Source organism: Nocardia grenadensis NBRC 108939 (assembly GCF_001613445.1).
GTDB classification, from domain to species: domain Bacteria; phylum Actinomycetota; class Actinomycetes; order Mycobacteriales; family Mycobacteriaceae; genus Nocardia; species Nocardia grenadensis.
Genome location: NZ_BDCJ01000029.1, coordinates 57,397 through 113,332 on the forward strand (window position 1 = coordinate 57,397; position 55,936 = coordinate 113,332).

General features: G+C 69.1%; 56 protein-coding genes (1 of these 56 cut by a window edge). 10 read left to right on the plus strand and 46 right to left on the minus strand.

Translation table 11 applies throughout. The annotated features are described in order from the left end of the window. Together dxr and NGR01S_RS26960 are read left to right on the plus strand one after the other, a co-directional pair. A protein-coding gene (gene dxr, locus NGR01S_RS26955; RefSeq protein WP_157107447.1) for a 1-deoxy-D-xylulose-5-phosphate reductoisomerase crosses the window boundary here: on the plus strand, positions 1 to 468 show its 3' portion. 693 nt of this gene lie to the left of the window's left edge; only the last 468 of its 1,161 coding nucleotides appear in the window; its start codon lies beyond the left edge, outside the window; its stop codon occupies positions 466 to 468. A gap of 125 nt (positions 469 to 593) precedes the next feature. Beyond that, a complete protein-coding gene (locus NGR01S_RS26960) occupies positions 594 to 1,796 on the plus strand; it encodes a M50 family metallopeptidase (RefSeq protein ID WP_063041669.1) in 1,203 nt (400 codons plus the stop codon). Positions 1,797 to 1,837: 41 nt separating this feature from the next. Here NGR01S_RS26960 and lhgD read toward each other — a convergent pair whose 3' ends face one another. The 3 genes from lhgD to rlmN form a co-directional block, all read right to left on the minus strand. Further along, on the minus strand, positions 1,838 to 3,049 hold the full coding sequence (lhgD, locus tag NGR01S_RS26965) for an L-2-hydroxyglutarate dehydrogenase (RefSeq protein WP_063041671.1): 1,212 nt from the start codon (positions 3,047 to 3,049) through the stop codon (positions 1,838 to 1,840). Positions 3,050 to 3,100: 51 nt separating this feature from the next. After that, a complete protein-coding gene (locus NGR01S_RS26970) occupies positions 3,101 to 3,700 on the minus strand; it encodes a Uma2 family endonuclease (protein ID WP_063041673.1) in 600 nt (199 codons plus the stop codon). Between the two features lie 91 nt (positions 3,701 to 3,791). Then, positions 3,792 to 4,901 (minus strand): dual-specificity RNA methyltransferase RlmN, encoded by a 1,110-nt coding sequence (gene rlmN / locus NGR01S_RS26975; RefSeq protein ID WP_063041675.1) that lies wholly within the window; start codon positions 4,899 to 4,901, stop codon positions 3,792 to 3,794. Between the two features lie 150 nt (positions 4,902 to 5,051). Between rlmN and NGR01S_RS26980 the strand changes: the two genes are divergently transcribed. Then, positions 5,052 to 5,441, plus strand: coding sequence for a LapA family protein (locus NGR01S_RS26980; RefSeq protein ID WP_063041677.1), 390 nt, complete (start codon positions 5,052 to 5,054; stop codon positions 5,439 to 5,441). A 2-nt stretch (positions 5,442 to 5,443) separates the two neighbouring features. Here NGR01S_RS26980 and NGR01S_RS26985 read toward each other — a convergent pair whose 3' ends face one another. From NGR01S_RS26985 to rpsB, 5 genes are all read right to left on the minus strand, one after another. Next, a complete protein-coding gene (locus NGR01S_RS26985) occupies positions 5,444 to 6,394 on the minus strand; it encodes a phosphatidate cytidylyltransferase (RefSeq protein ID WP_157107448.1) in 951 nt (316 codons plus the stop codon). Positions 6,395 to 6,645: 251 nt separating this feature from the next. Continuing rightward, on the minus strand, positions 6,646 to 7,203 hold the full coding sequence (gene frr, locus NGR01S_RS26990) for a ribosome recycling factor (protein ID WP_063041679.1): 558 nt from the start codon (positions 7,201 to 7,203) through the stop codon (positions 6,646 to 6,648). A gap of 50 nt (positions 7,204 to 7,253) precedes the next feature. After that, the gene (gene pyrH / locus NGR01S_RS26995; protein ID WP_030521770.1) at positions 7,254 to 7,982 is read right to left on the minus strand and encodes a UMP kinase; all 729 of its coding nucleotides are present in this window, start codon (positions 7,980 to 7,982) and stop codon (positions 7,254 to 7,256) included. Between the two features lie 278 nt (positions 7,983 to 8,260). Further along, positions 8,261 to 9,085, minus strand: coding sequence for a translation elongation factor Ts (gene tsf, locus NGR01S_RS27000; RefSeq protein WP_063041688.1), 825 nt, complete (start codon positions 9,083 to 9,085; stop codon positions 8,261 to 8,263). A 147-nt stretch (positions 9,086 to 9,232) separates the two neighbouring features. Next, positions 9,233 to 10,072: a 30S ribosomal protein S2 gene (gene rpsB / locus NGR01S_RS27005; protein WP_063041690.1), complete on the minus strand. Its 840-nt coding sequence runs from the start codon at positions 10,070 to 10,072 to the stop codon at positions 9,233 to 9,235. Positions 10,073 to 11,821: 1,749 nt separating this feature from the next. Between rpsB and NGR01S_RS27015 the strand changes: the two genes are divergently transcribed. Next, positions 11,822 to 12,331, plus strand: coding sequence for a M23 family metallopeptidase (locus NGR01S_RS27015; protein WP_245664805.1), 510 nt, complete (start codon positions 11,822 to 11,824; stop codon positions 12,329 to 12,331). A gap of 45 nt (positions 12,332 to 12,376) precedes the next feature. Here the strand turns inward: NGR01S_RS27015 and NGR01S_RS27020 are convergent, their stop codons facing one another. From NGR01S_RS27020 to NGR01S_RS27085, 13 genes are all read right to left on the minus strand, one after another. Then, positions 12,377 to 12,700, minus strand: a complete 324-nt coding sequence (locus NGR01S_RS27020; protein WP_063041696.1) for a DUF202 domain-containing protein — start codon at positions 12,698 to 12,700, stop codon at positions 12,377 to 12,379. 10 nt (positions 12,701 to 12,710) lie between these two features. Further along, positions 12,711 to 13,070: a YidH family protein gene (locus tag NGR01S_RS27025; protein WP_063041698.1), complete on the minus strand. Its 360-nt coding sequence runs from the start codon at positions 13,068 to 13,070 to the stop codon at positions 12,711 to 12,713. Between the two features lie 210 nt (positions 13,071 to 13,280). Continuing rightward, positions 13,281 to 14,207: a tyrosine recombinase XerC gene (locus NGR01S_RS27035; RefSeq protein ID WP_063041702.1), complete on the minus strand. Its 927-nt coding sequence runs from the start codon at positions 14,205 to 14,207 to the stop codon at positions 13,281 to 13,283. A 401-nt stretch (positions 14,208 to 14,608) separates the two neighbouring features. Beyond that, positions 14,609 to 15,793 (minus strand): DNA-processing protein DprA, encoded by a 1,185-nt coding sequence (gene dprA, locus NGR01S_RS27040; protein WP_245664801.1) that lies wholly within the window; start codon positions 15,791 to 15,793, stop codon positions 14,609 to 14,611. Next, complete coding sequence (locus NGR01S_RS27045; RefSeq protein WP_063041704.1) at positions 15,790 to 17,301, minus strand: YifB family Mg chelatase-like AAA ATPase; 1,512 nt, start codon at positions 17,299 to 17,301, stop codon at positions 15,790 to 15,792. Before NGR01S_RS27045 ends, dprA begins: the two co-directional genes overlap by 4 nt. Further along, entirely contained in the window at positions 17,301 to 17,657 is a 357-nt protein-coding gene (locus NGR01S_RS27050) for a YraN family protein (protein WP_063041706.1), read from the minus strand. Before NGR01S_RS27050 ends, NGR01S_RS27045 begins: the two co-directional genes overlap by 1 nt. A gap of 134 nt (positions 17,658 to 17,791) precedes the next feature. Next, positions 17,792 to 18,097, minus strand: coding sequence for a DUF2469 domain-containing protein (locus NGR01S_RS27055; RefSeq protein ID WP_011210678.1), 306 nt, complete (start codon positions 18,095 to 18,097; stop codon positions 17,792 to 17,794). Between the two features lie 138 nt (positions 18,098 to 18,235). Further along, a complete protein-coding gene (locus tag NGR01S_RS27060; RefSeq protein ID WP_084481754.1) occupies positions 18,236 to 18,982 on the minus strand; it encodes a ribonuclease HII in 747 nt (248 codons plus the stop codon). Between the two features lie 175 nt (positions 18,983 to 19,157). Further along, positions 19,158 to 19,940 carry a signal peptidase I gene (gene lepB / locus NGR01S_RS27065; protein WP_063041710.1) on the minus strand — a complete coding sequence of 261 codons (783 nt, stop codon included), beginning with the start codon at positions 19,938 to 19,940 and terminating at the stop codon, positions 19,158 to 19,160. 113 nt (positions 19,941 to 20,053) lie between these two features. Next, a complete protein-coding gene (rplS, locus tag NGR01S_RS27070; protein ID WP_062996305.1) occupies positions 20,054 to 20,395 on the minus strand; it encodes a 50S ribosomal protein L19 in 342 nt (113 codons plus the stop codon). A gap of 122 nt (positions 20,396 to 20,517) precedes the next feature. Next, entirely contained in the window at positions 20,518 to 21,450 is a 933-nt protein-coding gene (locus tag NGR01S_RS27075) for a hypothetical protein (protein WP_245664802.1), read from the minus strand. 24 nt (positions 21,451 to 21,474) lie between these two features. Continuing rightward, positions 21,475 to 23,955, minus strand: a complete 2,481-nt coding sequence (locus NGR01S_RS27080) for a Tex family protein (protein ID WP_281179809.1) — start codon at positions 23,953 to 23,955, stop codon at positions 21,475 to 21,477. 117 nt (positions 23,956 to 24,072) lie between these two features. After that, positions 24,073 to 25,698: an AMP-binding protein gene (locus NGR01S_RS27085; protein ID WP_063041712.1), complete on the minus strand. Its 1,626-nt coding sequence runs from the start codon at positions 25,696 to 25,698 to the stop codon at positions 24,073 to 24,075. Positions 25,699 to 25,790: 92 nt separating this feature from the next. Between NGR01S_RS27085 and NGR01S_RS27090 the strand changes: the two genes are divergently transcribed. Next, entirely contained in the window at positions 25,791 to 26,645 is an 855-nt protein-coding gene (locus NGR01S_RS27090; RefSeq protein WP_063041714.1) for a response regulator transcription factor, read from the plus strand. 165 nt (positions 26,646 to 26,810) lie between these two features. On the opposite strand, the gene trmD is transcribed toward NGR01S_RS27090, so the two are convergent. The 4 genes from trmD to rpsP are packed head-to-tail and all read right to left on the minus strand — an operon-like array spanning position 26,811 to position 28,721. Further along, entirely contained in the window at positions 26,811 to 27,497 is a 687-nt protein-coding gene (trmD, locus tag NGR01S_RS27095) for a tRNA (guanosine(37)-N1)-methyltransferase TrmD (RefSeq protein WP_063041784.1), read from the minus strand. Positions 27,498 to 27,510: 13 nt separating this feature from the next. After that, complete coding sequence (gene rimM / locus NGR01S_RS27100; protein ID WP_063041716.1) at positions 27,511 to 28,035, minus strand: ribosome maturation factor RimM; 525 nt, start codon at positions 28,033 to 28,035, stop codon at positions 27,511 to 27,513. After that, on the minus strand, positions 28,036 to 28,278 hold the full coding sequence (locus NGR01S_RS27105) for an RNA-binding protein (protein ID WP_063041718.1): 243 nt from the start codon (positions 28,276 to 28,278) through the stop codon (positions 28,036 to 28,038). Further along, a complete protein-coding gene (rpsP, locus tag NGR01S_RS27110) occupies positions 28,278 to 28,721 on the minus strand; it encodes a 30S ribosomal protein S16 (RefSeq protein WP_063041720.1) in 444 nt (147 codons plus the stop codon). The genes NGR01S_RS27105 and rpsP overlap by 1 nt, the downstream gene beginning before the upstream one ends. 346 nt (positions 28,722 to 29,067) lie before the next feature. On the opposite strand from rpsP, the gene NGR01S_RS27115 reads away from it, so the two are divergent. Genes NGR01S_RS27115 through NGR01S_RS27125 form a run of 3 tightly spaced genes read left to right on the plus strand, consistent with a single transcriptional unit; the run spans position 29,068 to position 32,478 of the window. Then, positions 29,068 to 30,960, plus strand: coding sequence for a vWA domain-containing protein (locus NGR01S_RS27115; protein ID WP_084481755.1), 1,893 nt, complete (start codon positions 29,068 to 29,070; stop codon positions 30,958 to 30,960). A gap of 20 nt (positions 30,961 to 30,980) precedes the next feature. Then, positions 30,981 to 31,472: a vWA domain-containing protein gene (locus NGR01S_RS27120; protein WP_157107449.1), complete on the plus strand. Its 492-nt coding sequence runs from the start codon at positions 30,981 to 30,983 to the stop codon at positions 31,470 to 31,472. Continuing rightward, positions 31,414 to 32,478: a hypothetical protein gene (locus NGR01S_RS27125; RefSeq protein ID WP_157107450.1), complete on the plus strand. Its 1,065-nt coding sequence runs from the start codon at positions 31,414 to 31,416 to the stop codon at positions 32,476 to 32,478. Before NGR01S_RS27120 ends, NGR01S_RS27125 begins: the two co-directional genes overlap by 59 nt. Before the next feature lie 242 nt (positions 32,479 to 32,720). Here the strand turns inward: NGR01S_RS27125 and ffh are convergent, their stop codons facing one another. The 6 genes from ffh to ftsY all read right to left on the minus strand — a co-directional run bounded on the left by ffh (position 32,721) and on the right by ftsY (position 40,938). Then, positions 32,721 to 34,295 carry a signal recognition particle protein gene (gene ffh, locus NGR01S_RS27130; RefSeq protein ID WP_063041726.1) on the minus strand — a complete coding sequence of 525 codons (1,575 nt, stop codon included), beginning with the start codon at positions 34,293 to 34,295 and terminating at the stop codon, positions 32,721 to 32,723. Positions 34,296 to 34,473: 178 nt separating this feature from the next. Then, a complete protein-coding gene (locus NGR01S_RS27135; RefSeq protein WP_081876871.1) occupies positions 34,474 to 34,815 on the minus strand; it encodes a hypothetical protein in 342 nt (113 codons plus the stop codon). Positions 34,816 to 34,941: 126 nt separating this feature from the next. Continuing rightward, positions 34,942 to 37,413, minus strand: a complete 2,472-nt coding sequence (locus NGR01S_RS27140; protein WP_373861468.1) for a [protein-PII] uridylyltransferase — start codon at positions 37,411 to 37,413, stop codon at positions 34,942 to 34,944. Between the two features lie 99 nt (positions 37,414 to 37,512). After that, the gene (locus NGR01S_RS27145; protein ID WP_030521796.1) at positions 37,513 to 37,851 is read right to left on the minus strand and encodes a P-II family nitrogen regulator; all 339 of its coding nucleotides are present in this window, start codon (positions 37,849 to 37,851) and stop codon (positions 37,513 to 37,515) included. A 5-nt stretch (positions 37,852 to 37,856) separates the two neighbouring features. Continuing rightward, the gene (locus NGR01S_RS27150) at positions 37,857 to 39,113 is read right to left on the minus strand and encodes an ammonium transporter (protein ID WP_063041790.1); all 1,257 of its coding nucleotides are present in this window, start codon (positions 39,111 to 39,113) and stop codon (positions 37,857 to 37,859) included. 271 nt (positions 39,114 to 39,384) lie between these two features. Continuing rightward, the gene (gene ftsY, locus NGR01S_RS27155) at positions 39,385 to 40,938 is read right to left on the minus strand and encodes a signal recognition particle-docking protein FtsY (protein WP_431940378.1); all 1,554 of its coding nucleotides are present in this window, start codon (positions 40,936 to 40,938) and stop codon (positions 39,385 to 39,387) included. A 167-nt stretch (positions 40,939 to 41,105) separates the two neighbouring features. Here ftsY and NGR01S_RS27160 point away from each other — a divergent pair, with 167 nt between their 5' ends. After that, complete coding sequence (locus tag NGR01S_RS27160) at positions 41,106 to 41,495, plus strand: DUF2237 family protein (protein WP_030521801.1); 390 nt, start codon at positions 41,106 to 41,108, stop codon at positions 41,493 to 41,495. A 40-nt stretch (positions 41,496 to 41,535) separates the two neighbouring features. Here NGR01S_RS27160 and smc read toward each other — a convergent pair whose 3' ends face one another. From smc to NGR01S_RS27220, 12 genes are all read right to left on the minus strand, one after another. Further along, positions 41,536 to 45,159: a chromosome segregation protein SMC gene (gene smc / locus NGR01S_RS27165; protein ID WP_063041728.1), complete on the minus strand. Its 3,624-nt coding sequence runs from the start codon at positions 45,157 to 45,159 to the stop codon at positions 41,536 to 41,538. Positions 45,160 to 45,338: 179 nt separating this feature from the next. Continuing rightward, positions 45,339 to 45,758, minus strand: a complete 420-nt coding sequence (locus NGR01S_RS27170) for a DUF1707 SHOCT-like domain-containing protein (protein ID WP_063041730.1) — start codon at positions 45,756 to 45,758, stop codon at positions 45,339 to 45,341. A gap of 98 nt (positions 45,759 to 45,856) precedes the next feature. Continuing rightward, positions 45,857 to 46,153, minus strand: a complete 297-nt coding sequence (locus NGR01S_RS27175) for an acylphosphatase (protein WP_169811978.1) — start codon at positions 46,151 to 46,153, stop codon at positions 45,857 to 45,859. Between the two features lie 2 nt (positions 46,154 to 46,155). Then, entirely contained in the window at positions 46,156 to 46,641 is a 486-nt protein-coding gene (locus NGR01S_RS27180; protein WP_084481760.1) for an OsmC family protein, read from the minus strand. Positions 46,642 to 46,694: 53 nt separating this feature from the next. Next, entirely contained in the window at positions 46,695 to 46,865 is a 171-nt protein-coding gene (locus NGR01S_RS31235; RefSeq protein ID WP_169811976.1) for a hypothetical protein, read from the minus strand. 1,060 nt (positions 46,866 to 47,925) lie between these two features. After that, the gene (locus NGR01S_RS27190) at positions 47,926 to 48,990 is read right to left on the minus strand and encodes a PHP domain-containing protein (protein WP_063041734.1); all 1,065 of its coding nucleotides are present in this window, start codon (positions 48,988 to 48,990) and stop codon (positions 47,926 to 47,928) included. A gap of 3 nt (positions 48,991 to 48,993) precedes the next feature. Next, entirely contained in the window at positions 48,994 to 49,575 is a 582-nt protein-coding gene (locus NGR01S_RS27195) for a dihydrofolate reductase family protein (RefSeq protein ID WP_063041736.1), read from the minus strand. Between the two features lie 82 nt (positions 49,576 to 49,657). Continuing rightward, positions 49,658 to 50,545, minus strand: a complete 888-nt coding sequence (gene mutM, locus NGR01S_RS27200; RefSeq protein WP_063041738.1) for a bifunctional DNA-formamidopyrimidine glycosylase/DNA-(apurinic or apyrimidinic site) lyase — start codon at positions 50,543 to 50,545, stop codon at positions 49,658 to 49,660. Next, the gene (gene rnc, locus NGR01S_RS27205; protein WP_063041739.1) at positions 50,546 to 51,268 is read right to left on the minus strand and encodes a ribonuclease III; all 723 of its coding nucleotides are present in this window, start codon (positions 51,266 to 51,268) and stop codon (positions 50,546 to 50,548) included. Positions 51,269 to 51,282: 14 nt separating this feature from the next. Further along, complete coding sequence (gene rpmF / locus NGR01S_RS27210; protein WP_039825884.1) at positions 51,283 to 51,465, minus strand: 50S ribosomal protein L32; 183 nt, start codon at positions 51,463 to 51,465, stop codon at positions 51,283 to 51,285. A gap of 2 nt (positions 51,466 to 51,467) precedes the next feature. Further along, entirely contained in the window at positions 51,468 to 52,127 is a 660-nt protein-coding gene (locus NGR01S_RS27215; protein ID WP_063041741.1) for a YceD family protein, read from the minus strand. A 501-nt stretch (positions 52,128 to 52,628) separates the two neighbouring features. Beyond that, positions 52,629 to 53,375 (minus strand): DivIVA domain-containing protein, encoded by a 747-nt coding sequence (locus NGR01S_RS27220; protein WP_063041743.1) that lies wholly within the window; start codon positions 53,373 to 53,375, stop codon positions 52,629 to 52,631. 224 nt (positions 53,376 to 53,599) lie between these two features. Between NGR01S_RS27220 and NGR01S_RS27225 the strand changes: the two genes are divergently transcribed. Next, positions 53,600 to 54,175 (plus strand): GtrA family protein, encoded by a 576-nt coding sequence (locus tag NGR01S_RS27225; protein ID WP_084481757.1) that lies wholly within the window; start codon positions 53,600 to 53,602, stop codon positions 54,173 to 54,175. Here NGR01S_RS27225 and coaD read toward each other — a convergent pair. The 3 genes from coaD to NGR01S_RS27240 form a co-directional block, all read right to left on the minus strand. After that, on the minus strand, positions 54,143 to 54,628 hold the full coding sequence (gene coaD / locus NGR01S_RS27230; protein ID WP_063041745.1) for a pantetheine-phosphate adenylyltransferase: 486 nt from the start codon (positions 54,626 to 54,628) through the stop codon (positions 54,143 to 54,145). The two genes, NGR01S_RS27225 and coaD, sit on opposite strands and share 33 nt — an antisense overlap. 3 nt (positions 54,629 to 54,631) lie before the next feature. Continuing rightward, positions 54,632 to 55,225 carry a 16S rRNA (guanine(966)-N(2))-methyltransferase RsmD gene (gene rsmD, locus NGR01S_RS27235; RefSeq protein ID WP_063041747.1) on the minus strand — a complete coding sequence of 198 codons (594 nt, stop codon included), beginning with the start codon at positions 55,223 to 55,225 and terminating at the stop codon, positions 54,632 to 54,634. Beyond that, positions 55,222 to 55,936: biotin/lipoyl-containing protein (locus NGR01S_RS27240; protein ID WP_305781580.1), on the minus strand; the 715-nt coding region annotated here is incomplete at its 5' end. The genes NGR01S_RS27240 and rsmD, both read right to left, overlap by 4 nt.

Here is a 55,936-nt window from a genome sequence, read left to right on the forward strand (position 1 = left end):
TATGACCGCATCGAGGTCACCGTGCACCCGCAATCGATCGTGCACTCGATGGTCACCTTCACCGACGGCTCCACCCTCGCCCAGGCGAGCCCGCCCGATATGAAGCTGCCGATCGCCCTGGCGCTGGGCTGGCCGGACCGCGTGCCCGGAGCCGCCACGCCGTGCGATTTCGGCACCGCCGCCACCTGGACCTTCGAACCCGTGGACAACGAGGTGTTCCCGGCCGTGGAACTGGCCCGGGAAGCCGGTACCGCGGGCGGCTGCGTCACCGCCGTGTACAACGCCGCCAACGAGGTCGCGGTGCAGGCCTTCCTGGACGGCCGGATCCGCTTCCCGGAAATCGTGCGCACCGTGGCACAGGTTGTACACGACGCCGACCGGTGGCGCGCCGAACCCACCGAACTCGCCGAGGTACTCGCCGCCGACGAGTGGGCACGCGACCGTGCCCGTACCCTCGTACAGCGGTAACCGATGTCGCGAATGGTCGAGGCACCGCTCGCGGGCGGTTACTGTGGACACGTGCTCGCGGCCGCTCCGGTCTCTGTGCGGGCCGGGAGTAATGATCTGCGCACCGCAGGAGGGCTGTAGACCACATGCTGTTCGTGTTGGGGTTCGTGCTGTTCGCCCTCGGCATCACGATTTCGATCGCGCTGCACGAATGCGGGCACATGTGGACCGCTCAGGCCACCGGTATGAAAGTGCGCCGGTACTTCATCGGGTTCGGCCCGAAGGTGTTCTCCTTCCGGCGCGGCGAAACCGAATACGGCGTCAAATGGCTGCCGCTCGGCGGGTTCTGCGATATCGCCGGAATGACCGCGCTCGACGAACTCGAACCCGAAGAGGTCGACCGGGCCATGTACCGGCAGGCCACCTGGAAACGCCTCGTGGTGATGTCCGGCGGTATCGGAATGAATTTCCTGCTCGGCTTCCTCCTGATCGTCGTGCTGGCGGTCGGCTGGGGTCTGCCCAACCTCAACCAGCCGCCGGAGACCACGATCGGCGATATGAGCTGCGTCGCGCCGCAGAACCCCGACCGTACCCTCGGCACCTGTACCGGCCCCGGCCCCGCCCAGCGCGCCGGCCTCCAGCGCGGCGATGTGGTCACCGCGATCAACGGCGAGAGCGTGGACACCTGGGAGGAGTTCCAGACCCGCACCCAGCAGCAGAACGGACCGTTCACCTACACCGTCGACCGCGACGGGCAGACGCTGACCCTCGAGGTGGTCCCGGAGCAGGCCATGCGCTACCCCCGGGACGGCGGCCCCGGCCGGGAGGTGAGTGTCGTCGGCGTCGGCCAGGAGTTCCTCGAACCGGTCCAGTACAGCGTCCTCGGCGCGATTCCCGCTTCGGCCGCTTTCACCGGCGAGATGTTCATTCGTACTTTCCAGTCGCTGGCGCAGATGCCGGCCAAGGTGGCGTCGCTGTGGGATGCGGTCACCGGAGGCGAGCGCGACCGGGAGACCCCGGTCAGCGTGTACGGTGCCAGCAAGATCGGTGGTGAGACCGCCGAACGCGGTTACTGGAACGCCTTCATCCTCATCCTGGCCAGCTTGAACTTCTTCCTGGGCGCGTTCAACATCCTGCCGCTGCTGCCGCTGGATGGTGGCCATATCGCGGTGGTGCTCTACGAGAAGATCCGCAACACCATCCGCGGGTGGAAGGGACTGGCCCCCGGTGCCCCGGTGGACTACCTCAAGCTGCTCCCGCTCACCTACGTCGCGGTCGTCGTCGGTGGTGCCTACATGTTGCTCACCCTCGCCGCCGACATCGTCAATCCCATCCAACTGTTCCCCTGATCGCGCAGGAGAAGGCCCCACCTATGCTTCCGCGCCACCTCCTAGCACGCTGCGGGGCCCTTGCCCTCGATCACGTCGACAACGTATCCGGCGATCGCGAGCGAGGAGGTCGCCGCGGGTGACGGGGCATTACGAACAGCCGTGACCGGGCCGAGCCGGTCGATCCGGAAATCGTCGACGAGACTGCCGTCCGCATCGAGGGCCTGGGCCCGGACCCCGGATCCACCACGCACCACATCCGCGGCACCTATGGCCGGAATATAGCGCCGCGCCCTGCGCATGTACGCGGCCACCGACAGCGAGCCGTACATTTCCCCGATCCCGGTCCGCCAGTGCTGCCGCGCCATCCGGCGGAACCCCGGCCAACGCATGGTTTCCGCGAGGTCGCGCACCGAGAAGTCCCGGCGCCGGTACCCTTCCCGGGCGAAGGCCAGTACCGCGTTGGGGCCGACCTCCACGGTCCCGGACACCCGCCGCGTGAAATGCACCCCCAGGAACGGGTACCGCGGGTCCGGCACCGGATACACCAGCCCGCGCACCATATTCGCTTTGTCGGCGACCACATTCATGTATTCGCCTCGGAATGGCACGATCCGCGGGCCTGGGTCGGCGCCCGCCAGCCCGGCCACGGTATCGGCGTGCAACCCCGCGCACACGATCACTCGATCCGCGCGTAGCACCTCGTCGCCCATCGTGATATCGATTCCCGTTGCGGCCGCGGCGATCCCGTCCACCGCGCACGACAACCGAACCTCGCCACCGGATTCCGCCAAGTCCGCGGCGAAGGACTCCGCGATCCGGCGGAAATCGGTGATGGCGGTCCGCGGCGAATACAGTGCCGCGATCCCCTCGGCGAAGGGCTCGATATCGCCGATCTCCGCCCGGTCCACTCGTCTCAGCCCGGGTACCGCGTTGTCACCGGCCCGAGCCTGCAGGGCCGCGAGCCGGGGCATTTCGTCATCGTCCACCGCGACGACGAGTTTGCCGCATTCGTCGTAGGGCAGGTTTCGTTCGGCGCAGTACTCGCGCAGCAGGGAACGGCCCCGCGCGCACAGCACCGCCTTCAAACTTCCCGGCTGATAGTAAATCCCAGCGTGTACCACTCCCGAATTGTGGCCGGTCTGGTGCGCCGCGACGCGATCTTCCTTCTCCAGCACCACGATTCGGTCGTCGGGACGCCGACGGGCGAGTTCCCGCCCGATCGCCAGTCCCACGATCCCGGCCCCGACGATCGCGACGACCTGCTCACCCATGTTCCGTTCCCCTCACACCACGTTCGCCGGCATCCGGTCAGGATGCGGCGTCTAGGGCTGTTCCAGCGAATCGAAGGGGATTGTCACCGCGACCGGCTCGTCCAGCAGCAGCACCCGGCGGTGCACGGTATGCACCAAGTACCGTCGCCCGGGCCAATCCAAGCGGTATTCCTCGATCTCCTCGATCGTGTCTTCCTTCTGGTCGAGCCGGATGATCAGGTAGCGGAGGATACCCGCAGCCGCATATTGGATTCGCTTGTCGGTGATATCGACATCAATGGTGGATCCGGAGGTGACCTCGACGATCAGCAATATGTGATCCCGTACCGTATTGACGTCGTACGGTTCGCAGTCACGGATCCAGATATCCGGATACCGGATGTTCAGCCGGCGATCCGAGGCAGGCGCATCCGAGTCGGCGAACCGCGCGACGATATCGGAAACGACGACCATGCACGGACCGCCCTCCCGGCGTCCGCTTTCGAGCAGGCCGGCCAGACGCCGGATAACTCTGCTGTGCAGCGGGCTCTGGGGGATGAGCCGTATGACACGGCCGTCGACGATCTCGATATCACCGAGTTCGGCCGCGGCACCGTCGGCGAACTCTTCGGCGGTGAGGCGAAGCTCGTCGTGCTCGTCGGGGGCGCTCATGCAGGCATGATGTCAGGTCGGGTGGTAACGGGCCACAGCGAAGCCTCCTACCCGGCTGGCCTACAGCGCAGGCTCCCGTCCCGACCGGAACTCAGCCCTCCGCCGCCAGCTGACCGCAGGCCGCGGCGATCTCCTGACCCCGGGTGTCGCGGACCGTGCACGGCACCCCCTGCGCCTCGACCCGGCGCACGAACTCCCGTTCCACCGGCTTGGGGCTGGCATCCCATTTGCTGCCGGGGGTGGGATTCAGCGGGATGACATTCACGTGCACGCGGGAGCCCAGCGCCTTGTGCAGTTTCTGGCCCAGCATGTCCGCGCGCCACGGCTGGTCGTTGATATCGCGGATCAGCGCATACTCGATGGATACCCGCCGGCCGGATTTGTCGGCGTAGTAGCGCGCGGCGTCGAGCACCTCCGCCACCGGCCAGCGGTTGTTCACCGGAACCAGGGTGTCGCGGAGTTCGTCGTCGGGGGTGTGCAGGGATACCGCGAGCGTCACCGAGAGGTCCTCATCGGCGAGTTTGCGGATCGCGGGAGCCAGACCGACCGTCGACACCACCACATTGCGCTGCGAGATACCGAGACCGTCGGGGGCGGGCGAGGTGATGCGGTGTACCGCGTTCACCACCCGCTTGTAGTTCGCCAGCGGCTCGCCCATTCCCATGAACACAATGTTCGACAGGCGCCCGGGACCGCCGGAGACAGCGCCGTCCCGCAGATCGGCCGCCGCGGCGCGGACCTGATCGACGATTTCGGCGGTCGAAAGGTTCCGGTTCAGGCCGGCCTGCCCCGTCGCGCAGAAGGGGCAGGCCATACCGCAGCCGGCCTGGCTGGAAATGCACAGCGTGGCCCGATCCGGGTAACGCATGAGCACGCTTTCCAGCAGGGTCCCGTCTCCGGCACGCCACAGCGTCTTCCGGGTCTCCCCGCCATCACAGGCGATCTGCCGGATCGGCGTGAGTAGCGGGGGGAACAACGCCTCCGCCACTTTCTCGCGGACCGTGGCCGGTAGATCGGTCATTTCCGCCGGATCGGCCTGCAACCGCCCGTAGTACTGGCGCGCGACCTGGTCGGCGCGGAACTTCGGCAGGCCCAGCTCGGCCATGGCGGCCCGGCGGCCGTCGGCATCGAGGTCGGCCAGATGGCGCGGCGGCATACCGCGGCGCGGGGCGTCGAAAACCAGGGGCAAAGAGGCGGTCATAGTCCTACCAGTGTGTCATCTCGATGAATGTGACCCGTGCCGCGCCGCGAATGTGAACCGCGCCGAGCCCGTGCGACGGGATCCGGGCCGATATCGACCGGCGGGCCGGAAATCCGTGCACAGTCGATAGCTGTCGGCAATCATCGACATATGGCGACTCCTGATGAACCGACACCCGAAACCCGCTCGCTACCGAAAGAACCACCCACGAGCCCACCGGGCACGCCCACCGGACGGAAACCCGCACCGGATGCTACCGGCCGCAAACCGGCGGTCGACACCCATCGGCGCAAGGACGTGGAGAAGTCCCGGGTGGGCAATGCGTGGGTCGCGCTGATCGTGGCGGCGCTGCTCGGCATCGTCCTGCTGATCTTCATCCTGCAGAATTCCGAGAGTACCGAGGTGGAGCTGCTCTTCTGGAACTTCTCGCTCCCACTGGGCGTGACGATCCTGCTTTCGGTGATCGCCGGCGCCCTGGTGATGGCGCTGGTGGGCGGGGTCCGCATCGTCCAACTGCGCCGTGCGGTACACCGCGACTGACCTCAGAGCAGGGTACTGAGCACCAGCCACGAGACGAACGCCGAGGGCAGCATCGAATCGAGCCGGTCCATGATGCCGCCGTGCCCGGGCAGCATGGTGCCCATATCCTTGATGCCCAGCTCGCGTTTGATCTGCGATTCGACCAGATCTCCCAGCGTCGCGACGACGACCAGACCGATACCGAGCACCACGCCGATCATGGAATTGGCTTCGAGCAGCAGGGTGACCGTGAGCAGACCGCCGATGATCGCGAAAAGCAGCGAACCGCCGAAGCCCTCCCAGGACTTCTTCGGGCTGATCGACGGCACCATGGAATGGCGGCCGAACAGCACCCCGGCGACATAACCGCCGACGTCGGAGCACACCACCAGGATCATGAAGGTCAGCACCCGCAGGTTGCCGTCCGGATCCTCGAGCAGGAGCAGCACCGCGAACGACGCCAGCAGCGGAATCCACGCCAGGGTGAACACCGTGATGGCGGTATCGCGCAGGAAATTGCGCGGGGCGGTGCGCAGACCGTGGTCGAACAGCCGCCACACCATGCAGACCAACGCCGTCGCCGCGAACGCCCCGGTCACCCCGCCCGGGCCGAACGGCCAGCCCAACCAGAACACCGCCTGACCGCCGACGATCAGCGGCGTACGCGGCACCAGCACATCGGCTTCCCGCAGTCGCTTGGCGACCTCCCAGGTGGCGATACCGACCGCGACCCCGGCGACACCGATGAACACCTTGGGCACGAACAGCAGGACGGCGATACACAACACCCCGAGGGTCGTGCCGACGGCCAGGGCCGCGGGTAAGTTCCGGCCGGCGCGCGACCCCCGGGGCTCGGCGCCCCCGGAGGCTCCGGTCGCTGCCGGTGTCGGTTCGGATATGCCCTCGGCCGGCGGATGCGGTCGGGCCGCACCGGTCGCGGCGGCTTTCTCGGCCACGATTGTCCCGTCGCTCAACTCGTCGTCGTTCCGTTCGTTCCCACCCGTCGCGGGCGACGCTCGCTCCGCTGTTTCCCATTGTGCGGCAGTTCACCGGCCAGGGGGCCGGGTGACCACCGGTCCGGTGCCCGTTCACCACGAACACCGCATTCCGCGCGGCACCTACCGCTCGTGCCGCTCTCGGACATCCCGCGCGCCGGGCCGGCACGACCGGCGCGCCTGCGCAAGGTACCACCGCGGAGACGACGGGCTCACCGCCCGGCCACCACTCAGACCTCGAGCAGTTCGGCTTCCTTGTGCTTCACCAGCTCGTCGATCTGGCCGACGTATCTGGCGGTGGTCTTGTCCAGTTCCTTCTCGGCGCGCCCGACCTCGTCCTCGCCGGCTTCGCCGTCCTTCTGGATCCGGCCCAGCTCCTCCATGGCCTTGCGGCGCACATTGCGAATCGAGACCTTGGCGTCCTCGCCCTTCTGCTTGGCCTGTTTGACCAGCTCCCGGCGGCGCTCCTCGGTGAGCTGCGGAATGCTGATGCGCAGGATGTCACCGTTGTTGGTCGGGTTCACGCCGAGGTCGGAGTTGCGGATCGCGGTTTCGATCGGCCCCAGCTGCGCCTGCTCATAGGGTTTCACCACCACCATCCGCGGCTCCGGCACGGTGATACTCGACATCTGGGTGATCGGGGTCGGCGCTCCGTAATAGTCGACCACCACCCGGGCGAACATCCCCGGATTCGCGCGCCCGGTACGGATTCTGCCGAGATCGTCCTTCGCCACCGAGACGGCCTTCTCCATCTTCTCCTCGGCGTCGAAGAGCGCTTCTTCAATCACGACCGTTCCTCCACTGCGTCGTCATCGTCATGACCCGCGGGCCCGCGGTATCAGGATCGAACCAATGTGCCGATCTTCTCACCGGCCACCGCCCGGGCGATATTGCCCTTGGTCAACAAATTGAACACCAGCATCGGCATCTGGTTGTCCATGCACAAACTGAACGCCGTCGCGTCGGCGACCTTCAGATCGCGTTCGATCACTTCCTTGTGGGTGATCTCGTGGTACATGGTGGCATCGGGATCCAGTCGTGGATCGGCGTTGAACACACCGTCGACCGCCTTGGCCATGAGTACCACCTCCGCACCGATCTCCAGCGCGCGCTGTGCGGCGGTGGTGTCGGTGGAGAAATACGGCATCCCCATACCGGCGCCGAAGATCACCACACGACCCTTCTCCAGATGTCGCTTGGCGCGCAGCGGCAGGTAGGGCTCGGCGACCTGGCCCATGGTGATGGCGGTCTGCACCCGGGTGTCCACACCCTGCTGCTGGAGGAAATCCTGCAGCGCCAGGCTGTTCATCACGGTTCCCAGCATGCCCATGTAATCGGACCGGGCCCGCTCCATCCCGCGTTCTTCGAGTTCGGCGCCGCGGAAGAAGTTCCCACCGCCGATCACGACCGCGACCTGGACGCCGGAGCCGACGATTTCGGCGATCTGCTCCGCCACGGTCTCCACCACGTCGGGATCCAGGCCCACCGCGCCGCCCCCGAACATCTCACCACCGAGTTTCAGCAGTACCCGGCGATATCCTGGGCGGTCGGTCCCCGGGTACGTCATCGGCTGGCGTCTCCTTCGGCAATCGGTGTGTTCACGGTCGATCGTGTTCATGGTGTCGGCGAACGCGGCGGCCGCCGAGGTCCGGGGCCGCCCGCCGCCCCGGCCGGGCCGACCCGAGCGCGACTGGCACAGTGGGCGCGGCACCAACGGAAAGCGGCTTCTATCCTGCCCTACCCGCCCACAACCCCCGATACTCGGGCCCCCGGGCGGCCGAACTCAGACGAAACCCCCGCCGCGTCCAACCGCGACGGGGGTTTCCTCCGGAATCGGGGATCGGCTCAGGCCTGGCCGACCTCGAAGCGGGCGAACTTGGTGATCGTGACGCCGGCCTCGTCCAGCAGCGCCTGGACGGTCTTCTTGTTGTCGGTGACCGACGGCTGCTCCAGCAGGACGACGTCCTTGAAGAAGCCGTTGACGCGGCCCTCGGTGATCTTCGGGAGCGCGGCCTCGGGCTTACCCTCTTCGCGAGCGGTCTGCTCGGCGATACGGCGCTCGTTCTCGACGATATCGGCGGGCACCTCGTCACGGGTGACGTACTTCGCCTTGAGCGCGGCGACCTGCATGGCGGCCCCACGGGCGGCCTCGGCGGCGGCCTCACCGGAGCCGCTGTACTCGACCAGCACGCCGACGGCCGGCGGCAGATCCGACGCACGCTTGTGCAGGTAGGTGGCGACCGGGCCGTCCAGAGAGACGACGCGCCGCAGCTCCAGCTTCTCGCCGATCTTGGCGGCCAGCGCCTGCAGGGCCTCGTCGACGGTCTGGCCGTCGAGGGCCACGGCCTTCAGCGCATCCACATCGGCGGGCTTCGCCGCCGCCGCGGCGGCGGCGATCTTATCGGCCAGCGCCTGGAATTCCGCGTTCTTGGCGACGAAGTCGGTTTCGGAATTGATCTCGACCATCACGCCGTCCTTGGCGATGACCAGGCCTTCGGCGGTGGTGCGCTCGGCGCGCTTGCCGACATCCTTGGCGCCCTTGATGCGCAGCAGCTCGACGGCCTTGTCGAAATCGCCCTCGGTCTCGACCAGCGCGTTCTTACAATCCATCATTCCGGAGCCGGTGAGCTCCCGCAGCCGCTTCACGTCAGCGGCGGTGTAGTTCGCCATCGGGGGCGAGCCTCCTTCGAGAAAGTCTGGTACCGGGCAGTGGTGGTCACGACTCGGTGAGCCGTGACCACCACTGTGGGAAGTGCGGTCCGGCGGCGCTCACCATGGCACCGGCCGGTGAGCGGCCGCCGAACGCGAGGTGACGACTCAGGCGTCGGCCGGAGTCTCCGCGGGCGCCTCGGCCGGGGCTTCCGCCGGGGCCTCGGCGCTCGGGGTGGCCTGCGCCAGCAGCTCCTGCTCCCACTCCGGCAGCGGCTCGGCGGCGCTCGCCTCGGGCTTGTCGTCGCCGCCGGAACGGCCGGCCCGGGCCTGCACGCCCTCGGCCACCGCGGACGCGACGACCTTGGTGAGCAGCGCGGCCGAACGGATCGCGTCGTCGTTACCCGGGATCGGGTAGTCGACCAGGTCGGGATCGCAGTTGGTGTCCAGGATCGCGATGACCGGGATATTCAGCTTGCGCGCCTCGCCGACGGCGATGTGCTCCTTGTTGGTGTCGACGACCCAGATGGCCGAAGGCACCTTCTGCATGTCCCGGATACCACCGAGGGTGCGGTCCAGTTTGTTCATCTCACGCGTGAGCATGAGGATTTCCTTCTTGGTGCGACCCTCGAAACCGCCGGTCTGCTCCATGGCCTCGAGTTCCTTGAGACGCTGCAGACGCTTGTGCACGGTGGAGAAGTTGGTGAGCATGCCGCCGAGCCAGCGCTGGTTCACATACGGCATCCCGACCCGGGTGGCCTCGGCCGCGATGGACTCCTGCGCCTGCTTCTTGGTGCCGACGAACAGGACGGTGCCGCCGTGGGCGACCGTCTCCTTGACGAATTCGTAGGCCTTGTCGATGTAGGTCAGCGTCTGCTGCAGATCGATGATGTAGATGCCGTTGCGGTCGGTGAAGATGAACCGCTTCATCTTCGGGTTCCAGCGACGGGTCTGGTGCCCGAAATGCGCGCCGCTGTCGAGCAGCTGCTTCATTGTTACGACAGCCATGGCTCCCGTATCTCTCTTTCGTTGCCGGTTGACGCAGCGGGCCGGCGGCCTACTGCCCTGGCACCACAGAACGCTCGGACCCGATCGGTGATCGGGACCAGCCGAGACGTCCCCTGTTCCGGAATGCGCCGGCTTCGCCGGTTCCGGCAGGAACTCGGTGGGGCAGCGCGATGAACAAGCACGGTGGTGCGCGAAGTCGGTCGGTGCGAACACGGACCGCCCGGCCAGTTTACGGCGTGGGCTGCGCGAACTGGAAATCGCCCGGTCGGATCGTCCCAGACCACGCGAACCGGACCCCATATGAAACATCAATTGTTCACAGAAGGCGAGTTGTCCACAGGCGCCGGAATTGCGGGTGCCGTGCAGCTCAGAGCCCGAGCAGGCTGAGCATATGACCTGGAAACCCACTCCCACCGAGGCCGGCGGCGCGACCACGAGGGACCCGGACCTCCCGCCCGCACCGCGGAGCTGGCCCCATATCGCGCGACGCGGCAGATCGTCGACCGCCACCGACCACCCGGCCCGGCCCCTACCGGCATGGCCGCGGCGCCCCACGGCGCAACCGCCCAGGGACATCCATCGAGGTCACGGTGCCGGCCGATGCGCCGGTCGAGAACGCGGCACGGCCACGGTGGCGGTGGCGGTGGACGACTCCGGCGCACGGAAAGATCGTGAACCTGGGCGGACGGCGGGCCGGCACCGGGCATCGCCCCCGGCGCGCTCCGGGGAACACGCGGCATCCGGGACCTGCCCGGGCCCGAGTGATCTGGCCCGCCGGGCCAGGCGGTACGAGCGCAGGATGACCCACCGGCCCGCCGGATCCCGCGCGGCCGACCACACGGAGACCGGCTCATGGCAACTCGACGGTGCGCACGGATCGCAGCGGACCACACCGATTCGCACGACCCGCTTCCCCTCGATCCGCCCGGATTCGATACCTTTTCCCGGGAGCGCGCCGGCGCCGCACGCACCGGACCGCCACCTCCGGCGGTCGCCCGGGCGGAATCCGATACGCCGGCCCGATCCGGACGGCCGTCGCCTGTTCTCCGACACACCACGCCGACCACCGGACCGCCGTGGGCCGACGGTCCGGCGCCGGAGACCGGCCGACCTGATCGGCGCCGCACTCACCACGGTGTTCATCGCGGTTCCGCTCGGCCCGGGGCCCACAGCCACCGCGTATACGGGTGGTGCCACCGTGGTCGCGCATCCCGGCTCCGAGGGCGGCCCGACGATCGCTGTCCGCGCGATCAGCGGGTCGGTCACCCCGCAGACCGAGGACGGTCCTGCGCCGGTGCGGGGACGTAACTCTTCGCTCTCCGCCGAAGTTTCCGACGCACACTTCCTTGCTGCCAGAACAGCCGGTGGTGCAGCGGAATCGGCCGCGGTTTCCCCGACCGCGACGCCGGTCCACGTCCTGTCCGGGCCGCCCGTCGATGCCACGACCGGGCCCGCCGAACCGGCTACGGGGCAGTCGAACGAGGTGGCCCGCCGGTCACCGGCCGGGTCGAGCCGGGCCGGTAGCTGCGGGACGGGCTCGAATTCGGGCTCGACCACCGGCTCGGGCGTGGTGTGCCGGGCCCTTCCCCTACTGGAGGATCTTGTGCACGAGCTCCTCCGGCGCGCACCACGACCGGTATCACCGGCCTGCCCGTGCCCCGACCGCGGGCGGTAAGGCCGAGCACTGCCGGACCGAGCGGCCCACGCAGGTCCGCCCGGTCCGGCGAGGTGCTTCGCGGGGTGGCGGCGGTGGTTCTCGCGGTCGCCGCCCTGCTGTCCTGCGGTTCCGCGGCGGGAGCCCCGGACGCGGGATTCGACTGGCCGCTGCGTCCGCGCCCGGTGATCGGACGGCCGTTCGATCCGCCGGACCAGGACTGGCTGCCGGGCCATCGCGGTGTGGACCTGGCCGGGACGGCGGGGCAGGCGGTCTATGCGGCCGGGCCGGGAATTGTGGTCTTCGCCGGGAAGGTGGCGGGCAAACCGGTGGTGGCGATACTGCACGAAGGTGGGTTGCGCACCACGTACGAACCGGTGGAAGCCGGCATCGCGGTGGGTCGGCGAGTCACCCGAGGCACCCGGATCGGTGAACTGGCCCCGGGCCACGTCGGCTGTCCCACCCCGGCCTGCCTGCACTGGGGCCTGCGCCGAGAGGGCACCGCACACTCGTCCCGCGAATACCTCGACCCACTCGGACTGCTACGCAGGACGCCGATCAGGCTGAAGCCGGTGGAGCACGGCACACCCGGAGCCGGCGGGTGAGGGTCCGTACTCGATCACCGGATTTCCGGTACCGCCCCCGGTTCGTCAGCCGGGCGGGCCGGGATGCACCAGTGCGTAACCGACGATGACCAGCGCCGCCACCATCATGGCGACGGTGACCGAGCCGATGGTGGCCGCCGCGCTACCGGCCGCACCGAGGCGGAGGCGGCGACTACGCCGGTAGCCCAGAGCGGCGACCGACAGCAGGACCAGACCGGCGATACCCGGCAGGAGAGCGGCCGGATCCCATCCCTCCTCGACAACGAGCCGTAGGAGTAGGAGATCGACTATCAGACATCCCAGACAGGTGCGCCGCCACGACAGCGCGGTCCGCTCCGCGGCCAGGCCGACCTCGCTCGGTTCGGTCACGGCACCGTCCTCAGTGCAGTAGTACGGCTACGCAGGCGAGAATCGCCACGAACGCGGTTCCGGCGGCCAGCACCGGCACCAGTACCGTGCCCGGTAGCGGCCGCCCTTCGTCCATCGCGACGCGAATCCGCCGCCAGTGCAGATACGCGCCGACCGCGAGGACCAGCGACAGCAGCAGACAGCTGACGGCCAGCGCGGTACGGATATCCACATTCCACTGCTCTTGCACCACCGCCTGCACCGCGACCCCACCGGCCAGCAACCCGAGCGCGGTGCGGATCCAGGCCAGAAAGGTTCGTTCGTTGGCGAGCGTGAATCGGTAGTCGACCGGCTCCACCGCCCGGTCTGTGTCCTGTCGCGCGGCACTCATCCGGCGGCCGTGCCGATCGTGGTCTGCACGCTCACCTCCCGAAATGCCGGTCGGCCGCGGTAGCGGCTCCGCTGGACAGCGTAAGCGCCGTATCGCGGCGAATCCAGCCACCGAGGGTCGAGGGCCGCCGGATCGGCTCCCGGGTCGGTTCGGGGTCCGGTCGCGCGGCCGGTGCGATCCGGACCTTTCACTCGGCCCACCGACGGCGGTTCAGGCGCGAGGATGGGCCTGATCGTGGGCTTTTCGCAGACGGTCGATGGAGACGTGGGTGTAGAGCTGCGTGGTGGCGAGGCTGGCGTGGCCCAGCAGTTCCTGTACTACCCGCAGGTCCGCGCCACCTTCGAGCAGGTGCGTGGCCGCCGTATGTCGGAGACCGTGCGGCCCCAGATCGGCAGTGCCCGGGACGGCGGATACCACCGCGTGCACCACCGTCCGGGCCTGCCGCTGATCGAGACGCCGGCCCCGCCGGCCCAGGAGCAGCGCACGGCCGGAATCGGGTGTGGCCAGGACTGGCCGCCCGTAGCGCAGCCATTCGCCGACGGCGTGATCGGCGGGGCCGCCGAACGGTGCGGATCGCTCCCGGTTGCCCTTGCCCAGGACGCGTACCAGCCGCCGTTCCCGGTCGATATCGTCGATATCGAGTCCGCACAGTTCGCCTACGCGGATTCCGGTGGCATACAGCAGTTCCACGATGAGCCGGTCCCGCAACGCCATCGGATCGTGCTGTTCGGCACCCGATTCCGCGGCGTTCATCACCCGGCCCGCCTGCTCCTGACCGAGGACCGCGGGCAGGCTGCGGTGTGCTTTGGGCGCGGCGAGCCGGAGCCCGGGATCCACGGTCAACCGGCCGGTCCGCGTCAGCCACGCGGTGAAGGCCCGCGCGGCCGAAGCCCGTCGAGCCATACTGGTGCGGGCCGCGCCGCGCTCCGCATGGGCCGCCAGCCACGCGCGCATGGCCGGTAGGTCCAGCTCGCGCACCGAGGCGTCGGCGGCATGGTCGACCAGATGTGCCAGCAACGATCGGATATCGCCGAGGTAGGCGCGCACCGTATGTGCCGACCGGTTGCGACCGAGCCGCAGATGCCGCCCGTATTCGGTCAGCAGGGCCTCCAGATCCTCCGGCAACTCACGCACCATCCCACCGTCGTCCGCCCGCCCCCGAACCGCAAGCCCACGCGCCGAATCCCTTTGTAGTTCGCACACTCCAGTCACGCACAACCGCCGAAGCCCACCCCCTCGCGACCGCGGCCACATCCGCCGGACCGCGCCGAGCGACAGCGGCGAAACCGGCCGCGCGCTCGACGCCGCGACCACGCCGCGGTCCTCGACCTCGGCCGCACCCACGGGGTCACCGCGAACACCCACCATCCGGGTGGCGTGGGCGCTCCTGCTCACGACCCGCACCGGCCGCGTGCACTCGCACCCACCGCGCCGAGCAATGCACGCCGCCCTGACCGGATTCGCACACCACCCGGCCGTCTCGCCCCGGTACGGCCATCACCGACTGGTGTGGGCGCAGTTCCTGGCTCGACCGAGGTTCACCCGCCTCGCTCCGGTGCCCGATCCAGCCGGTACCAGCCCGCCTCGCCGCGCGCGGCCGCGCCCGCGAAATCGAGCGCTACGAGCGCCGCGCGGACCTCGGCCGGCGCTATGCCGGTCGCGGCAGCGATATCGTGCGGCCACCGTCCGCCGGCAGCGGATAGGGCCGCCAGCACCTGGGCCTCGGTACCGCTGAGCCGATCGGCACCGGCCGCACCGGTGATCAGCGGTAGGTGCAGGGGCGCTATTTCGGCGAGCACCTCCTCCGGATCGGTGACGAGGGTCGCTTCCCCGTCGCGGATCATCCGGTGACAACCCACCGAGGCAGCCGAAGCCACCGATCCCGGGACCGCCAGCGCCGGACGACCGATCCGTCGTGCCCATTTCACCGTGTTCCGAGCGCCGCTGCGCAATCCGGCCTCCACCACCAGCACACCGTCGGCCAGTGCGGCGATCAGCCGATTCCGGGCCAGGAAATGGTGTTTGCGCGCGACCGTACCGGGCGGATATTCACTGACCACGAGGCCGGTTTCGGCGATGCGGGCGATCAGGCGGTCGTGCTGGGCCGGGTAGGGCCGGTCGGCGCCGCAGGCCAGCACGGCGATGGTGGCGCCGCCGACAGCTAGCGCGGCCCGGTGGGCCGTACCGTCGATACCGAAGGCGGCACCGGATACGACCGTCCATCCGCGAGCGGCCAGCTCTCCGGCGATCTCACCGGTCACCCGGTCGCCGTACCCGGTGCTGCACCGGGCCCCGACCACCGCCACCGCCCGCTCGGTGAGTTCGCCCAGATCCCGGCTGCCTCGGACCCAGAACACCAGCGGCACCGCACCATCAGGGTCACGGCCCGGGGTGAGCTGTGACAGCCCGAGCATCCGCCAGGCCGGCCATTCGGCATCGTCGGGGGTGACAAGCCGCCCGCCGCTGTCACGGATGATCTCCAGATCGCGCGCGGCAGTGTCCAACTCCCGCCGCCGCTCGGTCGCGGCGCGCAGCACCGGCGGGAGCGCACGTTCCCGGACCGCCCGCGCCGCCTCACACACCCCGACCGAGTCGATCAGGGCCGTGAGTGCCGGGCACGGCCCGAGCACCACTCGGGACAGATACGCCCAGGCCAGCTGCCGCTTCTCCTGCTCTCCGACGGCCCCCTGCCGGGCCGGCGAGCCGATACCGGCCGTGTTCACTGCGGACTCCGCTGCCGGAAGTCGAGCGCCTGCATCACATCGTGCGCGGTGGGCATATCGCCGCCGCGCAGATCGCAGACGGTCCACGCGACCCGCAGCGCCCGGTCGGCACCCCGCGCCGAGATCCGGCCCAGCCGCAGCGCCGCCTCGACCGGAGCCGTCGTCTCCGCCGGCAGGGGAAACCGGCGGCGCAGTGCGTACCCGGGGACCTCGGCGTTGGTACGCCACCCCTCGTCACGCCACCGGGCGACGGCGGCGGCGCGGGCGGCGATCACCCGGCCGCGTACGGTCGCGCTGTCCTCCGATTCCGTCGCCGCCAGACCTGCCCCCGACATCGGATGCATCTCCAACCAGATATCGATGCGGTCCATCAGCGGACCGGACAGTTTGCCGAGGTACCGGCGCCGGGCCAGCGGGGCACAGATGCAGTCCACCTCGCGGGCCGGGGCACAGGGGCAGGGATTGGCGGCGAGTACGAGCTGGAATCGCGCCGGATAGCGGGCCACCCCGTCGCGCCGCGCGATCCGTACCTCGCCTTCCTCCAGTGGTGTCCGCATCGCCTCGAGCACCTTGGCACCGATCTCGGCGCATTCGTCCAGGAACAGCACCCCGCGATGCGCGCGGCTCACCGCCCCGGGCCGCGCCGACCCGGAACCACCACCCACCATGGCGCTCACCGACGTCGAATGGTGCGGCGCGACGAACGGCGGGTCGGTGATCAGCGGTTGTTCGTCGGAGAGCGTGCCGGCCACCGAATGGACGGCAGTGACCTCGAGCGCCTCGTCCTCCGACAGCGGCGGCAGCACTCCGGGTAGGCGCTGGGCCAGCATGGTCTTCCCGATTCCGGGCGCTCCGGTGAGCAGCAGATGGTGCCCACCGGCCGCGGCGACCTCGAGCGCCCAGCGCGCTTCGTGCTGCCCGGCGACATCTCGCAGGTCGCCGCTCGGGATGCTCGGTTGTGGTGGGTGCCCCCCCGGCGACTCCGCCAGGCCGCCTTCACCCCGCAACCAGTCGACGGCGGCACGTAGCGTCGGTGCGCCGAGCACCCGGATCCCGGCGACGAGGCCCGCTTCCGGGAGGGCCGCTTCGGGGACCACCACCGTCTTGCGGCCGGCCCGGCGCGCCGCGAGCACGGCGGGCAGGATGCCCCGGACCCGGCGCAACCGCCCGTCGAGGGCGAGTTCGCCCAGCAGCACGGTGCCGGTGAGCCGCTCGGAGGGCACGATATCGGCCGCATGCAGTACCGCGACGGCCAGTGCGAGATCGTAGACGGATCCCACCTTCGGCAGCGTCGCCGGCGACAGGGCCAGGATCACCCGGCCGTCCGGCCATTTCTCGCCGGTATTGGCGACGGCGGCCCGGACCCGGTCCCGGGATTCCTGAAGTGAAGTATCGGGCAAACCCACCAGATGCACCGACGGCAGCCCCTGGCCGATATCGGCCTCGATCTCGACGACCTGCCCGTCGATCCCGCGCACCGCGATCGAGCAGGCCCGGCCCAGCGGCATCAGAACACCGCCCGCAGGTGCTCGATCACCGGCTCGCCGGTCCGCGGGAGCAGGATCGAGACGACGTCGAAACGGATCCGCTGCCAGGGGCCGTCCTGTTCGGTGAGCCAGAGCAACGCCAGACGGCGGATCCGCTGCTGTTTGTCGTAGGTGACGGCCTCCGCCGGTGTCCCGTATCCGAGCCCCGACCTGGTCTTCACCTCGACGAAGGCGGTCACTCCGGCGTCGCGGACCACCAGGTCCAGCTCGCCGTACCGGCACCGCCAGTTACGGCAGACGATCTCCATACCGGCGGCCTGCAGATATCGGGCCGCCAGTTCCTCCCCTTGGGCGCCGAGCGCCGTGTTGTGTCCCACGTGCCCAGCATCTGCTGCCGGCTCACCCTGTCCACGGCACCGACCTGCGAAAACAATCGATCTGTGGACAGATTATGGCCTGTGGACAACTCCCTGCGGGCCGCGGCCCGGGGATACTCACCGGCCGCGGCGGCTCATTCGGGCAGCCGCAGGTCCGGCTTCTCCAGCTCTTCGATATTCACATCCTTGAAGGTGATCACCCGGACGTGTTTGACGAAGCGCGCGGGCCGGTACATATCCCAGACCCAGGCATCGCTCATCCGTACTTCGAAGTACACCTCACCGTCGGCGTTCTGCGGTCGTAGCTCCACCGAGTTGGCCAGATAGAAGCGGCGTTCGGTTTCCACCACGTACGAGAACTGGCCGACGATGTCCTTGTACTCCCGGTAGAGCGAGAGCTCCATCTCGGTTTCGTATTTCTCGAGGTCCTCGGCACTCATCTGGTGGAATGTCCTCCTTCTCGCCGCCTTGCGTCTGTTCACATCATCGCTCATCAGGCCCGGGCATGTCACCGTGGGCCGGACCGCACGGCATCGTCGGGCGCCGCGGCGCGCCGGGCCGGGCCGCGCGGCCCCCGGTCAGGCGGCGCCGCCGGCCTCCGCCAGCGCGATCACCGAGGATTCGGCCGCCACGGGCATAGGCGCGCCGCATTCGCGCACCGTGCGCCACGACCGCCGATGTTCCGGGCAGGGGCCGAGCCGGCGCAGCGCCTCGAGATGCTGCGCGGTGTTGTAACCCTTGTGCTCGGCGAATCCGTAGCCCGGCCGATGCCGGTCGAGTTCGACCATCATCCGGTCCCGGGTGACCTTGGCCAGCACACTGGCCGCCGCGATACACGCGGCACTGGCGTCCCCACCGATCACCGGCAGCGACGGCGCCGCGAGCCCCGGCACCCGGAACCCGTCGGTGAGCACATAGCCGGGCGCGCAGTCCAGCCCGGCCACCGCCCGGCGCATTCCCTCGATATTGGCAACGTGGATTCCGATGGCATCGATCTCCGCGGCGGGGATCACGACCACCTTCCATGCCAGGGCCACCTTCTTGATCACCGGGAACAGCGCTTCCCGGGTCACCTCGGTCAGCTTCTTGGAGTCGTTGAGCCCGGCGAGCGCCGTGGACGCTTTCGGCGCCAGGACGCACGCGGCGACCACGAGCGGTCCGGCGCTCGGACCGCGACCCGCCTCGTCGACACCCGCGACCGGTCCGAGACCGCTGCGTATCAACGCCGAATCGAGCGTCCGCAGACCCGCGGTCTTGCGTACCACCACCCGCGGCGGCCAACTGGGGCCTCGTCCCGTGCCGGCGGCACGGCTGCTACGTGTCACTGGCCACCTCGCGACAGCTGATCGGAACCACGGCCCGATTATCGCGCACCGGATCGGGAGCGGTACCGGTAGGTCCGGCCCGGGACCGGTCGAACGGGTTGTCCGGCAAAGCGATCGACCCCGTGACCGCCTCCCGGGCACCCGGCACGAGACGACCGCGGAGTCCGCTTATCGCCTATTGCGGGTTCTGCGATGTCACCGGGCCGATCCGGCCGGGCGGCCAGATCTTGAAGACGGCCTTGCCGCGAACGTTCTCGATCGGCACCGTGCCCTGGAGGTCGTCGCCGACATGCGCCCGGGAATCACGCGACTCGTTGCGGTTGTCGCCCATCACCCACAGGTGGCCCGGCGGTACCAGTACCGGCCCGAAGACCCGGCCCACCGGGTAGGCGGCGTTCTGCTGGCCCGGCACCCACGGGTAGTCGTCGGCGACGTAGGGCTCGTCCAGCGGTTTCCCGTCGACCATGATCCGGCCCTGTTCGTCACAGCATTCCACGGTCTGGCCGCCGACCGCGATCACACGTTTCACCAGATCGTTCTCGTCCGGCGGGACGAGTCCGAAGAACGCGAAGAAGTTCTGGATACCGCGCACCGCGGGATTGTCGGAGCGGATCGAGACGTAGTGGTCGTTCCAGGACGGCGGGCCCACGAAGACGACCACATCACCGGGCTGGGGGTCGCTCCAGTAGTAGCTCACCTTCTGCACGTAGATCCGGTCGCCGGTGCAGCCGGCGCAACCGTGCAGGGTGGGTTCCATGGATTGGGAGGGAATGACATAGGGGCGGCCGACGAAGGTGACCATGAGGGCGGCGATGATCGCCGCGATGACCAGCAGGATGGGAAGTTCCTGCCAGAACGGCCGCTGCCGCTTCGCTTTGACCTGCTTTCGCGCACGACGCCTTCTCGGCGGTTCGTTCCTGGAATCGGATCCCGAAACCGACCAACTCTCATCTGCCACGCGAACAGCGTAGCCCGGTGCCACAACGGATTCGTGGCACCGGGCTACATATGCCGTTCGCCGAGGTCACCGTGGTGCGGCGCGGCGCACGGGTGTCGGCGGTCAGCGACGGGTCAGCGCTTTTCCTTGATCTTGGCGGCCTTACCGCGCAGCTCCCGCAGGTAGTACAGCTTGGCCCGGCGGACATCACCGCGGGTCACCACATCGATGTGATCGATGGTGGGGCTGTGCACCGGGAAGGTGCGCTCCACACCGACACCGAACGACACCTTGCGCACGGTGAAGGTCTCGCGGATACCGCCGCCCTGGCGCCGGATGACGGCGCCCTTGAAGACCTGGATACGTTCCTTGGAGCCCTCGATGACCTTCACGTGCACATTGAGGGTGTCGCCCGGACGGAAGTCGGGGACGTCGCTGCGCAGCGAGCTCTCGTCGACGAAATCAAGGGTGTTCATGATCATCCTTCTGATGGTCGCGCGAACAGAGGAACCTGGCGGCGCGAATGCTCGACCGGTTCGTGCTCCGAATGTGGGATGCGCCCGGGTCGTGCCCAGGGCAACCTGTGCATTGTGCCAGATCAGCGGTCGCTTTCGGAAACCGGCCCGGCCGGGGGCCCCGCTTCCCCGGCGTCGTCGCCCCGATCGGGCGGCCACAGGTGCAGATCCTGGAGCAGTGGATGCGGCCGCGGCGGGGCCGGCGGGGCCGGTACCACCGTACGCGTCAGTTCCACCTCGGCCGCCGACCGGGCGTGAGCGACATCCGGGCTGCCGGCGATCAGGTCCTGGACGAAGATCTTGGCCCGGATCACTGGGCGCCGATACCGGCGTTCTCGCACGATGGCGCGGTACATGAGCCGGCGCCGGCGGCCGTAACGCCAGCGCGCCCACGGAGCCCCCGGCCGGCTGAGCCGCAGCGCGCCCACCACCAGCAGCGGCAGGAAGAACATGCCGAACAGCCCGGTCCAGATCTTGCCCTTGGCGATGACCACGGCGGCCAGCGCCAGGTTCACCACCGCGAAGCCGGCGACGAGCAGCCGTGTGCCGAGACCGGGCTGATGTCGCACACCGTTGATCTCCAGCAGCCACAGCGGATGGAAACCCAGCAGCAGCAGGCCGGTGACGGCGAGGGCGACGAACACCGCGTCCACCGAGGTCCGGCCCTGCTCCTCCCAGTACACATCGCGCAGGTAGTACAACAGCGCGAATTCGTCGAGCACGAGCGCGGCCCCGACCCCGAAGGTGGCCGCCAGTACCGATGCCGTACCGGTGCTGTTCCCCGCGGCTCCGGCGATCATCCCGATACCGGAGACCAGCACCAGCACCACACCGAACACCATGTGGTGGATATGCACACCGCCGGACTTCAGGTTGCCGGGCCACCAGCGCACCCGGGCCCGGATGAGCCGGACGCTGACCCGGATCACCAGGAACCCGGTGATGAAGCCGAACAGAAAGCAGAGCAGCGGGAGCCGGCCCGCGGCGATCACGTCCTCGGACAGCCACTGCCGCATACCGGCCCCCGATTCAGCTCGTGGTCACTTCCCGAAACCCGCCCGGCGCAACGCGTCGGCCATGGCACCGTTCACAGGTGCATTATCGCGCCGGCCGTCCCGGCCCTGCCCGCGATTACGTCCCTGACCGCCACCGTTACCACCACCGTGGCCACCGGCGCTCTGACCGTTACCCTGCGCGCCGCGCTTCTTCTCGTTACGGCCGTCCTGACCGCGGGCACCGCCGTCGCGGCCACCGGTCCGGGCGCCGCCGTCCCGGCCGCCCCGGCCGCGGCCCCGGTCGCCGGGGCCTTGGCCGCGTTCGGGCTTACCCGCCCCGGGTTCGTCGTCGAGCCGCAGCGACAATCCGATGCGCTGGCGTGCGACATCGACCTCGAGCACCTTCACCTTGACGACATCGCCGGATTTGACCACCTCCCGGGGGTCGCGCACGAAATTGCGCGACATCGCCGAGACGTGGACCAGACCGTCCTGGTGCACCCCGACGTCGACGAAGGCACCGAACGCGGCGACATTGGTGACGACCCCCTCCAGCACCATGCCCGGCTCCAGATCGGCGACCTTCTCGATTCCCACCGCGAATTCCGCGGTCTTGAACTCCGGGCGTGGATCGCGGCCGGGTTTCTCCAGTTCGCTGATGATATCGGTCACCGTGGGGACACCGAATTTCTCATCGGTGAAATCGGCCGGCCGCAGCGTGCGCAGGACCGCGCCGTTACCGATGACCTCGGCGATTCCGGTACCGGTGGAATCGAGGATCCGGCGCACCACCGGATAGGACTCCGGGTGCACGGCCGAGGTGTCGAGCGGATCGTCACCACCGCGGATCCGCAGGAAGCCCGCGCACTGTTCGAAGGCCTTGGGGCCCAGCCGCGGAACGTCGAGCAGGGCGGTGCGGCTGCGGAAGGGACCGTTCTGATCGCGGTGCGCGACAATGCTCTCGGCCACCGAGCCGGTAACACCGGAGACCCGGGACAGCAGCGGCACCGAGGCGGTGTTCACGTCGACACCGACCGCGTTCACCGCGTCTTCCACCACCGCGCCCAGCGACCGGGCCAGCAGGGTTTCCGAGACATCGTGCTGGTACTGGCCGACACCGATCGATTTCGGCTCGATCTTGACCAGTTCGGCCAGCGGATCCTGCAATCGGCGGGCGATGGAGACCGCGCCACGCAACGAGACGTCCATATCGGGCAGTTCCTGGGTGGCGTACGCAGATGCGGAGTACACCGACGCCCCGGCCTCGGAGACCACGATCTTCGTCGGCTTGTTCTCCGGGATCTGTTCGATGAGTTGCGCGGCCAGCGCGTCGGTCTCCCGGGAGGCCGTGCCGTTGCCGATGGCGATGAGTTCGACGCCGAACCGCGCCACCAGGGCGCCGAGAACCGCCAGCGATTTCTCGGTCTGGTTCTGCGGTTTGTGCGGGTACACGACCTCGGTCGCGAGGACCTTACCGGTGCCGTCGACGACGGCGACCTTGACCCCGGTGCGGTAACCGGGATCCAGACCCATGGTGGTGCGCGTACCGGCCGGCGCGGCCAGCAGCAGATCGCGCAGGTTGGCGGCGAAGACATCCACCGCGTCGCGTTCGGCGGCCTGCCGCAGCCGCATCCTGGTGTCGATCCCCAGGCTCACCTGGAGTTTGGTCCGCCAGGCCCAGCGCACGGTGTCGAGCAGCCAGCCATCGGCGGCGCGCCCGGCATCGGCGATGGAGAACCGCTGGGCGATCCGCGCCTCGTAAGTGCTGCGTTCGCCGGGTGCGAGCTCGGAATCGGCGGGTTCGGGGTCGAGGTGCAGGCTGAGCACCTCTTCCTTTTCCCCACGCAGCAGCGCCAGGATGCGATGGGAGGGCAGGCCGGCGAATTCCTCACCGAATTCGAAGTAGTCGGCGAATTTCGCCCCGGCCTCTTCCTTACCGGGACGCACCGTGGCGGTGAGCCGGCCCCGGTTCCACATGAGTTCGCGGAGTTCACCCACCAGATCGGCGTCTTCGGCGAACCGCTCGACGAGGATGGCGCGCGCGCCCTCGAGCTGTTCGGCGGAGTAACCGGCCGGGTCGGTGTCCGGGTTCTCCAGCAGTGCGTCGGCCACGGGTTCGTGTCCGGCCTCGCGCGCGATCTGGGCCTTGGTGCGGCGCTTGGGCTTATAGGGCAGGTAGATATCCTCGAGCCGGGCCTTGGTCTCGGCCAGTAGCAGCTGCCGGTGCAGCACTTCATCGAGTTTGCCCTGGCCGCGGATGGATTCGATGATGGTGGCCCGGCGCTCGTCGAGTTCGCGCAGATAGTGCAGGCGTTCCTCGAGCGTCCGCAGCTGGGCGTCGTCCAGACCGCCGGTGACCTCCTTGCGGTACCGGGCGATGAACGGCACCGTCGACCCGGCGTCCAGTAGCTCGACGGCCGCCCGGACCTGGTTCTCCCGCACCGAGAGCTCGTCGGCGATGCGCCGGCTGACGGGGCCGGACACCACCGGGCCGGTACCGGGGTCTGCAGGCGAGTCGGTGGGGATGGTCTCGGGGTCCGAGGTCTGCGGCACTGTCGTCACCACCCGCACACTACATTCGCCCGGTGACAGCCGGACCGCGCCCGGCCCCGGCCTGCCCGGGGCCCGGCACAGCGTGCACTGTCATCCGGCGGCGCGCCCCTGCTGCCGCAACAGGAACCGCTGCACCTTGCCGCTGGGGGTCTTGGGCAGCGTGTCGACGAAATGCACCCGGCGCGGGTAGGCGTGCGCGGCGAACTTCTGTTTCACCAGTGTCTGCAGTTCTGCTTCCAGCTCCGGGGAACCGGCGGTGTCACCGCGCAGCACCACGAACGCCTCGAGCACTTCGCCGCGCAACTCGTCGGGCAGACCGACGACAGCGGCCTCGGCGACCTCCTCGTGCAGCACCAGCACACTCTCGACGTCGAACGGGCCGATCCGGTACCCGGACATGATGATCACATCGTCGTCGCGGGCGGAGAAGTGGAAGTATCCGTCGGCGTCGCGAGAACCGGCGTCGCCGGTGAGATACCAGCGACCGTCGGCGGTGAAACGCTGCGCGGTCTGTTCGGGCGCGTCCAGATAACCGAGGAACCACAGCAGCGCACTGCGTTCGGCGTCGATGGCGATCCGGCCCAGCTCCCCCTCTGGTGCTTCGGTATCCGCGTCGTCGGCCAGAACGGCACAGGCCCAGCCCGGGAGCGGGCGGCCCATGGAACCCGCGGGCGCGGCCGTGTCCAGATCATCGTGCCAGGCGTTGCAGATGACCATGCCGTGCTCGGTTTGGCCGTAGTGGTCGCGGACCGCCACCCCGAGGTGTTCCGCCGACCAGGCCACTACCTCGGGTGTCAGCGGTTCGCCCGCGGAGGAGGCCCGGCGCAGGCGGACCGGGTTGCCCGGCTCGGCGGCGCGCAGGGCCCGGTAGACGGTGGGCGCGGCCGCGAAATTGGTGACCCCGAAGCGTTCCAGCACCTGCCGGGTCAACGCCGGAGAGAATCCGGCGTGCAGCAGCAGACTGCGGGTTCCGGACACCAGCGGACCGAGAATCGCGTAGTAGAGACCGTAGGCCCAGCCCGGATCGGCGGCGTTCCAGAAGACATCGTCGGGGCGGACGTCCAGGGCGAACTCCTGATAGGCGTGGAACGACGCCAGGGCGCGCACCGGAATCGGGACACCCTTGGGGGCACCGGTGGTACCGCTGGTGAACAGCTGGACGAGCAGTCCGTCCCCACCCACCACGGCCGGTGATTCGGTTCCGGCGCCGGCGGCCCGCAATTCGTTCATCCGCAGGGCGCCCGGGACATCACCGTCGCCGGTGACAATGGTCCGCCAGGGCGGATCCGCCGGCATATCGCCACCCGGCGCCAGCTTGCCGGCCTGATCCGGATCGGCGATCACCACCGAAGCGCCGGAGGCCTGGAGGCGGAACGCGATGGCGGGCGGGGCGAACGCGGTGAACAGCGGGACGTGTACCGCTCCGCGCCGCCAGATGCCGAGCAGCACCACCACCAGGTCGACCGATTTCGCCATCAGCGTCGCCACCTGGTCGCCGGGGCCGACACCGAGCCCGGCCAGGGCCGCGGCGAAACGTTCGGACCGTGCGCGCAGCTCGCCGTAGGTGAGATCGATCGCCGACAGATCGCTGTCGATCACCGTGAACGCGACGGCGTCGGCCGGATGCCGGTCGCACAGCAACTCCGCCGCACAGGCGTCGGGCCCGTCGTAGGCGTCCAGCAGTTCGCGTACCCGCGCATTCGGGTCGGCAGCCATCTCACATCTCCTCGGTCGTCCGGCCGGTGTGTTGCCATAGGATGTAGGTCACACCAGGTCCGGCACTACCCCCGAAAAGGGGTGACAACCCCATGTCCACTCCCCCGCCGCTGCTGCGCCCGCGCGACGGCGACGCCCTGCGCGCCGAGATCCGCCGGCTCGCGGCTGCCACCGGGGTGCCGGTGATCTTCGGCGGCGAGGTCAGCGCCGATACTCTGCGGCTGACCGAGTTCGCCGGGGTCCGCACCAACGGTCTGCGCGGCCTGTCGGTGACGCGCGCGTCCGGGCTGGGTGGCCGGGTGGTGGATTCGTGCCGGCCCGCCGCGGTCTCCGACTACGGCAACGCGCTCTCGATCACGCACCACTACGACGGACCGGTACTCGGCGAGGGCCTGCGGTCGGTGGTCGCGGTGCCGGTGGTGGTGTCGGGTCGTTCGCGGGCGGTGCTGTACGCGGCCACCCGGGGCCCCGGTCCCCTCGGCGACCGGACCACCGATGTGCTGGTGCAGGCCGGGCGCCGGCTCGCCACCGAGATCGGCGTGCGCGACGAGGTGGACCGGCGGTTGCGCCTGCTGCACACGGCCGCTCCCGCCCCCGCCACCGACGGCGTGGTGACCGAGGAGTTGCGCGCGGTCCAGGCCGAATTGCGCGCCATCGCGGACGCGGCCGGCGACGACCGTATGCGGGACAGGTTGCGGGAGGTCGGTGTCCGCCTCACCCGCGCACTCGCCGGCGAGCCCGTCCGCGATGCGCCGCGGCTCGCGCACCGCGAAATCGATGTACTCTCGCAGATCGCGCTGGGTTGCTCCAACCAGGCTGTCGCGCAACGCCTTTCGCTGGGGCCGGAAACGGTCAAGAGTTATCTGCGCAGTGCGATGCGCAAACTCGACGCCCACTCCCGGCACGAAGCCGTGGCCACCGCCCGCCGCCTCGGCATCATTCCCTGACCGACCGTCACGTGAACTCGGCCGCCCCGGTACCGCACGCCCCGTGCGCCGGCCCACGGTGGAACGCCGGGCGCCCGTCATGCCGGAGCGGTCCAGCTACCCGGCGGCACCACCGGCCCGGTAGGTCACCCGTTCGGTACCACCACCGCGCCCGATCAGCACGACTCAGTCCGTCTCGGGCAGCAGATCCGGTCGCCGTTCCTGCGTACGGATCAGCGACTGTTCCCGCCGCCAGGCCGCGATCTTGGCATGGTCTCCGGAGAGCAGGATCGGCGGTACCTCGAATCCCCGCCAGCTCACCGGGCGGGTGTAGCTGGGTCCTTCGAGCAACCCGTCGGAGAACGAATCCTGTTCGTGCGATTGCCGGTTACCGAGCACTCCGGGGATCAACCGGACCACCGCCTCGGTCATCACCAGGACCGCGGCCTCGCCGCCGATCAGTACGTAGTCCCCGATACTGACCTCTTCCACACGAACCCGGCGGGCGGCGTCGTCGAACACCCGCTGATCGATACCTTCGTAGCGGCCGCAGGCGAACACCAGGTGTTCTTCTCCGGCCCACCGCTGCGCGGTCTCCTGGGTGAAGGGGACGCCGGCGGGGGTGGGAACCACGAGCAGGGCGTCGTCCGGGCACACCGCGTCGAGTGCGTCCCCCCAGACGACCGGTTTCATCACCATGCCGGGTCCGCCACCGTAGGGTGAATCGTCGACGGATTTGTGCACATCGTGGGTCCAGCGCCGCAGATCATGGACATCCACCGATACGACGCCCTTGTCGATGGCCTTGCCCAGCAGCGCGGTACGCAACGGGTCCAGATACTCGGGGAAGATGGTGACCACGTCGATCCTCATGACGCCGGCCACCTCATTCCGGATCCAGCAGACCTTCGGGCGGGTCGATCACGATCAGCGCGTCGGCGATCGACACCGTCGGCACGATGGCGGTGACGAAGGGGACCAGGATCTCCCGCCCATCCGCGGCGGCGCGGATCGAGAGCAGTTCCCCGGCCGCCGAATGCAGTACCTCGGTGACGGTGCCGACTTCGGTCCCATCGGTGAGTTGGACGCGCAGGCCCTCGAGTTCGTGATCGTAGAACTCGTCCGGGTCCGCCGACGGGCCGAGCTCGTCGCTGTTCACCAGGAACAACATGCCGCGCAGGGCGTCGGCGGCGGACCGATCGGTGACACCCACCAGATTCACCAGGAGCCGGCCCGAATGTTCCCGGGCCGATTCCACGGTGAAGTCACGGACCTGCGCCGAACGCGCCGCGCGCCCGTGCAGCACCGCACCGGGCGCGAACCGCGCCTCCGGTTCGTCGGTGCGCACCTCGACGACCAGTTCGCCCCGCACACCGTGCGAGCGGGCGACCCGGCCCACGACGAGTTCCATCTACTGGTCGGTGTCGACCACGTCGACCCGGATACCCCGGCCACCGATACCGGCGACGAGGGTGCGCAGGGCGGTCGCGGTGCGTCCGCCCCGACCGATGACCTTGCCCAGGTCGTCGGGGTGGACATGCACCTCGACGGTGCGCCCGCGGCGGCCGGTGATCAGCTCGACGCGGACGTCCTCGGGATTGGCGACGATGCCGCGGACCAGATGTTCCACGGCATCGGCGACGACGACGCTCATTACTCGGCGGCCTCAGCCGACTCGGTCGCCTCGGCGGCGCCCTCTTCCTTGTCCTTCTTGGCCTTCTTCTTCGGGGTGACGGCTTCGGCGGCCGGCTCGTTGTCGGCGGCGGCCAGCGCGGCGTTGAAGAGGTCCAGCTTGGACGGCTTGGGCTCGGCGACCTTCAGGGTGCCCTCGGCGCCCGGCAGGCCCTTGAACTTCTGCCAGTCGCCGGTGATCTCCAGGAGCCGCTGCACCGGTTCGGTCGGCTGCGCGCCGACACCCAGCCAGTACTGCGCCCGCTCCGAGTCGATCTCGATCAGCGAGGGCTCTTCCTTGGGGTGGTACTTGCCGATGGACTCGATGGCCCGGCCGTCACGACGGGTGCGGGCGTCCGCGACGACGACGCGGTACTGCGGGTTGCGGATCTTGCCCATACGGGTGAGCTTGATGCGAACAGCCATCTACTGATCTGCCTTTCATAGTGGTCACGGCGCAATTCAGCGACTCACGCGGTCTCGCGAGCCCGGTTTTGCGAATGAAGTGTGTGACCGCCGCGCGGTACGTGACCGGAGACGGGCTGACACTGTCCAGAAGGACGATCGACCATTCTGCCAGACGCCGTGGCCGGGCCGGTAATCGCCTCCGGTCGAAACCGGGGTGCCGAGGTCGCGGGCCAAACGGGAACGGCATCACATCCCGCGGGCGGGAGCATGGAAGTTGTCAGCAGGTCTGTGATCTGCGTAGCGTCCGATCAGCGGTATCCGAGCAGGATGCGGCGGAGCCGGACGGGAGTACGACCAAGTGTCAATGTTGAACAGAGTTCTGGCCGCGGCCGTGGCAGGGGTGCTCGGCCTGGTGCCGCTCGCCGCGCCGGCACTCGCCCAGCAGTCCCCGGGGCAGCAGAATCCCGAGTACGCGCCGACGATGCTCGTCCTGGACGCCTCGGGGTCGATGGCGGCGGCCGATCCCGGCGGTAGCACCAAGATGGACGCCGCCAAGAACGCCGTCCGGTCCTTCGTCGCCGCGGCCCCGGACAGTTCGAAGGTCGGGCTCACCGCCTACGGCACCGCTACCGGCTCGTCGGATGCCGAGAAGGCCGCAGGCTGCCAGGACGTGAAGGTACTGCACCCGGTCGATACGGTCGACAAACCCGGGCTGACCGCCGCGTCCGACGGGATCGTACCCAGCGGCTACACCCCGATCGGTACCGCGTTGCGGACCGCGGCCGGCGCGCTCCCGCAATCGGGCCCGCGTTCGGTCGTGCTGGTTTCCGACGGTCTGGACACCTGCGCGCCGCCGGACCCCTGCGAGGTGGCCCGCGAGCTCAGCGCCCAGGGCGCCGAGATCGTCGTGCATGCGATCGGCTTCGGCGTCGATGACCCGTCGCGCGCGCAGTTGACCTGTATCGCCCAGACCACCGGCGGTACCTATACCGACGCCGTGGACGGTAAGACCCTCGAACAGGTATTGCCACGGGTGACAGCCACCGCACTGCGCACCTATGCGGCCACCGGTACCCCCATCGCGGGCACAGCGGATCATCGGGACGCGCCGGTCGCCGAACCGGGCCAGTACCTGGACGTTCTCGACCAGAAGAAGCAGCGCTACTACGCGGTGGATGTGCCCGAGAGGGCGACCGCGTATTTCAGCGGTACCGTCTCGTTCCCGCGGGGCCGTGGCAATGCCTCCATGGCGAACAACGTGCTCAATCTGCGGATCTACGGGCGCGACGGCCAGGACTGCCACGCCTTCGAATTCGAACAGGCTACCCGCTCGACCGACGGGGTAGCGCTGACCGTGGCATCGATGTGGAAGGGTGCGGCCGAAGCCCCGAACGGCTATGCCGCACACGATAAATGCACAGGCGGCGGGCGCTACTACTTCATGCTCGAATGGGCGCACGTCGCCGACGACGCCCCGGCCCGGCTGCCGATCGAGTTGGCGGTGGGTATCGAGCCCGCTGTGGCCGATCCGGGTCCCGCGGCCGAACCCACGCCCGTAACCTTCGCCGCACCCGGCGGGTCCACGGCGCCGGTCGTCGGCGGCGGTTCGTTCAATGTGGCCGCGCCGCTACCGGGGACCGGCAGGTACACCGATACGTTGCAACGCGGCGAGTTCGTCTTCTACCGGGTGAAACTCGACTGGGGCCAAGGTCTGGCCTATCGCGTGCGATTCGGTGAGACGCCGGGACGTGGTGTCGACAACCTCTCCAACATCAACACCACCCTGTACGCGCCGAGCCGCAAGGAACTCGATGACGATTTCGCCGCCTACACCGGGACCGAGCACATACTCCCGACCAACGAGCCGGCCCTCGCGACCCCACCGATCCGCTACCTGAATCGGGAGGCGTCAGACCTCACGATCGCGGAGCAGGCCGTTGCCGGGGACTACTACATCGCAGTCAAGCTCGGCCCGAACAGCGGTGCGGGGGTTGCTGCACCCGTACCGGTGGAACTGGAGATCGACATCGTGGGCGAGGCGGAATCCGGACCGCGATACCAGGACGGAACCGAGACCACGGGAACCTTCGGCGAGAATGAGAAACGCGCCGCCGGGAACGAGACGGACCGGGCCGCAGACGAATCGGACACGGCTGTTTCGCCCCTGGTGTGGGGGGCCGCCGTCGCGCTCGGCGTCGGGCTGCTCCTCATTGTGGTTGTCGTCGTGCTACTGGCCCGCCGCCGCAGCGGACGCTGACCGCCGCGGCGGACGGGATCGTGCCGCGAGGCTACACCCCTATCGGCACCTCGTTGCGGACCGCCGCCGCGGCGCTGCCGCAGGAGGGGCCCCGCTCGATCGTGCTCGTTTCCGACGGGCTGGACACCTGCGCACCGGACCCGTGTGACGTCGCGCGTGAGCTCAGCGCACAGGGCAACGAGATCGTCGTGCACGCGATCGGCTTCGGCGTCGACGATCCCTCGCGGGCGCAATTGACCTGTATCGCCCAGAGCACCGGGGCCACCTATACCGACGCCGCCGACGGCAAAACCCTGGAGCAGGTACTGCCCCGGGTCAGTGCCGCCGCCCTGCGCACCTATGCCGCGGCCGGTACCCCGATCGCGAGGACGCCGGGGTACCGGGAGGCGCCGGTGGCCGCACCCGGACAGTACCTGGATGTGCTGAGCCGGACGAAGCCGAAGTACTACCGCCGTGGATGTGCCCGAGGGCGCGACCGCGTACTTCACCGGGACGGTCTCGTTCCCGCGTAAGGACGACCCCCTGTCCTCCGTCGACAGGCTCGATCTCCAGGTCTACGGCGCCGACGGCCAGGATTGCCGTACCAGGGAAAGCGAGTTGGCCACCAGGACCGGCGACGGGGTCGCGTTGACGGTCGGAAGTATCTGGAAGGGCGCGGTGGAGCCCGACTCCGGTCGCGCGGGCACCGACGCGTGTACGGGTGGCGGCCGCTACTATTTCGCGCTGGAATGGGCCGTGGTCTCGGACAATGCGCCAGCACAGCTACCGGTCGAGCTGTCCGTGGGCGTGGAACCGGTGGTCACCGATTCCGGTCCCGCGGCCGCGCCCGCCGTGGAGTTCACCGCACCCGGCGGGCCCACCGCGCCGGCCGTCGGCGGTGGATCGTTCAATGTCGCCGCGGAGCTGCCCGGGACCGGCCGTTACACCGATACCCTTCAGCGCGGAGAGTTCGTCTTCTACCGGGTGAAACTCGACTGGGGTCAGGGCCTGGCCTACCGGGTGCGGTTCGCCGCGACCCCGGAGCGGGGCAGCGAGTACACCTCGAATATCGCGACCACGCTTTACAACCCGTACCGGGCCGAGCTCGACTTCGACACGATGGCATACACCGGCAGCGAACGGATGCTGCCGTCCCACGACTCGGCGCTCGCCACCGCCCCGATCCGGTATCTCAACAGGAAAGCCGCCGGGGTCGCCGGGCAAGCCGTGCCGGGCTGGTACTACATCGCGATCAAGCTGAGCCCGACAGACAACGTCGCACCGGTGCCCATCGAGCTGGAAGTCGATATCGCCGGCACACCGGAATCCGGGCCGCGTTACGCAGACGATTCCGCGAGTAGCGCTACTTTCGGCGAGGATTCCCGCCCCCGTGCCTCCGGCGAGGCGAGCGATCAGCCCGACGGCACCGCCGAAGGGATCTCGACGGTCATCGGAATAGTGGTGGGGATCGTCGCCATCGCTCTGATACTCGCCGTAACAACCTGGGTTGTCCTCATGCGGCGCCGCCGCACGCGCTGACCGTGTCCGGGCACCGACGCCTTCACCGCCCTCGGGTAGTCGGCGCCCGACTACCCGAGGGCGGCGCGGGCCACGGCGGGTTCACTCGCAGACCGGACGGCCGGGCCGCGTAGCCTTCAGCGACCCGGCCCGGCGAATACCTCATGTCGAGCTTCTACGGCCGCCACGAATACATGGTCGGGGCAGTTCGGTACGATTCGATCCCCCCGGCCGATACTGCCCGTCCCGTGCATACCGGTCGCCTATTTGTCCGGGAATTTGAACTTGGAGATATCGAAGCCCTCCAGGCCGGGGGGCAGCTGATCGAGGCCGGGCGGCATATTCGACAAATCGGGCATTCCGCCGCCCCCCGGCATACCGCCGGGCAGGCCCGGCATACCGGGGAAACCGCCACGCATCTTCGGCTGGGTGGGTCCGCGCCCGCCCTTCTTGCCCTTCTTGCCCTTCTGTTTCTTGTTACGTCGGTTGGCGCCGGGCATTCCCATCTGCCGGCCCATCATCGTCATCATCTTGCGGGCCTCGAAGAACCGGTCGACCAGCTGGTTGACATCGGAGACCTGGACTCCCGACCCGTTGGCGATGCGCAGCCGGCGGGAGGCGTTGATGATCTTCGGATTCTCCCGCTCGGCGGGGGTCATACCGCGGATGATCGCCTGGACCCGGTCGAGCTGTTTATCGTCGACCTGGGCCAGTACATCCTTCATCTGACCGGCGCCCGGCAGCATTCCGAGCAGGTTGCCGATGGGCCCCATCTTGCGGATGGCGAGCATCTGGTCGAGGAAATCCTCGAGGGTGAGCTCGCCGCTGCCGATCTTGCGCGCCGCCTCCTCGGCCTGCTGCGCGTCGTAGACCTGTTCGGCCTGTTCGATGAGGGTGAGCACATCGCCCATACCGAGGATGCGGCTGGCCATCCGGTCGGGATGGAAGACGTCGAAATCCTCGAGTTTCTCGCCGGTGGAGGCGAACATGATCGGCGCGCCGGTGACATTGCGCACGCTCAGCGCCGCGCCACCGCGGGCGTCGCCGTCGAGTTTGGTGAGCACCACACCGGTGAAGCCGACACCGTCCCGGAACGCCTCGGCGGTGGACACCGCGTCCTGGCCGATCATGGCGTCGAGGACGAACAGGGTCTCGTCCGGTTTCACCGCATCGCGGATACCGGCGGCCTGCGCCATGAGTTCGGCGTCGATACCGAGCCGGCCGGCGGTGTCGACGATCACCACGTCGTACTGTTTGGCGCGTGCCTCGGCGATACCGGATTCGGCCACCGCGACCGGATCGGCCGCGGTGATTCCGAGGGCGTTCTCGCCGCCACCGATCGAGGTCCCCGGATGCGGCGCGAACACCGGCACACCGGCGCGTTCGCCGACCACCTGCAACTGGGTCACCGCGCCCGGGCGCTGGAGGTCGCAGGCCACCAGCACCGGCTGATGCCCCTGGTCGCGCAGCCATTTGGCGAGCTTGCCGGCGAGCGTGGTCTTACCGGCACCCTGCAGACCGGCCAGCATGATCACCGTCGGCGGGGTCTTGGCCAGCGTCAGGCGCCTGGTCTCGCCACCGAGAATCCCGACGAGTTCCTCGTTGACGATCTTGACGACCTGCTGGGCCGGGTTCAGCGCGGCCGAGACCTCCGCGCCCTTGGCCCGCTCCTTGATCCGGGTGACGAAACCGCGGACCACGGGCAGCGCGACGTCGGCCTCCAGCAGCGCCAGACGGATCTCCCGGCAGGTGGCGTCGATATCGGCCGGCGACAGACGTCCCTTACCGCGAAGATCCTTCAGGGCACCGGTCAACCGGTCGGATAGGGATTCGAACACCTGGCGCGCTCCTGATCTCGAGTGACGTCACTGAGTCCCAGGGTAATGGGCGTCCCAGAGTAGCGGGCGGCCCGCCGGGGCCTGGGCCCGCACCGGTCTGCTCGCGCACATCACCGGAGATCGTCACCGGACGGAGCACAGAACCGGGGTCGCGAGGGCCCCGGCTGGTGAACACCGCTCAGGAGGGCCCCGACCCGGCGGCGCCGGAGGCGTCGCCGATGTACTCGGTGGAGAACCCGCGGCGGTAGTCGTGCTGTTCGACAGCGACCAGGTAGGCCGCCTCGCGCCCGGTGAGGCCGAGTTCGCGGGACAGGCTGTCCAGCCGCGACCAGTCGTCGTCGGGCGGTAGCCCGTTGGTCGCTACAGCGGCGGCCACATTCATCGCGGCCATCGCCTGGGGCTCGGTGAGTGTGCGCCCCGGCAACCAGGACACCACCCAGTAGGCGTCACCTACACATCGGGCGATGTGCGGTGTCATATCGCTGGTCATGATCGACGAGGTCACCACTTGGATTGCCACCGACCTGCTCCCCTCATGAGCGCGACAGCTGACCACCCGAATGTTAGGGGGCCGACCACCCGCCATCGCCGACTCGCTGGCAAACGGCGAGCAATCGACGCGCAATGGTGACCTTCGTCTCGAACGCTAGTTCTGCTCGGGCTCCGGGGGTTTGCGCGGAGCCGGTCGCGGAACCACCGCCAGGATCGCCGATTCGAGCTCCGCGCGCCGGTCGGGGCCGGTGCGTTCCCCCAGATCCAGGCAGAACACGTCCACTACGAACGAGCCCATCGTCACGACCTTCGCCCAGCGCACCTCGGCGCCCGCACTCGCCGGCACCGCGGCCAGCCGGCAGAGCAGCCCGATCCGGTCCTCGGCCCGTAACTGCAGGATCAGCTGTCCGGGGACCGCGGTCTCCGCCCAGAGCAGCCGGGGCTCGGCCCGGGCCCAGCGCGCGGCGCCGAGGGTCTCTCGTTCCCGCGCGTCCAGCGCCGCCCGCACATCCAGTTCCCCGGCCGCGGCCCGTTTGACCTCCTGCCGCAGCAGGCCGGCGTCCGGCGGGCCGCCGAAAGTCGGTGCCACCACGAAGGTGTTGATCGCCGAAGCCCCCGCTCCGCCGACCGACGCCGAGAGCACCCGCAACGAATGCAGGGCCAGTACACCGGCGGTGTTCGAGAGCAGTCCGGGAGCGTCCGGGGCGATCACGGTGACGATATGAGTGTATTTCCCCTCGCCCGGCGTCAACTCGACGTGCACACCGCCGGCGGCAGCGCGGACCAGCAATTCCTCGGGAATGGGTTCGGGTTCGGGCAGGGCCTCCCCCGCCATCACCGTGCGGCAGCGGCGGACCAGTTCCCCGATCAGGGTGGCCTTCCAGTCACCCCATACGCCCGGTCCGGTGGCCAGCGAATCGGCTTCGGCCAGCGCGTGCAGCAGTTCGAGCCGGCGCGGATCGTTGTCCAGCGCGTCGACCACGTACCGCACGGTGTCCGGATCCTCGATATCCCGATGCGTGGCGACATCGGGCAACAGCAGATGATGACGGACCATGGCGCTGAGGATTTCCACATCCGAGGGCCACAGACCCAACCGGCGACCGATATGGGTCGCCAGGTCGGCACCCACCGCGCAGTGGTCCTCCACCCGGCCCTTGCCGATATCGTGCAGCAGCGCGCCGAGTGCCAGCAGATCAGGGCGGGCCACCCGGGTACTCAGCGTGCTCGCGTAGGCCACCGTCTCCACCGAATGCCGGTCCACCGTCCACACATGCAGCGCGTCCCGCGGCGGGAGATCCCGCACCGCACCCCATTCCGGCAGCAGCCGGCCCCACAGACCGGTCCGGTCCAATGCTTCCACCGCGTCGATCACGCCCCGGCCCGCACCGAGCAGCACCAGCAGATCGTTCAACGCGTCCTTGGGCCAGGGCTCACGTAGCTCCGGCGCGTCTTCGGACAGGCGGTTCAGGGTCGTCGCCGACATCGGCAGCCCGGTCTGCGCGGATGCCGCGGCCACCCGCAGCACCAGCCCCGGGTCACGCTGGGGACGGGCGTCCCTGGCCAGCACCACTTCTCCGGCGTGTTCGACGACCCCCTCGTCCAGCGGCCGCCGCACCGGCATCCGGCGCAACCGGGCCAGACCGCGGCGCGGCAGCGCGTTGCCCGCGGTGCGCAGGCCCACATCGACCGAATATCCGACGGTGCGTGCCGCGTCGCTGAGTGTGCGGGCCAGATCGAACCGGTCACCGATACGCAGCGCGGCCCCGATCTCGTCGGCGTCCTGGGCGCGCAACTGGTCGCGGGCCCGGCCCGCGACCCGGTGCAGTTCGGTGCGCACATCCAGGAGCCGCCGATGGGCCTGCGCCAGACCACCACCGGGCGTGTCCGGGCCCAAACCAGGCATGGCGTCGGTGAGCTGGGCGATCGCGAGCGCGTCCAGCAGCTGGATATCGCGCAATCCGCCGCGCCCGTTCTTCAGATCCGGCTCGCTGCGGTGGGCGACCTGACCGCTGCGTTCCCAGCGCGCGTGGATCCCGGTAACCAGTTCGTCGAAGCGGCCCCGTATCCCGCTGCGCCAATCCTTGCGGATCCCCGCGACGACCCGGTCGCTCAGCTCGGAATTACCCACGATGTGGCGGGCGTCGAGCATGCCGAGCGCGGCCACCAGATCGTCGGAGGCCACCTTCAGCGCATGCGGGACCGTGCGCACGCTGTGGTCGAGTTTGATATGCGCGTCCCACAGCGGATACCAGAGCCCGTCGGCGATCTCGGCGACCCGTTTCGGGTCCATATCCTCGTGCAACAGCACCAGATCCAGATCGGAGTACGGCAGCATCTCCCGGCGGCCGAGCCCGCCCACGGCCATGATGGCGAGCCCGCTGTCCGGCGTTATCCCCACTTCGGCGCCCTTGCCGGTGAGCCACAGCTCATACAGATCGACCAGGGCCGCGCGCAGCGATTCGGCGTCCAGCCGCGGATGTCGCGGCGCGCCGCCGCCCAGCAGTTGATCCCGGGCCCGCACCAGGTCCGCGGCACCCTGCGACAGTGCGGCCGCTTTTCCTGATCGCCCACCGCCGGCCCGCCCGGGCTCTCGATCCTGCCGGTTGTCTCCCAACGAAACCACCACCCGTTCACGCAGGCGACCCCGCCCCGACCGGTTATCGGTGGGAGCGGGGCCGCATTGTCGTTGTGCACCCGCAGGCGCGCTCTCCGCGCGCGGGCTCTATAGCGCGTCGGTGCCGCGTTCCCCGGTCCGGACCCGGACGATCGTTTCGACCGGGGTCACCCAGACCTTGCCGTCGCCGATCTTGCCGGTGCGCGACGCCTCGACGATCAGATCCACGACCCGGTCCACCGTCGCGTCGTCGACCACGACCTCGACCCGCACCTTCGGCACGAAATCCACCGAGTACTCGGCACCGCGGTAGACCTCGGTGTGCCCCTTCTGCCGTCCGTATCCCTGGACCTCGCTCACGGTCATACCGAATACGCCTGCCTGCTCCAGGCCGGTCTTGACGTCTTCGAGCGTGAACGGTTTGACGATTGCGGTGATCAGTTTCATGGGGTTCATGCCTCCTTGACGGCCGAACGAGCGGTTCCACCCAGTGCAGCGAAATCGTATGCCGTCTCCGCGTGCTCGGAATCATCCATACCGCCCGACTCCGCTTCCGCGTCGGCGCGCAGGCCGATCGTGAACTTGATCGCGTACGCGATCACCAGAGCGACCACGAAGGAGTACACCAGAACCGCGACCGCGCCGAGGGTCTGGCGGCCCAGCAACTCGAGATCACCACCGTAGAACAGACCTTCCGCACCGGCGGCCGCCTCGGGCGCGGCGAACAAGCCGATCAGCACCGTGCCGAGGATACCGCCGACCATGTGGATACCCACGACGTCGAGCGAATCGTCGTACCCGAATTTGAACTTCAGGCTCACCGCCAGGGCGCAGACCACACCGGCGATGACGCCGATGGCCAGCGCGCCGAGGACGTTCACCGAGGAGCAGGAGGGCGTGATGGCCACCAGACCCGCGACGATACCGGAAGCGGCGCCCAGGGAGGTCGGCTTGCCGTCGCGGATCTTCTCCACCACCAGCCAGCCGATCATCGCGGCGGCGGTGGCGACCAGCGTGGTGAGGAAGGTGGCCCCGGCGACACCGTCGGCGGCCGCCGCAGAACCGGCGTTGAAGCCGAACCAGCCGAACCACAGCAGCGCGGCACCGAGCATGACGAAGGGCAGGTTGTGCGGACGGAAGGGAGTTTTCGGCCAACCGGCGCGCTTACCGACCACGATGGCCAGCGCCAGCGCCGCGGCACCGGAGTTGATGTGTACGGCGGTACCACCGGCGAAGTCGATGGCCTCGACCTTCTCCATGATCCAGCCGCCGCCCCAGACCCAGTGCGCGACCGGGAAGTACACCACGGTGGCCCAGACGGCGGCGAAGACCAGCCAGGCACCGAACTTCAGGCGGTCGGCCACCGCGCCGGAGATGAGCGCCACGGTGATGATGGCGAACATGGCCTGGAACGCGACGAAGACCGTCGCGGGAATGGTTCCGAACAGCGGGACACCCGCCGATTCGTCACCGAACCCGGCGATCAGCGTCTTCAGACCGAAGAACTGACCCGGGTCCCCGAGCAGTCCGCCTTTGTCGGTGCCGAACGCCGTCGAGAAGCCGTACAGCACCCAGAGCACGGTGACCACGCCCATCGCGCTGATGCTCATCATGATCATATTGAGCACGTTCTTGCCGCGGACCATACCGCCGTAGAAGAACGCCAGCCCGGGTGTCATCAACAGGACGAGCGCAGCGCTCGTCAGCATCCATGCGGTGTCGCCGGCATTGGGCGCGCCGATCACGGTTTCCACCAGTTTCCTCCCTCATCCTCTGGCCCCGCCGCTCACGCGACATCGGGCCCGCTTATGAAGGGTCCTCATTCGGTGTTTCATCCGTGACGCCCAGGTGTTTCACCTAGGTGAATGGATCACGCCCCCATGTTTCGGGTGTGTTGCGCACGCTGTGCGGAGGTTTCCGGACCGCTGTGCGACTCGCCGGACGCAGCCGGATCCGGCCGATTCTGCGCGGGCAGAACAACTAACCGAGCAGCGCGTCGACGAACGCCGAGGGTTCGAACGGCGCCAGATCGTCGGCACCCTCGCCCAGGCCCACCAGTTTGACCGGTACGCCCAATTCGTGCTGGATCTGGAAGACGATTCCGCCCTTGGCGGTGCCGTCCAGCTTGGTCAGCACGACACCGCTGATATCCACCACCTCGGCGAAGATGCGGGCCTGCGCGAGACCATTCTGGCCCACCGTGGCGTCGAGTACGAGTAGTACCTCGTCCACCGAGGCCTTCTTCTCGACCACGCGTTTGACCTTGCCCAGCTCGTCCATGAGCCCGGTCTTGGTGTGCAGCCGACCCGCCGTATCGACAAGCACCACGTCCACGCCGGCGTCGATACCGGTGGAGACGGCGTCGAAAGCGACGGCGGCCGGATCGGCGCCCTCCCGCCCGCGCACGGTATCCGCGCCGACCCGCTCACCCCAGGTCTGCAACTGATCGGCCGCCGCGGCCCGGAAGGTGTCCGCGGCACCGAGCAGCACCCGACGTCCGTCGGCGACCAGCACCCGGGCGAGTTTGCCGGTGGTGGTCGTCTTGCCGGTGCCGTTCACCCCGACCACGAGCAAGATCGACGGATGATCGGCGTGCGGCAGCGCGCGCACCGAACGGTCCAGTTCGGGCCGCAGTGATTCGATCAGTACCTCGCGTAGCACCGACCGCGCGTCCTCGGCGGTGCGGACACTGCGGGCGGCCATCTCCTCGCGCAGCCGTTCCACGATGACGGTGGTGACCGCGGTGCCGATATCGGCCATCACCAGCGTGTCCTCGACCTCTTCCCAGGAATCCTCGTCCAGGTCGCCACCGCCGAGCAGCCCCAGCAGGCTTTTGCCGACCGCGTTCTGCGACCGGGACAACCGGCCGCGCAGCCGGATCAACCGGCCCGAGGTCGGCGCGATCTCCTCGACCTCCGGGACCAGATGGGCTCCGGCGGCGGTATCGGGAGCCACCACCGCGGGCTCCGCGCCCGCTTCGGCGGGTGCGCTCGCCTGCTCGGCCGCGGCAGTGTCCGCGGTCGCGGGACCGGTCTCGGCCACCGGTCCGGCCGTGCCGGGGTCCGCCGGTGCGGTGGCGGGCGGTTCCGTCGTCTCGGGCGAGACGGTATCGGTGCCGTCGGTGGTCGTCGCGCCGGATTCCGTGCCGGTCGCGGTATCGACGGTATCGGCCTCGGGCAGCGGTACATCGGTGATGCCGCGGCGCGGCGCGTCCCGCGGGACGGCGGCGTCGTCGCCGATATGCGGCTGACCCTCCAGATCGGTCCGCTCAGTGGGACTCGGAGCCGCCGGTTCCGCGGGGCTCGGCCCCGGCGGTACGGGGGTCGCGGTGGCACCCCGGCCACCCTGGCTGAACGAGAATCCACCCGCCGCCTGATACCCGCCCGACCGGTCGGTCAGCTGTTCCTTCTGCGCCGGCGCCGTCAGCGAGACCCGGCCGCGCTTGTACCGGACGAAACCGGCCACGAGCGCGACCAGCAGTACGGCGGCGATCACTGCGATCAGAATCCAGGCTTGCGCACTCACGCCGACCATCCTTCCAGAGCGGTACCGAGCGGTAGGTTACCCGGCCCGGCCCGCGCGGCGAAGGCCCGCACCCGCTGCCGCGCACCCGACACATCCCCAGCTCAGCCCCGCGAACACGACCGGTGAGATTTCTTGTCCTGCGGAACTTCTCGCGACAGGCCAATAGGATCGGCGATGTGACCGATCGAAACGTGCTTGGGGGTCCGCTACAAGAGTGCGGCACCGATCCTCTGACCGGGTTCTACCGGGACGGCTGCTGCAGCACCGGCCCGGAGGACCTGGGCAGCCATACCGTGTGCACGGTCGTCACAGCAGAGTTCCTCGAGCATCAGGCGTCCATCGGAAACGATCTGAGCACGCCCCGTCCGGAGAACAATTTCCCCGGACTCCAGCCGGGGGACAGATGGTGTGTCGTGGCGGTGCGCTGGTTACACGCGCACGAGGACGGTGTCGCCGCGCCGGTGGTGCTGGCGGCGACCCATGAGAATGCCCTGGAAGTGATAGCGATGGAGATCCTGCGCAAATACGCGGTCGACGTACCCGACGACGTCAGCGACCTGCTCTGAACACCGGCGTGGGCGCACGGCCGGTGGTACGGCGCGGCGGTTACTCCGCCGCGCTACCGGCCGCCGCGAGATCGTGCCCGCGCAGTCGCTGCGAGATGACCTGGGTGATGCCGTCGCCACGCATGCTCACGCCGTAGAGCGCGTCGGCGATCTCCATGGTCGGTTTCTGGTGGGTGATGACGATCAGCTGACTCTTCTCCCGCAACTGCTCGAACAGTCCGATGAGCCGGCGCAGGTTGGTGTCGTCGAGTGCCGCCTCCACCTCGTCCATCACATAGAACGGTGAGGGGCGGGCGCGGAAGATGGCGACCAGCAACGCCACCGCCGTGAGCGATTTCTCCCCACCGGACAGCAGTGACAGCCGCTTGACCTTCTTCCCGGGCGGCCGCGCTTCCACTTCGATACCGGTGGTGAGCATATCGGTGGGGTCGGTGAGCAGCAGCCGGCCGTCGCCGCCGGGGAACAGCGCGGCGAAGACCTGGACGAACTCCCGTTCCACATCGGCGTAGGCGTCGGTGAAGACCTGCAAGATCCGGGTGTCGACCTCGGCCACCACATCCAGCAGGTCCTGGCGGGCCTTCTTGACGTCCTCGAGCTGGGTGGCCAGGAAGTTGTAGCGCTCCTCGAGCGCCGCGAACTCCTCGAGGGCCAGCGGGTTGACCTTGCCGAGAGTGGCCAGATCCTTCTCGGCGCGTTTGGCCCGCCGCTCCTGCGACGCGCGGTCGAACGGCATCGGGGCCGGTGCGCTGACCTGCTCACCGCGCTCTTTGGCCTGCTCGTACTCCCGCATCTCCAGTTCGCTGGGTGGCAGGGCCACCGCGGGACCGTATTCGGCGATGAGATCGTCGAGCGCGATCCCGAACTGTTCGGCGATGGTGGCTTCCAGCTGTTCGATCCGCAGCGCCGCCTGCGCTTTGGCGACCTCGTCGCGATGCACCGCGTCGGTGAGCTGTTCGAGCTGGGCGTTCAGGGCCCGCACCCGCTCTTTGATCCGGTCCACCTCGGTGGCGCATTCGGTACGCCGCCGGACCAGTTCGTCGCGGCGAGCGGCGGCGACCGCCACCACCTTCTCGAGTTCGGCCGCCAGGTCCGCACCGGATCCGGCGACCGCGGCGGCGACACCGGCGGCCTGGCGCCGGGCGGCCTGCGCCCGTTCGGCCCGGGCGCGGGTCTCGCGTTCGCCACGGGCGGCGCGCCGGAGCGTTTCCGCCTTGCCGCGGACCGATTCGGCGCGCTCCTCGGCCGTGCGCACCGCCAGCCGCGCCTCCACCTCCATGGCCCGGGCCTCGGCGAGCGCGGCGGCGGCCTCCTCCCGGGCCAGTGCGGCGGCCTCCGTTCCGGCGGCGCCGGCGGCATCGCTGTCGGAATCGGCCTGTTCACGCTCGGCGTGCCGCAGCCGGTCCTCGAGTTCGGCCAGCTCGCCGACCGCCTTCTCGTGCGCGGTCTCGGCATCGGCCCGCTGGCCGGTCAGCCGCTCCGATTCGGCGTCGGCCGCGCGGACGGCCGCCCCGAGGCGGCCGAGCCGCTCGTAGACGGCATTGAGGGCCTGGTCGGATTCGTGCAGGGCCAGCAGGGCGTGGTCGACCGCTTCCTTACGGTCGGCCTGTTCCTCCAGCGCCCCGGCCAGGCTCGCCTCCAGTTCTTCGGCGTGCCGGCGCGCGGCGACCAGGTCGGCCTCGGCGGCATCGATACTCGCCTGGATCTCCAACCGGCTCGGCGACCGGTCCGAACCACCGACCAGCCATCCGGTCCCGGCGAGATCGCCCTCGCGGGTGACGACCCGCAGTTCCGGGCGCGCACTCAGCAGCGCGGCTGCCGCGTCCAGATCGTCGACCACCGCGACCCGGCGGGTCAGCGCGACCACGGCCGCGCGGACCGGACCGGGGCAGTCCACCACATCCAGCAACCAGCGCGCCGGCCCGGGCAGCGACGGTTCTTCGAGATCCGCCGCCGCCGGACCCTCGTACACCAGCGCGGCCCGCCCACCGTCGGCCTTCCCCAGCGCGCGCAGTGCGCTGAGCGCCGTCTCGCCGGTATCGGCCACCACCGCTTCGGCCACCGGCCCCAGTACCGCCGCGACCGCGGCCTCGTACCCGGTGTGTACCCGCAACCGTCCCGACAGCGGGCCCAGCAGTCCGGCCGGATGGTTCTCGGTGAGCCAGGCCGCACCGTCGCGGCTGGCCAGGTTCATACCGAGCGCTTCGATCCGCGCGGTCAGCGAGGCCACCAGCCGGCCGGCCTCCCGATCCTCGGCGCGCAGCTCGGCGACCCGGCGGTCGGCCAGGCCGAGCGCCTCCACGGCGTGCTCGTGCTGGGCGTCGAGCCCGGCCTCACCGGCCTCCAACTCGGCCAGTTCGTCCTGCACCGCATCGAATTCCGCCCGTGCCGCGGTACCCCGGGCCCGGGCCTCGGTGATGGCGGTGGACAACCGCATGGTCTCGGCGTCGATCGATTGCGCGCGGGTGCGCAGGTTCTCGACCTGCCCGGACAATCGGACCAGCCCCTCGCGCCGGTCGGCGATGGCGCGTACCGCGGCCAGATGCGCCTGTTCGGCGGCCTTGGCGGCGTGCTCGCGATCCCCCAGGCTCTCACGCGCGGCCTCCAGCGTCTCGGTGGCCATTTCGACGGCCTCGCGCAGTTCGGCTTCCTCGGCCTCCACCCGGTCGGCTTCGGCCTCGAGCTGATCGGGGTCGCGGCCGGTGTTCGCGGGGGCGGCCGTATCGAGGTGGCGGGCGCGATCACCGGCGATCCGGATGGTCGCGTTCACCCGTTCGGAGAGGGCGGAGAGCTGGAACCACAGCTGTCCGGCGGCCTCGGCGCCGGGAGTGAGCCGAGAGAGTTGGTATTCCTGCTGGGCGAGCGCGGCATTCGCGGCATCGAGTTCGCTGCGCACGGTGATCTGCTGTTCCCGCGCGTAGGCCTCTTTGCTCTGCTGGCTCTCCAGTTCGCTGCGCCGGGTGACCAGATCGTCGGCGGCCAACCGCAACCGGGCGTCGCGCAGATCCGCCTGCACCGTCTGGGCCCGGCGCGCGACCTCGGCCTGCCTGCCCAGGGGTTTGAGCTGGCGGCGCAGTTCGGTGGTGAGGTCGGTGAGCCGGGCCAGGTTGGCCTGCATCGCATCCAGTTTGCGAACGGCCTTTTCCTTGCGTTTGCGGTGTTTGAGCACACCGGCGGCTTCCTCGATGAACGCGCGCCGGTCCTCGGGGCGCGATTCGAGGATCGCCGAGAGCTGGCCCTGACCGACAATGACGTGCATTTCCCGGCCGATACCGGAATCGCTGAGCAGTTCCTGGACATCCATGAGCCGGCAGGAGTTGCCGTTGATCTCATATTCTCCGGCGCCGTCGCGGAACATGCGGCGGGTGATGGAAACTTCGGCGTAGTCGATGGGCAGGGCCCCGTCGGAATTGTCGATGGTCAGCGTCACCTCGGCGCGGCCCAGCGCGGCCCGCCCGGAGGTACCGGCGAAGATGACGTCCTGCATCTTCCCGCCGCGTAGCGCCTTGGCACCCTGTTCGCCCATCACCCAGGTGAGCGCGTCGACGACATTGGATTTGCCGGATCCGTTCGGTCCCACTACACAGGTGATCCCGGGCTCGAAGCGCAGGGTCGTCGCGGACGCGAAGGATTTGAAACCCTTCAACGTCAAACTCTTCAGATGCAACGCCGACGACCCTTTCGCCTCCGTGACTCTCCGCCTCGCCCAGGCCGATCAGCCATGGTAAAGGCCTGTGGCGCCGTGACCCCAACCGGCGCACCGACCGTGGCCGATCGATTGCCGGGCACCCCGGCGACCGCGACCGGGCGTACCCGGCGGCCGGATGTCAGGAAGGCTACCGGGTGTTATACCTTTCGGCGATGGCGGTGGCCGCTCTCGATACCGGTTGCCGCCCGCGCCGCCAGCACCGCGCCCCACGGGCCGATGACCCACATGGGCCAGAAATAGGTGAACTCACCGACCCCCAGCGAGATCGCACCCCAGATCACCAGCACGAGCACGCTGACCGTGAGCCACGCGCCGGCCTCGATCCGCTGCCAGATCGGGAAGCGCGAACGCGATGTCGCCGGACGCACCGGCGCCAGGGTGGGCAGGTCCGCGAGGACGCCGGTGAGCTCCTCCCGGGTGGTGGTGCGATATACCTGCGCGACCCGCTGATCGTATTCGGACAGGTCGATGCGGCCGTCACCGAGATGGCGGCTCAGATCGCGCACGATTCGATCGCGTTCGACATCCGAGGCCCGGGTTCCCGTCGTGATCTCCATTACCGCTCCCCTTACAGGTAGGACCACATTCCACAGTGGATGCACTCAGAGTGGACCTTCCACTGTGTTATGTCAAGGGTGCGCGGTGCTTCGCCGGATCACCGTTCGGCGAAACCTTCCAGCCCGCCCCGCGCCGGCTCCCACGACTCGACCACCAGATCCACCCGGCCGGGCGTATCCCCCGACCGCAACAGCGCCAGCAACCGGTCGGCCGCGGTCCGCGGCCCCTCCGCCACCACGTGTACCCGGCCGTCGGCGGCATTCGTGGCATGCCCGGTGAGGCCGAGTTCCAATGCGCGTGCCCGCGTCCACCAGCGGAAGCCCACGCCCTGCACGTATCCGTGCACCCAGGCGCTCAAGCGCACCGGGCCGGTTCCGTCCGTCGCCGCGGCCACGATCAGTCGACCGTGTCGATATCGAACGACAGCGTCACCTTGCTGCTGGCCTTCAGCGTGCGGCCGACCGTGCAGACCTTGTCGATGGCCCGCTGCACCGTCACCAGCAACCGGTCCCGAGCCGCCGCGTCGAGTTCGCTGAGATCGAGCTCGAAGACCTCGTCGAGCTGGGGGTACACCTCGTTCTCCCGGTCGGCGGCACCGGACACCCGGATGGTGGCGTCGTAGTCGTCGCCGAGCCGCCGCGACAGCGGGAAATCCGAGCTCATCCCCGAGCAGGCCGCCAGCGCAATCTTCAGCAGCTCACCGGGGGTGAATACGCCGGGTACACCCTCGGAACCGATGAGCACCTCGGCGCCGCGCGAATTATGACCGGTGTAATGGCGGGTACCCGTCCGTTCCACCCACAGGGTGGTCGGCCCGGCCTGCGCCGCGGGCGCCGTCTCGCCCGCTGCCGGGGCGGATGCCGCAGAGGTGTTGTCAACCATGCTCGCGATCCTGCCACCCGCCGTCGCCGCACCGCGCACCCGACCTCGACCGATCAGCGTCGGTGCGGCCGACGACGGCTGCGCACCGGCACCCGGACCCGGTGCTCGTCGCGCGCCCGGAGAAACAACGCCACGGCCCGCAGCATGAGCAGTCCGAGGACGAATCCGGCGATCAACACGCACGCCGCCAGGGACATGGTCGTCTCCCGTCCGGTTCCCGGCACCGGAGACCCTCCGGCACCGTACCGCGCCCGTGGTTCCGGGAAGTTCCGGTCGTTTCAGGGCGGTACATCCAGAAACTACCCCGCAGATCGGGCCGGACACTCGATACTTGCGCTTTGTTCACGCAGGCGTGCGCGGGGTCACGACGCCGAGCATCGCGCCGCCGACCGGCCGCGCGACGAACCGGCCCCCGAAACATCCCGCGGGTCGCCGAGCCTTCTTTCCCGGGATTCGAAGGTCCAGCGCGAGCCCGAGCCGGCACAGCGGTTGACCGCCGGCTCACATCCGCCCCTGGAAAAGCGCGGATCTGCCCGGCCGTCAGATTCCCGCACCCCCGTACTCGCATGCACGACCACCGAGAGCAGCGATACCGCCGCCGGCCGCTGCACCAGAGCCGGATAGTCCGCACCCTTGGGTGCGTCACCGACCGCGAGCAGCCCCGTGGCCCACCGGCCTCTTCTTCGAGCCGCGCCGTACCGCGTTCGCTGCCCTCGAAGCCAAAGGTGACACCGGCCCCGGGACAGGTCTGCTCGTAGAGCCGGGCCGCCCCGGAGCACCGGTTCGAAGGCGGCGGAACCGACCACGGTCGGCTCACCGGTGGCGCCGGCCCAGCGGCCGCGGGATCGGGTTCGGCGATATCGATGGTGGTGGCGCCGTTGTTCTCGATCCGCACCAGCGCCACCGACAGGCCCTGCAGGTTGCGCGCGGTGCCGTCGGAGATCCGGCGGAGTTGCCGCAGCGCTCCCGCGTGCCCGGATTCGGCCGCACCGGTGACCGGGGTGTCCATCTGCACCCGCCACCCGAGCCGTTTCCGGCCGACGAACACGAACTCCTACAGGAACGCGCCCACCGGGATCGCGATACCGACCAGCGGGAGAACACGATTGAGCAACAGTTCGCTCACCAGGGCTACCGTCCCCCGGATCGACCGAGTTCTCCCCATCTTCGGCCACCGGAGCACGACACCGGCTGCGCACGTGGACTGTTCGACCGGTGATCACCCACAGTCACCGACGGCCGGGCGAGGTGATCACCTCATCCGGTCGCGACGGTTCCCGCCGGTCACCCGTCGGAGGTGCGCGTCCACTCCAGCAGCTCATCCACCGGGCGGGTGTTCACGATCCGGTCCGGCGGGACCTCAGCGGCCACCGCGCGGGCACAGCCGTAGCCCTGCCAGTCCAGCTGCCCCGGTGCGTGCGCGTCGGTGTCGATGGAGAACTCGCACCCCATCTCCACGGCGAGCCGGATCAGCCGCGACGGCGGGTCCCGTCGTTCGGGGCGGCTGTTGATCTCGACCGCCGTACCGTAGCGGCGGCAGGCCTCGAATACGATCCGGGCGTCGAAGTTCGATTCCGGCCGGGTTCCACGCGCGCCCTCGACCAACCGGCCGGTGCAGTGGCCGAGTACATCGACATTCGGATTCGCCACGGCATACACCATCCGCCGGGTCATGGTGTCGCGGTCGTCGCGCAACCGCGAATGCACACTGGCGACGACGATATCGAGTTCGGCGAGCAGTTCGGCCTCCTGATCGAGCGAGCCGTCGTCGAGGATATCGACCTCGATCCCGGTCAGTACCCGCAGCGGCGCCAGTTCCGCGTTGAGCGCGGCCACCACGTCGAGCTGGCGGCGCAGCCGGTCGGCCGAGAGCCCGCCTGCCACGGTGAGCCGCGGCGAATGGTCGGTGAGGGCGCAGTACTCGTGCCCGATCGCGGCCGCACAGCCCATCATCTCGGCGATCGGGCTGCCGCCGTCGGACCAGTCCGAATGGGTGTGCAGATCACCGCGCAGCAGTTCCCGCAGCGCCGCGCCCCCGGCGCCGATCGGTGGCGCGGTGGCGCGCAGTTCGGCCAGGTAGCGCGGCACGGTCCCCGCGTACGCCTCCTCGATCACCGCGGCGGTTTTCGGGCCGATCCCCGCCAGCTCCTGCCAGCTGCGATCGCGGCGGTGTCGCTCGGCCGCGGCGTCGTCGAGGCCGGCGAGGACATCGGCGGCCCGGCGGTAGGCCTTCACCCGATGCGTCTGCGCCCGATCGCGTTCCAGCCAGAACCCGATCTCGCGTAATGCCGCGACGGGACCCGGAGCGGGCCGGCCGCCCTGTTCCGTCCCCTGCGGCTCGTCCGCCACCGCCTACCCCACCCGGCCGTACTTCACGAAGGCCACACCGTCCTCGAACACCTGACTGGTGATCACCCGGAAACACGCCGGATCCGGCAGTTGCGGACCGGTGCCGAACAGCGGCCGCCCCCGGCCCAGCACCATTGGATACAGCTTCAAGAAAACCTGATCTATCTCCGGCAGCAGCGCCCGGGCCAGTTCACCGCCCCCGCACAACCAGATACCGAGACCCTGCTCCCGTTTGAGTGCGGCGACCGCGGCGACCGGATCGGCGCCGATCAAGGCCACCGCCGGATCCGGTGGCTCGGTGAGCGTGGTGGACACGACATACTGCCGCAGATGCGCGTACGGGCTCGCGGTACCGGTCCGGACCCCGAAATCGTGGGTTCTGCGACCCATGATCACGGTGTCGAAATTCTCGTTACGCTTGGTGATGCCGAGCGATTCGCGTACCCGCGACGGCAGCGTTTCCGGATACTGGGCGGTGATGGCGGGGCCGTGATCACCACCGACCGGGAAGAAGTCCACCGAACCGTCCTCCGTGGCGATGAACCCATCAATGGTGGCCGCGACGTAGTAGGTGAGCTTGCGCATGGCCTGCCTCCCAGCCGGACCGGGTCGGTGATCTTGCCGAGGCCCACCGTAACCCGCCGCCGGGCCGGGCGCGAGAGGGTCGTCAGGAGGAAATCCGCCGCCCGCGTGGTGGCGGCTGACAGCGCGGACAGGAATAGGACGAGCGGTTCATGAACTTCTCCCGCACGATCATCGCCCCGCAGCGCGGGCACAGCCGGTCACCACGCCCGTACACCGCGAGCGCCCGCTCGAAGTAGCCGGATTCGCCGTTCACATTCACATAGAGCGCGTCGAAGGAGGTGCCACCGGCGGCAAGCGCGTCGGTCATCACCGCGCGAGCCTCGGCGAGCAGGGTGCGCAGTACCGGACGGGTGAGCACCGAGGCGATCCGGCCGCCGTGCACCTTCGCCCGCCACAGCGCCTCGTCGGCGTAGATATTGCCGATCCCGGAGATCACGGCCTGATCCAGCAGCACCCGTTTGATCTCGGTGTTCTTGGTTCGCAGCACACCGACCACCCGCTCGGCGTCGAACCGGGGGTCCAGCGGATCGCGGGCGATATGCGCGAGCAGGTCCGGGAGCAGGTCGCCGTCCACCTTCACCAACGGTGCCAGCACCCAGCCACCGAAGGTGCGCTGGTCGACGAAGCGCAGTTCGCGCCCGTCGTCGAGGGTCGCCCGGATATGGGCGTGCTTCTCCACCGGGGCACCGGCGGACTGCACCAGCATCTGCCCGCTCATACCCAGATGCACCACCAGCGCGGTATCGGCGGATCCGCCGCCGGGCTCATCGAAGGTGAGCCACAGGTACTTCCCGCGCCGCTGCGCCACGGCCACTGTGAGCCCGGTGAGCCGGGCCGCCATATCGGCGGCGCCCGGTTCATATCGGCGCACCGACCGCGGATGGGTGACGGTGACCGATTCGACGGTCCGCCCGCACAGATGCTCGGTGAGGCCGCGACGTACGACCTCCACCTCGGGGAGTTCGGGCATTCAGGATTCGCCGGTCAACGCGCGGTAGGCCGCGCCCGCCGCCTTCTGCTCGGCTTCCTTCTTCGACCGGCCGACCCCCTGGCCATAGGCATCCCCGGCGATAACGGTGGTCGCGGTGAATTCCTTGTCGTGGTCGGGGCCGGTCGAGGTGATCTCGTAGCTGGGCACACCGAGGCCGCGTTCGGCGGTCAGCTCCTGCAGGCTGGTCTTGAAGTCCAGCCCGGCGCCCATTCGCGGACCGCGTTCGAGCAGGTCGGCGAACAGCCGCAGCACCACCTCACGGGCCACGTCGATACCGTGCTCGAGATGGACGGCGCCGAGCAGCGATTCCATACCGTCGGCGAGGATGCTGGGCTTGTCCCGGCCACCGGTGAGTTCCTCACCTTTGCCGAGCAGCAGATGCGCGCCCAGACCACCCTCGCCCAGATTGCGTGCCACCTCGGCGAGCGCGTGCATGTTCACCACGCTCGCGCGCAGCTTGGCCAGCTCACCCTCGGATTTCTCCGGATGCTCATGGTAGAGCCGTTCGGTGATGCTCAGACCGAGCACCGAGTCCCCGAGGAACTCGAGCCGCTCATTGGTCGGCAGGCCGCCGTTCTCGTACGCATACGAGCGATGGGTCAGCGCCAGTCGCAACAATTCCGGAGCCACCTCGACGCCCAGGGCGGCGAGCAGGCCCGAATGATCACCCGGTTCACCGGGTTCGTCTTTACCCGCGGTCAACGGTCGACCGGGGGTCAGACGGCGGAAACGACCTGGCGGCCCTTGTAAGTACCGCAGGAGGGGCACGCGATATGCGGCGGGGTCTTCTGACCGCACGCCCGGTTCGGGCAGGTGATCAGGGTGGGGGCGGCGGCCTTCCACTGGCTGCGCCGCGACCGGGTGTTGGAACGGGACATCCGGCGCTTGGGAACGGCCACGACTATTTCTCCTCTGTACTGTTACGTGCTGTATCGGCGGAAGGGTCTCCGGTGGCCGCACCCTCGTCGGGGCTGCCGCTGCCGGGCGATCCGGGGGCGAATTTCGCCAGCCCGGCCCAGCGGGGATCAAGTATCTCATGCCCGTGATCGGATCCTGCAATCGCCATCCGAACACCACACTCCGGGCACAGCCCCTGACAGTCGGGGGAGCACAGCGGCTGCAGCGGCAACTCCAGGCCGAGCTGGTCCACGACCAGGGGTTCGAGGTCGATGAGATCGTCGCTCATCCGGTAGACCTCGTCCTCGGAGGAGGTCTGGTCGGTGGCACTGTCCGGGTAGGCGAACAGCTCGGTCAGCGACAACCGCACGGTATCGGTGAACGGTTCGAGGCACCTCGAGCACTCACCGGCCACCGGAGCCTCGAGCGTCCCGGTGACGAGCACTCCCTCGGATACGGATTGCAACCGCAGATCCAGCTCGACCTCCGCGCCGACGGGTACGCCGGCGAGGTCGAGTCCGAGTCGTTCGGTGGTGGTGACCGTCCGCCGCAGTTCGCGCATCGAGCCCGGGGCGCGACCGAGGCTGCGGACATCCAGCACGAAACCCGCGCCGTGTGCACGAGATGCACCGGAACGCGAGCGCGCGGTGGTATCGGCAGGCATCGCAAACACTCCACTGGGTGGGTCGGGGCTGTCGGTTTTGCGCCGGAATCGGCGAGCAACCACACCACAGTACGGCGAACCCGTCACCCGGGCAAAACCGTGTTTTCGGCGCGTTGGCGCACGCGGGGTCGAGGCCCCCCTTGTTTCTCGCCGTTCCGGTCGGCATGCCGACCCACGCGCCCAGGGCTTTCGCCACTTCGGTCCGAACACCTGCCGCCTACTCCGGATGGTCGGCATTCGGGGCCCGCCCCCGGTTCTGGAGCGTGTGCAGCCGACAGTCCAGAGACCGGTGACCATTGAGCACTTACCGTGCTGTGAGCCTCCCCAAGCCGGTCGAGGCACGCGACCGCATGCACCTTCTGCCTGTTCCGGAGGGTCTACCCCAGTAGTCGGGGCCCCGATTCCGGACCGACGGAGCGAAGGAGCGCAGCGACCGATCGGAGAAGTATCGGGGTCACCGGGCCCCGACCCGCGCGCCGGAGGCGCGCAAATGAATACAGCTCACCGCCGGAACTCCGCGGCATAGTCGGGGACGCCCGCCCCGTTGCGCAACTGCTGGCGGCCCCGGCCGACGGTGCGCAGCGCACTGCCGAGGGTGTCCTCGAACTCGGCGAGCTTGGTGTCGACGTAGTGGTCGCAGTCGGCGCGCATCCGGTCGGCGTCGGCGTGCGCCGTATCGATGATGCGCGCCGATTCGGCGTGCGCGGCCCGCACCACCTCGGTGTCCTCCACCAGCCGGCGCTGCTCGGCCTGGCCGTCGGCGACCGAGCGGTCGTAGGAGGCCTGGCCTGCCTCGATGGTCCGGTCGGCCTCGGCGCGGGCCCGGCCGGTGACCGCCTCGTATTCGGCCTTGGCATCGGTGACCAGACGTTCGGCCTCGGCCGTGGCCGTATCGACCATCCGGTCGGCGTGCGCGGTGGCCTCGGCGACCATCCGGTCGGCGTGTGCCTTGGCCTCGGCGAGGATCCGGTCGGCCTCGGCGCGGGCGTCGGCCACGGTGCCGGCCGCCTGTTCGTCGGCGGACCGGATGGTGTCCTCGGCGAGCCCCCGGGCGTCGTCGACGATCTTGTCCCGGTGGTCGAGCACATCCTGGGCGTCGTCGATCTCGGTGGGCAGCGCGTCGCGCACATCGTCGAGCAGATCGAGTGTTTCCGGACGCGGCACGATGCAGTTGCGCGTCGCGGGGATACCCCGCGCCTCCTCGACTATGGCGACCAGTTCGTCGAGCGCCTCGAATACCCGGTACATGCTCACTGTCCTCCTGCTGACGATCGGCGATACATCACGCCGTTCCCAGTGTGCCCCGGGCCGGTGGATGCGCCGAACCTACTTTCGGTGTGTCGCCCGGTCTGCCCGATATCTGCGAAGTCACACAATCAACTGGAGGCCCACTCTCCGCTTGGTGTTAAATTCTTGGGGAGCCCCACCGCGGCGCGGAGGGCTGCCTGTCCCTTGCCCGATCGGAACCGCCCATGACCGTCCTGCAGTTGCCTACTTCCACGGCACTGACCGCCGGGGATCTGGATATCGATTGGCCGGAACCGTTCGCCCACGCCGCCTGGCGGCAGCGCCTCGTGCAGTACCTGCGCGGGGACCATGCGTTCCCTCAGTTGATTCGTTTCGCACTGGTCGGCGGATTGAGCAATATCGCCTATGTCCTGCTCTTCCTGAGCCTCACCGGCGCCGGGACCTTGCTCGCCAATGTGGCCGGCTCGGTCGTGAGCACCGTGTTTGCCAACGAACTGCACCGCCGGCTCACCTTCCACGCCGCCGAGCGGGTCGGCTGGTTCACCGCGCAGTGGGAAGGCGGCGGCCTGGCGCTGCTGGGGCTGGGTATCAGCACCGCGGCCCTCGCCGCGGTGGGCGTATTGGCCCCGACGCTGAACGAACCCACCCAGGCCGCGGCCGTGCTGGCGATCAGCGCCGCGGTCGGGGGTCTGCGGTTCTTGGCGTTGCGCGGTCTGGTGTTCCGGCCGCTGCGGCGGGCCCGGGAAATAACCGCCCAGCGGTCCGGATCAGCCCGCCCGCTCGGCCAGCCGGTCGAGTAGTCGTTTGTGCACCAGCGGCGGCAGCATATCGCTGATATCGCCACCGAAGGCCGCCACTTCCTTGACAAGGGAGCTGGACAGGTAGCTGAAGGTGGGGTTGGTCGCGATAAAGAAGGTGTCGACGCCGGAGAGCTTCTTGTTCATCTGCGCCATCTGGAGCTCGTAGCCGAAATCACCGGCGTCGCGCAGCCCTTTGACGATGGCGCTGATGCCCTGTTCGCGGGCGAAATCGACCAGCAGGCCATCCCAGGAGGCGACCCGCACGTTCGCGAGGTCGGCGGTGGCGTCACGCAGCATCTCGATCCGTTCGTCGATCGAGAACATGCCCTGCTTCTTCTTGTTGATCATCACCGTGATCACGACCTCGTCGAACTGCTCGGCGACCCGCCGGAACACATCGAGATGGCCGTTGGTCACCGGATCGAAGGATCCCGGGCACAAAGCTCCTGCCATGGGTCAGACGCTAGCAGGTTCTTCCGGTTCCGCCGGGGTCGCGCCGACGTACACCGCCGACTCGATCCGGGTCTCCCCGTAGCGCCGCGCGACGCGACTCTCGAAGCCTGCGGGCCAGGCGATCTCGGCCGACCGCGCGGAACGTTCCACCAGCAGTAACGCCTCCTCGGCGAGCCATCCGTGCGCGGCGAGCGCCGTGAGATCGCCCTCGACGGCCGCGGTCGGCAGTTCGTAGGGCGGATCGGCGAACACCAGATCGAAAGCGCCCGCGCCGCCGTGGGCGAGCACCTGCGTCACCGTCCCGATCCGCACCTGCGCACCACCCAGGCCCAGCTCGGCGATATTGCCGCGCAGCACCCCGGCCGCCCGCCGGTCCGATTCGACCAGCAGCGCCGCGGTGGCACCGCGCGACAGCGCCTCCAGCCCGAGCGCGCCCGAGCCGGCGTAGAGGTCGAGCACCCGGGCGCCCGCGAGTTCCATCCACGCCTCGATCGAGGAGAACACGGCCTCCCGGACCCGGTCCGCGGTGGGCCGGGTTCCGGCCGGCGGCACCTTCAGGCGCCGCCCACCGGCGGTCCCGGCGACGATCCGGGTCATTCGGATTCGCGCTCGCCCAGCTCGACCAGCAGATCACCGCCCTCGACCTGCTGCACCTGCGCGATGGCCACCCGACCCACCACACCGCCACGCGGCGCGGTGATGGCGGCTTCCATCTTCATGGCCTCGATGGTGCCGATGGTGTCGCTCGAGGCGACCGTTTCGCCTTCGGCCACGGTCAGCGTCACGACACCGGCGAAAGGCGCCGCGATGTGATGCGGGTTGTTCTTGTCGGCCTTCTCCGCGGCCGGGACCTCACTGGCGATGGAACGGTCACGCACGGAAACCGGCCGCAACTGTCCGTTGAGGATGCACATGACCGTGCGCATCCCGCGTTCGTCGGGTTCGGAGATCGCCTCCAGACCGATGAGTAGGATGACACCCTTCTCGAGCTGCACCCGGTGTTCCTCACCATGGCGCAGGCCGTAGAAGAACTGATTGGCCGACAGGCCGGTGGTATCGCCGTATTTCTCCCGATGCGCCAGGAATTCCGCGGTCGGGCCGGGGAACAGCAGCCGGTTGAGGGTCGCGCGACGCTCGTCGGAGGTACCGGCCAGACCCGCTTCGTCCGCCTCGGACAACTCGGATTCGGGTTTGGCCGCGCCCCGGCCGGCGAGCGCCTTCTCCCGGAACGGCTCGGGCCAGCCACCGGCCGGTGTGCCGAGTTCCCCGCGCAGGAAACCGATCACCGAATCCGGGATGTCGTAACGG

Bases quoted from the DNA above. Each gene is read 5' to 3' on its own strand.
- NGR01S_RS26960 (WP_063041669.1), top strand. From the start codon at position 594: ATGCTGTTCGTGTTGGGGTTCGTGCTGTTCGCCCTCGGCATCACGATT.
- lhgD (WP_063041671.1), bottom strand. From the start codon at position 3,049: ATGGGTGAGCAGGTCGTCGCGATCGTCGGGGCCGGGATCGTGGGACTG.
- NGR01S_RS26970 (WP_063041673.1), bottom strand. From the start codon at position 3,700: ATGAGCGCCCCCGACGAGCACGACGAGCTTCGCCTCACCGCCGAAGAG.
- rlmN (WP_063041675.1), bottom strand. From the start codon at position 4,901: ATGACCGCCTCTTTGCCCCTGGTTTTCGACGCCCCGCGCCGCGGTATG.
- NGR01S_RS26980 (WP_063041677.1), top strand. From the start codon at position 5,052: ATGGCGACTCCTGATGAACCGACACCCGAAACCCGCTCGCTACCGAAA.
- pyrH (WP_030521770.1), bottom strand. From the start codon at position 7,982: ATGACGTACCCGGGGACCGACCGCCCAGGATATCGCCGGGTACTGCTG.
- tsf (WP_063041688.1), bottom strand. From the start codon at position 9,085: ATGGCGAACTACACCGCCGCTGACGTGAAGCGGCTGCGGGAGCTCACC.
- rpsB (WP_063041690.1), bottom strand. From the start codon at position 10,072: ATGGCTGTCGTAACAATGAAGCAGCTGCTCGACAGCGGCGCGCATTTC.
- NGR01S_RS27025 (WP_063041698.1), bottom strand. From the start codon at position 13,070: ATGAGTGCCGCGCGACAGGACACAGACCGGGCGGTGGAGCCGGTCGAC.
- NGR01S_RS27035 (WP_063041702.1), bottom strand. From the start codon at position 14,207: ATGGTGCGTGAGTTGCCGGAGGATCTGGAGGCCCTGCTGACCGAATAC.
- NGR01S_RS27045 (WP_063041704.1), bottom strand. From the start codon at position 17,301: ATGCCGCTGGGCCGGGCCTGCTCGATCGCGGTGCGCGGGATCGACGGG.
- NGR01S_RS27055 (WP_011210678.1), bottom strand. From the start codon at position 18,097: ATGAGTGCCGAGGACCTCGAGAAATACGAAACCGAGATGGAGCTCTCG.
- rplS (WP_062996305.1), bottom strand. From the start codon at position 20,395: ATGAACACCCTTGATTTCGTCGACGAGAGCTCGCTGCGCAGCGACGTC.
- NGR01S_RS27075 (WP_245664802.1), bottom strand. From the start codon at position 21,450: ATGCGGCAGTGGCTGTCCGAGGACGTGATCGCCGCGGGCCGGCTCCCG.
- NGR01S_RS27085 (WP_063041712.1), bottom strand. From the start codon at position 25,698: ATGGCTGCCGACCCGAATGCGCGGGTACGCGAACTGCTGGACGCCTAC.
- NGR01S_RS27090 (WP_063041714.1), top strand. From the start codon at position 25,791: ATGTCCACTCCCCCGCCGCTGCTGCGCCCGCGCGACGGCGACGCCCTG.
- trmD (WP_063041784.1), bottom strand. From the start codon at position 27,497: ATGAGGATCGACGTGGTCACCATCTTCCCCGAGTATCTGGACCCGTTG.
- rimM (WP_063041716.1), bottom strand. From the start codon at position 28,035: ATGGAACTCGTCGTGGGCCGGGTCGCCCGCTCGCACGGTGTGCGGGGC.
- NGR01S_RS27105 (WP_063041718.1), bottom strand. From the start codon at position 28,278: ATGAGCGTCGTCGTCGCCGATGCCGTGGAACATCTGGTCCGCGGCATC.
- rpsP (WP_063041720.1), bottom strand. From the start codon at position 28,721: ATGGCTGTTCGCATCAAGCTCACCCGTATGGGCAAGATCCGCAACCCG.
- NGR01S_RS27115 (WP_084481755.1), top strand. From the start codon at position 29,068: ATGTTGAACAGAGTTCTGGCCGCGGCCGTGGCAGGGGTGCTCGGCCTG.
- NGR01S_RS27145 (WP_030521796.1), bottom strand. From the start codon at position 37,851: ATGAAACTGATCACCGCAATCGTCAAACCGTTCACGCTCGAAGACGTC.
- NGR01S_RS27150 (WP_063041790.1), bottom strand. From the start codon at position 39,113: ATGCTGACGAGCGCTGCGCTCGTCCTGTTGATGACACCCGGGCTGGCG.
- ftsY (WP_431940378.1), bottom strand. From the start codon at position 40,938: ATGGTCGGCGTGAGTGCGCAAGCCTGGATTCTGATCGCAGTGATCGCC.
- NGR01S_RS27170 (WP_063041730.1), bottom strand. From the start codon at position 45,758: ATGGAGATCACGACGGGAACCCGGGCCTCGGATGTCGAACGCGATCGA.
- NGR01S_RS27180 (WP_084481760.1), bottom strand. From the start codon at position 46,641: ATGGTTGACAACACCTCTGCGGCATCCGCCCCGGCAGCGGGCGAGACG.
- NGR01S_RS27195 (WP_063041736.1), bottom strand. From the start codon at position 49,575: ATGCGCAAGCTCACCTACTACGTCGCGGCCACCATTGATGGGTTCATC.
- mutM (WP_063041738.1), bottom strand. From the start codon at position 50,545: ATGCCCGAACTCCCCGAGGTGGAGGTCGTACGTCGCGGCCTCACCGAG.
- NGR01S_RS27215 (WP_063041741.1), bottom strand. From the start codon at position 52,127: ATGCCTGCCGATACCACCGCGCGCTCGCGTTCCGGTGCATCTCGTGCA.
- NGR01S_RS27220 (WP_063041743.1), bottom strand. From the start codon at position 53,375: ATGTACCGGGTATTCGAGGCGCTCGACGAACTGGTCGCCATAGTCGAG.
- NGR01S_RS27225 (WP_084481757.1), top strand. From the start codon at position 53,600: ATGACCGTCCTGCAGTTGCCTACTTCCACGGCACTGACCGCCGGGGAT.
- coaD (WP_063041745.1), bottom strand. From the start codon at position 54,628: ATGGCAGGAGCTTTGTGCCCGGGATCCTTCGATCCGGTGACCAACGGC.
- rsmD (WP_063041747.1), bottom strand. From the start codon at position 55,225: ATGACCCGGATCGTCGCCGGGACCGCCGGTGGGCGGCGCCTGAAGGTG.